Source organism: Lentzea roselyniae (assembly GCF_039537795.1).
GTDB classification, from domain to species: Bacteria; Actinomycetota; Actinomycetes; order Mycobacteriales; family Pseudonocardiaceae; genus Lentzea; species Lentzea atacamensis.
On the sequence record NZ_BAABBE010000029.1, the window covers coordinates 1 to 56,670 of the forward strand.

General features: G+C 66.2%; 54 protein-coding genes, 1 tRNA gene, 3 pseudogenes and 2 riboswitches (1 of these 60 only partly in view). Of the genes and pseudogenes, 28 read left to right on the forward strand and 30 right to left on the reverse strand.

The window, feature by feature from the left end:
- Positions 1 to 596 precede the first annotated feature (596 nt).
- The 4 genes from ABFX45_RS36190 to ABFX45_RS36205 all read left to right on the forward strand — a co-directional run bounded on the left by ABFX45_RS36190 (position 597) and on the right by ABFX45_RS36205 (position 11,680).
- Positions 597 to 4,010 (forward strand): helicase-related protein, encoded by a 3,414-nt coding sequence (locus ABFX45_RS36190; protein ID WP_346135036.1) that lies wholly within the window; start codon positions 597 to 599, stop codon positions 4,008 to 4,010.
- A 568-nt stretch (positions 4,011 to 4,578) separates the two neighbouring features.
- Positions 4,579 to 7,344 carry a DUF1156 domain-containing protein gene (locus tag ABFX45_RS36195; RefSeq protein WP_346135037.1) on the forward strand — a complete coding sequence of 922 codons (2,766 nt, stop codon included), beginning with the start codon at positions 4,579 to 4,581 and terminating at the stop codon, positions 7,342 to 7,344.
- A 34-nt stretch (positions 7,345 to 7,378) separates the two neighbouring features.
- A complete protein-coding gene (locus ABFX45_RS36200) occupies positions 7,379 to 10,681 on the forward strand; it encodes a DUF499 family protein (RefSeq protein ID WP_346135039.1) in 3,303 nt (1,100 codons plus the stop codon).
- A gap of 555 nt (positions 10,682 to 11,236) precedes the next feature.
- Entirely contained in the window at positions 11,237 to 11,680 is a 444-nt protein-coding gene (locus ABFX45_RS36205; protein ID WP_346135041.1) for a CpaE-like family protein, read from the forward strand.
- A gap of 255 nt (positions 11,681 to 11,935) precedes the next feature.
- Here ABFX45_RS36205 and ABFX45_RS36210 read toward each other — a convergent pair whose 3' ends face one another.
- Together ABFX45_RS36210 and ABFX45_RS36215 are read right to left on the reverse strand one after the other, a co-directional pair.
- Positions 11,936 to 12,133: a DUF397 domain-containing protein gene (locus ABFX45_RS36210; protein ID WP_346135043.1), complete on the reverse strand. Its 198-nt coding sequence runs from the start codon at positions 12,131 to 12,133 to the stop codon at positions 11,936 to 11,938.
- Positions 12,130 to 13,026, reverse strand: a complete 897-nt coding sequence (locus ABFX45_RS36215; protein ID WP_346135045.1) for a helix-turn-helix domain-containing protein — start codon at positions 13,024 to 13,026, stop codon at positions 12,130 to 12,132. The genes ABFX45_RS36210 and ABFX45_RS36215 overlap by 4 nt, the downstream gene beginning before the upstream one ends.
- A 190-nt stretch (positions 13,027 to 13,216) precedes the next feature.
- On the opposite strand from ABFX45_RS36215, the gene ABFX45_RS36220 reads away from it, so the two are divergent.
- From ABFX45_RS36220 to ABFX45_RS36265, 10 genes and pseudogenes are all read left to right on the forward strand, one after another.
- Positions 13,217 to 13,531, forward strand: coding sequence for a hypothetical protein (locus tag ABFX45_RS36220; protein ID WP_346135047.1), 315 nt, complete (start codon positions 13,217 to 13,219; stop codon positions 13,529 to 13,531).
- A 29-nt stretch (positions 13,532 to 13,560) separates the two neighbouring features.
- Positions 13,561 to 13,878, forward strand: coding sequence for a hypothetical protein (locus ABFX45_RS36225; protein ID WP_346135049.1), 318 nt, complete (start codon positions 13,561 to 13,563; stop codon positions 13,876 to 13,878).
- A gap of 2 nt (positions 13,879 to 13,880) precedes the next feature.
- Positions 13,881 to 14,336 (forward strand): hypothetical protein, encoded by a 456-nt coding sequence (locus tag ABFX45_RS36230; protein WP_346135051.1) that lies wholly within the window; start codon positions 13,881 to 13,883, stop codon positions 14,334 to 14,336.
- 4 nt (positions 14,337 to 14,340) lie between these two features.
- Complete coding sequence (locus ABFX45_RS36235) at positions 14,341 to 14,787, forward strand: HC3 family zinc finger protein (RefSeq protein WP_346135053.1); 447 nt, start codon at positions 14,341 to 14,343, stop codon at positions 14,785 to 14,787.
- A complete protein-coding gene (locus ABFX45_RS36240; RefSeq protein WP_346135054.1) occupies positions 14,678 to 15,112 on the forward strand; it encodes a helix-turn-helix domain-containing protein in 435 nt (144 codons plus the stop codon). Before ABFX45_RS36235 ends, ABFX45_RS36240 begins: the two co-directional genes overlap by 110 nt.
- A 123-nt stretch (positions 15,113 to 15,235) precedes the next feature.
- A pseudogene (locus ABFX45_RS36245) lies at positions 15,236 to 15,310 on the forward strand (hypothetical protein); the annotation flags it as partial.
- A gap of 413 nt (positions 15,311 to 15,723) precedes the next feature.
- Complete coding sequence (locus tag ABFX45_RS36250) at positions 15,724 to 16,587, forward strand: Mu transposase domain-containing protein (RefSeq protein ID WP_346135156.1); 864 nt, start codon at positions 15,724 to 15,726, stop codon at positions 16,585 to 16,587.
- On the forward strand, positions 16,584 to 17,411 hold the full coding sequence (istB, locus tag ABFX45_RS36255; RefSeq protein ID WP_346135056.1) for an IS21-like element helper ATPase IstB: 828 nt from the start codon (positions 16,584 to 16,586) through the stop codon (positions 17,409 to 17,411). Before ABFX45_RS36250 ends, istB begins: the two co-directional genes overlap by 4 nt.
- Positions 17,412 to 17,881: 470 nt before the next feature.
- A complete protein-coding gene (locus ABFX45_RS36260; RefSeq protein WP_346135152.1) occupies positions 17,882 to 18,376 on the forward strand; it encodes a Scr1 family TA system antitoxin-like transcriptional regulator in 495 nt (164 codons plus the stop codon).
- Between the two features lie 2 nt (positions 18,377 to 18,378).
- Positions 18,379 to 19,440, forward strand: coding sequence for a DUF5753 domain-containing protein (locus ABFX45_RS36265; protein WP_346135058.1), 1,062 nt, complete (start codon positions 18,379 to 18,381; stop codon positions 19,438 to 19,440).
- A 348-nt stretch (positions 19,441 to 19,788) separates the two neighbouring features.
- Here ABFX45_RS36265 and ABFX45_RS36270 read toward each other — a convergent pair whose 3' ends face one another.
- From ABFX45_RS36270 to ABFX45_RS36315, 10 genes are all read right to left on the reverse strand, one after another.
- A complete protein-coding gene (locus ABFX45_RS36270) occupies positions 19,789 to 20,277 on the reverse strand; it encodes a hypothetical protein (protein WP_346135060.1) in 489 nt (162 codons plus the stop codon).
- 122 nt (positions 20,278 to 20,399) lie between these two features.
- Positions 20,400 to 20,537, reverse strand: coding sequence for a hypothetical protein (locus ABFX45_RS36275; RefSeq protein ID WP_346135062.1), 138 nt, complete (start codon positions 20,535 to 20,537; stop codon positions 20,400 to 20,402).
- Positions 20,534 to 21,145: a hypothetical protein gene (locus tag ABFX45_RS36280; RefSeq protein WP_346135063.1), complete on the reverse strand. Its 612-nt coding sequence runs from the start codon at positions 21,143 to 21,145 to the stop codon at positions 20,534 to 20,536. Before ABFX45_RS36280 ends, ABFX45_RS36275 begins: the two co-directional genes overlap by 4 nt.
- A 17-nt stretch (positions 21,146 to 21,162) precedes the next feature.
- Complete coding sequence (locus ABFX45_RS36285; RefSeq protein WP_346135065.1) at positions 21,163 to 21,726, reverse strand: hypothetical protein; 564 nt, start codon at positions 21,724 to 21,726, stop codon at positions 21,163 to 21,165.
- Between the two features lie 148 nt (positions 21,727 to 21,874).
- Complete coding sequence (locus tag ABFX45_RS36290) at positions 21,875 to 22,636, reverse strand: hypothetical protein (RefSeq protein ID WP_346135067.1); 762 nt, start codon at positions 22,634 to 22,636, stop codon at positions 21,875 to 21,877.
- Positions 22,637 to 22,655: 19 nt separating this feature from the next.
- Positions 22,656 to 23,003, reverse strand: a complete 348-nt coding sequence (locus tag ABFX45_RS36295) for a hypothetical protein (protein WP_346135069.1) — start codon at positions 23,001 to 23,003, stop codon at positions 22,656 to 22,658.
- A gap of 52 nt (positions 23,004 to 23,055) precedes the next feature.
- Positions 23,056 to 24,516, reverse strand: a complete 1,461-nt coding sequence (locus tag ABFX45_RS36300; RefSeq protein ID WP_346135071.1) for a hypothetical protein — start codon at positions 24,514 to 24,516, stop codon at positions 23,056 to 23,058.
- 30 nt (positions 24,517 to 24,546) lie between these two features.
- Positions 24,547 to 25,104 (reverse strand): DUF3558 domain-containing protein, encoded by a 558-nt coding sequence (locus ABFX45_RS36305; RefSeq protein ID WP_346135073.1) that lies wholly within the window; start codon positions 25,102 to 25,104, stop codon positions 24,547 to 24,549.
- Between the two features lie 20 nt (positions 25,105 to 25,124).
- Positions 25,125 to 25,529, reverse strand: a complete 405-nt coding sequence (locus ABFX45_RS36310; protein ID WP_346135075.1) for a hypothetical protein — start codon at positions 25,527 to 25,529, stop codon at positions 25,125 to 25,127.
- 99 nt (positions 25,530 to 25,628) lie between these two features.
- A complete protein-coding gene (locus ABFX45_RS36315) occupies positions 25,629 to 26,408 on the reverse strand; it encodes an ESX secretion-associated protein EspG (RefSeq protein WP_346135076.1) in 780 nt (259 codons plus the stop codon).
- Between the two features lie 821 nt (positions 26,409 to 27,229).
- Here ABFX45_RS36315 and ABFX45_RS36320 point away from each other — a divergent pair.
- The 3 genes from ABFX45_RS36320 to ABFX45_RS36330 all read left to right on the forward strand — a co-directional run bounded on the left by ABFX45_RS36320 (position 27,230) and on the right by ABFX45_RS36330 (position 29,457).
- Entirely contained in the window at positions 27,230 to 28,315 is a 1,086-nt protein-coding gene (locus ABFX45_RS36320; protein ID WP_346135077.1) for a replication-relaxation family protein, read from the forward strand.
- A gap of 280 nt (positions 28,316 to 28,595) precedes the next feature.
- A complete protein-coding gene (locus ABFX45_RS36325; protein ID WP_346135079.1) occupies positions 28,596 to 28,799 on the forward strand; it encodes a hypothetical protein in 204 nt (67 codons plus the stop codon).
- Positions 28,800 to 29,169: 370 nt separating this feature from the next.
- Entirely contained in the window at positions 29,170 to 29,457 is a 288-nt protein-coding gene (locus tag ABFX45_RS36330; protein ID WP_346135080.1) for a hypothetical protein, read from the forward strand.
- Positions 29,458 to 29,711: 254 nt separating this feature from the next.
- Here ABFX45_RS36330 and ABFX45_RS36335 read toward each other — a convergent pair whose 3' ends face one another.
- Complete coding sequence (locus ABFX45_RS36335; RefSeq protein WP_346135082.1) at positions 29,712 to 30,104, reverse strand: hypothetical protein; 393 nt, start codon at positions 30,102 to 30,104, stop codon at positions 29,712 to 29,714.
- Between ABFX45_RS36335 and ABFX45_RS46625 the strand changes: the two are divergent.
- Positions 30,045 to 30,743: pseudogene (locus ABFX45_RS46625) on the forward strand (recombinase family protein); the annotation flags it as partial. The gene ABFX45_RS36335 and the pseudogene ABFX45_RS46625 sit on opposite strands and share 60 nt — an antisense overlap.
- 632 nt (positions 30,744 to 31,375) lie before the next feature.
- On the opposite strand, the gene ABFX45_RS36345 reads toward ABFX45_RS46625, so the two are convergent.
- Both ABFX45_RS36345 and ABFX45_RS36350 read right to left on the reverse strand, forming a co-directional pair.
- Positions 31,376 to 31,449: transfer RNA gene (locus ABFX45_RS36345), tRNA-Leu, on the reverse strand.
- Between the two features lie 51 nt (positions 31,450 to 31,500).
- Entirely contained in the window at positions 31,501 to 31,782 is a 282-nt protein-coding gene (locus ABFX45_RS36350) for a metal-sensitive transcriptional regulator (protein ID WP_109633365.1), read from the reverse strand.
- A 322-nt stretch (positions 31,783 to 32,104) separates the two neighbouring features.
- On the opposite strand from ABFX45_RS36350, the gene ABFX45_RS36355 reads away from it, so the two are divergent.
- Positions 32,105 to 32,446 (forward strand): histone-like nucleoid-structuring protein Lsr2, encoded by a 342-nt coding sequence (locus tag ABFX45_RS36355; RefSeq protein WP_030466676.1) that lies wholly within the window; start codon positions 32,105 to 32,107, stop codon positions 32,444 to 32,446.
- A 111-nt stretch (positions 32,447 to 32,557) separates the two neighbouring features.
- On the opposite strand, the gene pabB is transcribed toward ABFX45_RS36355, so the two are convergent.
- From pabB to ABFX45_RS36370, 3 genes are all read right to left on the reverse strand, one after another.
- The gene (gene pabB, locus ABFX45_RS36360) at positions 32,558 to 34,543 is read right to left on the reverse strand and encodes an aminodeoxychorismate synthase component I (RefSeq protein ID WP_346135087.1); all 1,986 of its coding nucleotides are present in this window, start codon (positions 34,541 to 34,543) and stop codon (positions 32,558 to 32,560) included.
- A 92-nt stretch (positions 34,544 to 34,635) separates the two neighbouring features.
- Positions 34,636 to 35,475, reverse strand: a complete 840-nt coding sequence (locus ABFX45_RS36365; RefSeq protein WP_346135089.1) for a hypothetical protein — start codon at positions 35,473 to 35,475, stop codon at positions 34,636 to 34,638.
- Positions 35,472 to 35,969 carry a SigE family RNA polymerase sigma factor gene (locus ABFX45_RS36370; protein WP_346135091.1) on the reverse strand — a complete coding sequence of 166 codons (498 nt, stop codon included), beginning with the start codon at positions 35,967 to 35,969 and terminating at the stop codon, positions 35,472 to 35,474. Before ABFX45_RS36370 ends, ABFX45_RS36365 begins: the two co-directional genes overlap by 4 nt.
- 200 nt (positions 35,970 to 36,169) lie before the next feature.
- Between ABFX45_RS36370 and ABFX45_RS36375 the strand changes: the two genes are divergently transcribed.
- The 4 genes from ABFX45_RS36375 (at position 36,170) to ABFX45_RS36390 (ending at position 39,889) form a co-directional block, all read left to right on the forward strand.
- Entirely contained in the window at positions 36,170 to 37,339 is a 1,170-nt protein-coding gene (locus ABFX45_RS36375) for a metallophosphoesterase (RefSeq protein ID WP_325049747.1), read from the forward strand.
- A 108-nt stretch (positions 37,340 to 37,447) separates the two neighbouring features.
- The gene (locus ABFX45_RS36380) at positions 37,448 to 38,614 is read left to right on the forward strand and encodes a type III PLP-dependent enzyme (protein ID WP_109633373.1); all 1,167 of its coding nucleotides are present in this window, start codon (positions 37,448 to 37,450) and stop codon (positions 38,612 to 38,614) included.
- 34 nt (positions 38,615 to 38,648) lie between these two features.
- Positions 38,649 to 39,044, forward strand: a complete 396-nt coding sequence (speD, locus tag ABFX45_RS36385; RefSeq protein WP_030466682.1) for an adenosylmethionine decarboxylase — start codon at positions 38,649 to 38,651, stop codon at positions 39,042 to 39,044.
- Positions 39,045 to 39,073: 29 nt separating this feature from the next.
- Complete coding sequence (locus ABFX45_RS36390; protein WP_109635061.1) at positions 39,074 to 39,889, forward strand: spermidine synthase; 816 nt, start codon at positions 39,074 to 39,076, stop codon at positions 39,887 to 39,889.
- Positions 39,890 to 39,946: 57 nt separating this feature from the next.
- Here the strand turns inward: ABFX45_RS36390 and ABFX45_RS36395 are convergent, their stop codons facing one another.
- Together ABFX45_RS36395 and ABFX45_RS36400 are read right to left on the reverse strand one after the other, a co-directional pair.
- The gene (locus ABFX45_RS36395; RefSeq protein ID WP_346135094.1) at positions 39,947 to 41,995 is read right to left on the reverse strand and encodes a S9 family peptidase; all 2,049 of its coding nucleotides are present in this window, start codon (positions 41,993 to 41,995) and stop codon (positions 39,947 to 39,949) included.
- 238 nt (positions 41,996 to 42,233) lie between these two features.
- A pseudogene (locus tag ABFX45_RS36400) lies at positions 42,234 to 42,365 on the reverse strand (DUF1295 domain-containing protein); the annotation flags it as partial.
- Between the two features lie 376 nt (positions 42,366 to 42,741).
- Here ABFX45_RS36400 and ABFX45_RS36405 point away from each other — a divergent pair.
- Positions 42,742 to 43,416: a hypothetical protein gene (locus ABFX45_RS36405; RefSeq protein WP_109635063.1), complete on the forward strand. Its 675-nt coding sequence runs from the start codon at positions 42,742 to 42,744 to the stop codon at positions 43,414 to 43,416.
- A gap of 160 nt (positions 43,417 to 43,576) precedes the next feature.
- Here ABFX45_RS36405 and glyA read toward each other — a convergent pair whose 3' ends face one another.
- The 8 genes from glyA to ABFX45_RS36445 all read right to left on the reverse strand — a co-directional run bounded on the left by glyA (position 43,577) and on the right by ABFX45_RS36445 (position 50,726).
- Positions 43,577 to 44,842: a serine hydroxymethyltransferase gene (gene glyA / locus ABFX45_RS36410; RefSeq protein ID WP_109633380.1), complete on the reverse strand. Its 1,266-nt coding sequence runs from the start codon at positions 44,840 to 44,842 to the stop codon at positions 43,577 to 43,579.
- A gap of 13 nt (positions 44,843 to 44,855) precedes the next feature.
- Complete coding sequence (gene gcvT / locus ABFX45_RS36415) at positions 44,856 to 45,950, reverse strand: glycine cleavage system aminomethyltransferase GcvT (protein WP_109633382.1); 1,095 nt, start codon at positions 45,948 to 45,950, stop codon at positions 44,856 to 44,858.
- 99 nt (positions 45,951 to 46,049) lie between these two features.
- A riboswitch (glycine riboswitch) is annotated at positions 46,050 to 46,134 on the reverse strand.
- 1 nt (position 46,135) lies between these two features.
- Positions 46,136 to 46,238, reverse strand: a riboswitch (glycine riboswitch).
- 45 nt (positions 46,239 to 46,283) lie between these two features.
- The gene (locus ABFX45_RS36420; RefSeq protein WP_109633384.1) at positions 46,284 to 46,586 is read right to left on the reverse strand and encodes a DUF3817 domain-containing protein; all 303 of its coding nucleotides are present in this window, start codon (positions 46,584 to 46,586) and stop codon (positions 46,284 to 46,286) included.
- Between the two features lie 14 nt (positions 46,587 to 46,600).
- Positions 46,601 to 46,957, reverse strand: coding sequence for a hypothetical protein (locus ABFX45_RS36425; RefSeq protein ID WP_233439283.1), 357 nt, complete (start codon positions 46,955 to 46,957; stop codon positions 46,601 to 46,603).
- A gap of 335 nt (positions 46,958 to 47,292) precedes the next feature.
- A complete protein-coding gene (locus tag ABFX45_RS36430; protein ID WP_109633389.1) occupies positions 47,293 to 47,787 on the reverse strand; it encodes a transcriptional regulator in 495 nt (164 codons plus the stop codon).
- A gap of 164 nt (positions 47,788 to 47,951) precedes the next feature.
- Positions 47,952 to 48,149 carry a hypothetical protein gene (locus ABFX45_RS36435; protein ID WP_109633391.1) on the reverse strand — a complete coding sequence of 66 codons (198 nt, stop codon included), beginning with the start codon at positions 48,147 to 48,149 and terminating at the stop codon, positions 47,952 to 47,954.
- Positions 48,150 to 48,468: 319 nt separating this feature from the next.
- Positions 48,469 to 49,593 (reverse strand): CaiB/BaiF CoA transferase family protein, encoded by a 1,125-nt coding sequence (locus tag ABFX45_RS36440; protein ID WP_346135098.1) that lies wholly within the window; start codon positions 49,591 to 49,593, stop codon positions 48,469 to 48,471.
- Positions 49,590 to 50,726, reverse strand: coding sequence for an acyl-CoA dehydrogenase family protein (locus ABFX45_RS36445; protein ID WP_109635065.1), 1,137 nt, complete (start codon positions 50,724 to 50,726; stop codon positions 49,590 to 49,592). The genes ABFX45_RS36440 and ABFX45_RS36445 overlap by 4 nt, the downstream gene beginning before the upstream one ends.
- Before the next feature lie 107 nt (positions 50,727 to 50,833).
- Here ABFX45_RS36445 and ABFX45_RS36450 point away from each other — a divergent pair, with 107 nt between their 5' ends.
- From ABFX45_RS36450 to ABFX45_RS36460, 3 genes are read left to right on the forward strand one after another with little or no spacing between them, the layout of a single operon-like run.
- On the forward strand, positions 50,834 to 51,268 hold the full coding sequence (locus ABFX45_RS36450; protein WP_109633395.1) for a GNAT family N-acetyltransferase: 435 nt from the start codon (positions 50,834 to 50,836) through the stop codon (positions 51,266 to 51,268).
- Between the two features lie 56 nt (positions 51,269 to 51,324).
- Positions 51,325 to 52,527, forward strand: coding sequence for an acetyl-CoA C-acetyltransferase (locus ABFX45_RS36455; RefSeq protein ID WP_109633397.1), 1,203 nt, complete (start codon positions 51,325 to 51,327; stop codon positions 52,525 to 52,527).
- A 3-nt stretch (positions 52,528 to 52,530) separates the two neighbouring features.
- On the forward strand, positions 52,531 to 54,561 hold the full coding sequence (locus ABFX45_RS36460) for a 3-hydroxyacyl-CoA dehydrogenase NAD-binding domain-containing protein (protein WP_109633398.1): 2,031 nt from the start codon (positions 52,531 to 52,533) through the stop codon (positions 54,559 to 54,561).
- 57 nt (positions 54,562 to 54,618) lie between these two features.
- On the opposite strand, the gene ABFX45_RS36465 is transcribed toward ABFX45_RS36460, so the two are convergent.
- A complete protein-coding gene (locus ABFX45_RS36465; protein ID WP_109633401.1) occupies positions 54,619 to 55,569 on the reverse strand; it encodes an AraC family transcriptional regulator in 951 nt (316 codons plus the stop codon).
- Between the two features lie 216 nt (positions 55,570 to 55,785).
- Positions 55,786 to 56,292: a DM13 domain-containing protein gene (locus ABFX45_RS36470; protein WP_346135103.1), complete on the reverse strand. Its 507-nt coding sequence runs from the start codon at positions 56,290 to 56,292 to the stop codon at positions 55,786 to 55,788.
- A gap of 96 nt (positions 56,293 to 56,388) precedes the next feature.
- Here ABFX45_RS36470 and ABFX45_RS36475 point away from each other — a divergent pair, with 96 nt between their 5' ends.
- On the forward strand, positions 56,389 to 56,670 hold the 5' portion of the coding sequence (locus ABFX45_RS36475) for a hypothetical protein (RefSeq protein WP_109633404.1). Its footprint extends 69 nt past the window's final position; the window shows 282 of its 351 coding nt (coding positions 1-282); the start codon lies at positions 56,389 to 56,391; its stop codon lies beyond the right edge, outside the window.

Consider the following 56,670-nt stretch of genomic DNA (forward strand, 5'->3'; position numbering starts at 1 on the left):
CTACGCCTAGCCGGTCACACACGCATCGCCACCGGCCTGCGTCACACCAGCCGAGACTTCACCCGACCACTCACCCTGCTCGGAATCCACCCCTGACCAGCACCAACACGACTTTGCCGGAACCCTGAGGCCCCCCGGCACGTCAGAGCGCCTGCACGAGCGTTCCCCCGAACATCCTCAGGCCTTCAGTGCTGGAATCTCCGCTGTTGAGATCACCTCACTGCCGACAGGGCTGATTGCATCAGTTCCCATCCGCAAGCGCGACGACACGGAAACTGCCGCAGAAAAAAGTTGCGACGAAGAGAGATCAGCACGGCTCCTCTGCAGATTTTGCAGGTTATCGACGACTAACACTCTGCGGTCGACGGGCCAGGCAGCAGGGCAACTGCAACCGTTAGTAAGTTTCAACACGGACACGATTGAAAAGGCTAACGGAGGTTCCATCAACCGATCCGACGGTGCGTTGGGCCTTCGTACACTACGCTGAAAGACCGTCGCTTGTGCGAGGTCAGTTGCATGCGGCGGCGTGTGGTGTCGTAACAGAGTCGTCGGAACTCTCGACTTAAAGTGGCAGGCTGTCGGCGAGGAGGTCATGCGTGCAGCTTGACGAGGTCAAGCCTGGGTTGCGACTGGAGGGGCTCATCCCTGCCGAGGTCGTCACCGTCCTCGCGGTACAGCACCACGGTGCCGACGCGCTGGAACTGACCTACAAGACCGCTGCTGGTGGGCTCGGGCAGCAGGTGGTGTTCCGGAAAGACGTGGGCGCGCTCTCGATCGCCCAGACCGGGAGCCGTAGCTTCAACGCTCCGGCGAGCGACTTCAAGCTCGTTGCCGAGGCCCAGCGCATCACGCTCGCCGGCTTGTTCGATCCCATGCTTGCGGTGGCGACCAGTGATGTCCGGCCGCTGCCGCACCAGATCCGAGCGGTCTACGGTGAACTACTCCCGCGCACGCCGCTGCGGTTCCTCCTGGCAGATGATCCAGGCGCCGGGAAGACGATTATGGCTGGGCTCTACATCAAGGAGCTCATGCTTCGCGATGACGTGCAGCGATGCCTCATCGTCGCCCCAGGCGGCCTCGTCGAGCAGTGGCAGGACGAGTTGTTCTTCAAGTTCGGGCTTCGCTTCGATCTGCTGACCAACCAGCTCATCGATGCGAACGTCAATCTCAACGTCTTCGAAGCCAACCCGCTGCTGATCGCGCGAATGGACCAGCTCGCCCGCAACGAAGAGCTACAGGGGCGGTTGAGCGAGACCGAGTGGGACCTGATCATCGTCGACGAAGCGCACCGTATGGGAGCGCATTTTTTCGGCGGCAAGCTGCAGAAGACGAAGCGCTTCCAACTCGGTGAGCTACTCGGCGAGTTGACTCGTCATTTGTTGCTGATGACGGCCACTCCCCATTCAGGCAAAGAGGAGGACTTCCAGCTCTTTCTCACCCTGCTGGACCGTGATCGGTTCGAGGGCAAGCACAGGACCACCGCCGATACCAGCGGTGTGATGCGCCGGATGGTCAAAGAGGATCTGCTTACCTTCGAGGGCAAGAAGCTGTTTCCCGAACGGGTCGCTGAGACCGTTCCCTACGAACTCACCGCCTCTGAGCAGCACCTGTATGAGGCGGTCACGGAGTACGTCCGCACCGGGATGAACCGGGCGGAGAAGCTCGATGGCAAGCGCAGGAACACCGTCGGCTTCGCGCTCACGGTCTTGCAGCGCCGTCTTGCCTCCAGCCCTGAGGCGATCTACCGCAGCCTGGTTCGTCGCTCACGACGCTTGGAGCGCAAGAAGCAGGAGATCCTTAGCGGCACGTATCGAGAGACTGAGCCAACTATTGACCTCGACGGCCTCGACGCGGACGACTACAACGCCGAGGAGATCGAGACTCTTGAGGAGGAGTTGCTCGACGCCGCCACCGCCGCGCGTACGGCGAAGGAGCTCGACGTCGAGCTGGCCGAGTTGGCCGAGCTGACAGCGCTGGCAAAGAGGGTGCGCGACCTCGGAACTGACCGCAAGTGGACCGAGCTTTCCGCAATCTTGCAGGACAACGCGCTCACCACCGACAAAGGCGGCTGGCCGCGGAAGTTCATCATCTTCACCGAACACCGTGACACCCTCGACTACCTCCAGGGCCGCATCAGTTCGCTCCTGGGCCGTCCAGATGCCGTTCGAGCCATCCACGGTGGCGTCCGCCGCGGCGAGCGCCGGCAGATCACCGAGGAGTTCACCAAGAACCGCGACTGCCAGATTCTCATTGCCACTGACGCGGCAGGTGAGGGGCTGAACCTCCAGGCTGCTCACTTGATGGTCAACTACGACCTCCCGTGGAACCCGAACCGGATCGAACAGCGGTTTGGCCGGATCCACCGCATCGGCCAAGAAGAGGTCTGTCGCCTCTGGAATCTTGTGGCCTCCAACACCCGCGAGGGCGAGGTCTTCAGCCGCTTGCTGTTGAAGATCGAAGAGATGCGCAAGGCCTACGGCGGGAAGGTCTTCGACGTGCTCGGTGAAGCCTTCATGGAGACACCGCTCCGTGACCTGCTGATGGAGGCGATCCAGTACGGCGAGCGTCCAGATGTCCGGGCGAAGATGCACAAGGTCATCGACGCCAGCGTCGGCGACGGAATCAAGGAACTGCTGGAGGAGAGAGCACTCGCCGCAGACCACTTGGCGGAAGCCGACCTTGCGGCGCTGCGCGCAGCGATGGATGAAGCTCGCGCTCGACGCCTGCAGCCGCACTACATCGAGCTGGCGTTCAAGGCGGCGTTCACTCGGCTTGGCGGGCGGATCGCCAAGCGCGAACGCGGTCGCTATGAGATCGCGAACGTGCCGGCGCTCCTCCGGGCCGGTAAGCACGGACCTGTTGCGACTCGTTATGACCGCGTCACCTTCGACCTGGCCCAGGTCGCTCCTGCGAATGATCTGGTCCGCGCCGATCTCCTTGCTCCAGGCCATCCGTTGCACGACGCGGTCATGGACGAGGCGATCAAGCAGTTCGGCGGCATCCTCAACTCGGGCACGGTGTTGGTGTCCTCGCAGCTTGAGGAACCGCACTTGCTCGTGGGTGTCATCGAAGAGGTCGCGGACGCGACCGGCACCAGCGTTGCGCGTCGCTTCGGCTACGCGTTCGTCGACCGCTTCGGCACCGTGACCGCGGCCGGTCCTGCTCCCTACCTCGACTGTGTCGCCGCACCGGAAACGCCTGCCGTCGCGGCGGCACGTGCCTTGCGCTGGCTAGCTGAGGCGGAGGACAAGGCCACGAGTTGGATCATCGCTAATCGGTTGCCAGAGCACCTCGCCGAGGTTCAGCCCCGGCGCCGGGCCGAGCTGACGAAGATCCGGAACCTGGTCACCAAGCGGCTCTCGTCCGAAAGCGAACGTCTACTCCTGGAAGCCGCGGTCGCCTCTGAGCAGGAGCAGAAGGGCGAGAAGCCTAGGGAGTCTTCAGACAGCCTGAATCGCAAGGCTGTGGAGCTCGACGTACGACTGCGCCGCCGACTCGAGCTACTCGACCAGCAAACCCTGATGTCGACGAAGCCGCCTCTCATCGTCACGGCTGCCCTCGTCTTGCCGATCGCTCTGCTCGAAGATGACCTACCGGTTAGCGCCCCGATCCACGCCAAGGAGACCAAGGAAGTCGAACGCCGTGGCGTTGACCTGGTGATGGCGTGTGAGCGGAAGCTTGGCCGCGAACCGATCGAGCAGGCCTTCAACAACCCCGGTTTCGACATCCTGTCCACGGCGTCGACCGGCGAGACGTACCGGATCGAGGTCAAGGCTCGCATCGACGGCGCCAAGGATTTCTTCGTCACCCACAACGAGGTCATGACCGGAAAGAATGCCGTGCCCCGCTACCGTCTCGCCCTGGTGAGAGTCGATCCACGCGGACCACAGCACGATGAGGTCCGCTACCTCGATAACCCGTTCGCTACCACCAACCTCGGCGATTTCGAGGCCACGGGTATCCGGGGTGATTGGGCCAAGTCGTGGGCCAAGGGAACGGCGCCCTTCTGATGGTGACGACCGCTCAAAGGACCCTTGTCGCGATCCTCACCAACCCTCCGCTCACCGATGGCCAGAGAACCCTGCGTCGGGTGGCGTTGGCGGCTGAACTACTTGGCTTCGACGACGTTGCGGTGGCGAACCTCTTCTCAGTGCCATCGCACGCGACCGGTGCCATCGCCGAACTCGGAATCTCGGAGGACGGCTGGCTGAAGGCAAGACCCCCACTCGAAGCCTCTCTTGGCGTGGCCGACGGCGTTCTGCTCGCATACGGAGCGACCTCACCGACTGGAGAGGCACGTCTTCAGTTCCACAACCAGGTCGCCTGGCTCCATGACCGCATCGCCGCCAGGACCCTGCCGACCTGGCACGTCGGTGATGGACCGAGACATCCCTCCCGGTGGCAACGGTGGACCTGCCGAGCGCACCCCGAAGTACCGTTCCCAGAAGCGTTGCGTAACAGTTTCGTCCCGGTGCACGTCGATTGTGTAGAGGTCCCGCCAGGTTCGGGACAAGCAATTCGCGGTAGTGAAACACCGCTTGGTCGAGCCCGCAGGGGCTCAGAGGGTCGAGGAAGTCCTTGCAGAAGCGCAAGCTGATCGAGGTGGCGCTGCCCCTGGAGGCGATCAACCGCGAGTCAGCGCGGGAGAAGTCGATCCGCCACGGTCATCCGTCGACGCTTCATCTGTGGTGGGCCCGACGGCCGCTCGCGGCGGCTAGGGCGGTGCTGTTCGCCCAGCTCGTCGACGACCCGTCGTCACGGCCTGACGAGTTCCCGACCGAGGAGCTGCAGCGCAAGGAACGCGAACGACTGCATAACCTGATCGAGCGGCTCGTCGTTTGGGAAAACTCTCGCGACGAGAAACTGCTTGCCGAGGCGCACGCCGAGATCCTCAAGTCGACCGACGGCAACCCTCCGGCGATCCTCGACCCCTTTGCCGGTGGTGGCACCATCCCCCTCGAAGCGCAACGCCTCGGCCTGGAGGCACACGCCTCCGACCTCAATCCCGTCGCGGTGCTCATCAACAAGGCGCTTATCGAGATCCCGCCGAAGTTCCGCGATCAGCCGCCGGTCTTCCCTGGACTGGCCGACTCCCAGATCCGGCCGTGGAAGGGTGCCGAGGGCCTAGCCGCCGACATTCGCGCTTATGGGGCGTGGATGCGAGAGGAGGCTGAGAAGCGAATCGGTCACCTCTATCCCAAGGCAACCCTCTCCGACGGCACCAAGGGCACCGTCATCGCTTGGATCTGGGCACGCACGGTCACCTGCCCCAACCCCGCTTGCGGTATCGAATTGCCGCTGGCCCGGTCATGGTGGCTCGGCAAGAAGAAGGGCAAAGAGACTTTCGTGGTTCCCTCGATTGTCTCAGACCCCACCCACCCTTCGGGGCAACGAGTAAAATTCGAGATTGGCCACGGCAAGGCCGATGCGCCGACGGCAAACACAGATGGAACAGTGACAAGGACTGGCGCGAGGTGTCTCGCGTGCAAGACCGCCACGGACCTCAAGTATGTGCGAGCTGAAGGCAGAGCCCGTCGACTTGGCTCGCAGCTGATGGCGGTAGTTGCAGAAGGAAACCGTCAGCGCATTTATCTTGAACCCACTGACGAACATGCAGCCGCTGCCACGATAGATCGCCCTTCAGATGTGCAGGAATCAGCGCTTCCGGAAGAAGCACTCGGCTTCCGCGTGCAGGCCTACGGCATGACAAAATGGGTAGACCTATTCACGAACCGTCAACTGGTCGCTCTGACAACCTTTAGCGATCTGGTCTCCGAGGCTCATAAGCGCGTCCTTGCGGACGGCGGCTCCGACGCCTACGCCAATGCTGTTGCAACCCTACTTGGGTTCGGCGTATCAAAAGCGACGGACTACCACAACGCGCTGTGCGCGTGGCGTTCCGACGTCAAGAACGAAGGCGTTGGACACCTATTCTCTCGACAGACGATCCCGATGATCTGGGACTTCTGCGAAGCAAACCCAATGTCGCAATCGTCGGGCAACATGCGCGACCAGTGGACTTGGGTAAGCAAGGTGCTCGAACGCCTTACTCCAGTCGTATCAGGCCGTGCGATACAGGCAGATGCCGCATCGCGTAGCTATGACGGGTTTTTGATCGCAACAGATCCGCCATACTACGACAATATCGGCTACGCAGATCTCTCCGATTTCTTTTACATGTGGCTACGCAGGTCGTTGCGGTCGATCTATCCAGACCTACTCTCAACAATGATGGTACCCAAGTCAGAGGAACTCGTCGCTAATCCTTATCGTCACGCCGGCAAAGACGGCGCACGATGGTTCTTCGAGGAGGGTTTTCGTCGCGTCTTCGCGCGTGCACGCGAATCTGCGCGCGAGAACCTGCCAATCACGGTGTGGTATGCATTCAAGCAAAGTGAGACCGACGAGTCAGGTGAAGCATCCACTGGCTGGGAAACGTTGCTCGATGGCATGGTTCGCTCTGGCTGGATGATCACGGCTACTTGGCCAAGTCACAGCGAACTAGGTAACCGACTGCGCAGCATCGACTCTAACGCTCTCGCATCATCGATCGTGCTCTCGCTCCGCCCGCGATCTGAGGACGCACCTACAATTGACAAGCGCGGGTTTATCACGGCACTGGAGGACGAGCTGCCTGATGCGTTGCGCAAGCTGCAGCAGGGCCGCGTTGCGCCGGTAGACCTGCCACAGGCGGCGATCGGTCCAGGGATGGCAGTGTTCAGCCGTTACAGCGGCGTCATCGAGAATGACGGTTCAAGGATGACCGTCCGCTCGGCACTCGCGCGGATCAATGAGATCCTTGACCAAGTCTTGGCTGAACAGGAAGGCGACTTCGACGCTACGACGCGATTCGCAATCGCGTGGTATAGGCAGCACGGTTATGGCGTAGGGACCTTCGGTGATGCAGACAATCTTGCTCGGGCGCGGAACACCAGCGTGGTCGCGATGGAACGGGATGCGATCCTGACGAGTCGGGCAAATAGGGTCCAACTCATCAAGCCAGCAGATCTACCAGGCGGTTACGACGTTTTCAACGATAGTCGCACCAGCAACTGGGAGACACTCCACCATCTGATCAAGATTGTGGAGGGCGATGGCATCGTTCGTGCTGGAGAGTTCCTTCAGGCCGCGTTGAGCCGTCCAGACGGCGTCGTTGACGCTGACCTTGTCAAAGAGCTCGCCCATTTGCTGTTCCGCATCGCAGAGGGCAACGGCTGGACCAAGGACGCATTGAGCTTCAACAACCTCGTCACGAGCTCGCCCGAGATTCTCGAAGTAGCGCGGGCAGCGAAGAAGCCCATCCAGGTGCAGGAGGCGTTCGATTTCTCTGAGGGGGATGACTGACATGGCAGTGAGTAACCGGGACCGCATTGGCCAGATGTTCGACTTGCTGGCGCCCAAGCTGGATGCCTTCCTGTCCTTGATCCTCGACCCGCAACTTGAGGCCGGACGCACGTGGGTCGACATCGTCACCACGGTCGACAACAACAATGCCAGAGACGTTCACCGCGGCGACCCGTCGATCCAGCTCAAGGTGGTCACCCAGGACTACACGCACCGATACCGGCGCAACTGGCGTCCGCTGGCCGCCCACCTCAACCGCACCCACCAGGCCTACGCCGCCGAACTACTGCAGGTACGGCACACCTGGGCACACATGAGGTCGTTCACCGACGACGATGCCTACCGAGCCCTCGACACGGCCCAGCGGTTCGCGGTCGCCATCGGCGCCGTCGACACGGGCGAGGAGATCGCACGGATCCGACTCAACTTGCGCCGCGTCACCGCAGACAAGGACGACAAGAAACTCCTCAAGTCGGCGGTCGACAATCCCGAAGCGGCTGGACTCAAGCCGTGGCGTGAGGTGCTTCAGCCGCACGATGACGTGGCAACAGGCAACTTCCACGCCTCAGAGTTCGCCGCTGACCTGTACAAAGTCGCTACGGGTGGCGAGGCGGACTCGGATTATGCCGATCCGGTGGAGTTCTTCAAGCGCACCTATCTAACTGAAGGCCTGCGCGATCTCATCGGTCGTGCAGTGCGCAGGCTGTCCGGTGATGACAATGCCTCGCCGGTGATCAACCTGCAGACCAACTTCGGTGGCGGGAAGACCCACTCGATGCTGTCCCTGTGGCACATCGCAGCTGGACTACCGGTCAGTGATTTCCCGCAGGAAACCCAGGAACTGCTGAACGCCAACGGTTACACCAGCGCACGAGTCAACCGCGTCGCGATCGTGGGCAACCACCTCAGTCCCTCCGGTGCCACAAAGGAAGACGGAACCCAGGTCAACACCATCTGGGGTGAGCTGGCGTGGCAACTCGGTGGCGCGGAGGCTTTTGCGATCGTCGCCACCGCTGACAGCAACCGGACCCATCCGGGCAAGGCGTTGCACGAGCTACTCGCGAAGTACGCCCCGGCGGTGATCCTGATCGATGAATGGGTTGCCTATGCTCGCTCACTCGTGGGTCGTGACGACCTCGCCGGCGGCACCTTCGATGACCAGTTCACCTTTGCCCAGTCACTCACCGAGGCTGCGAAAGGCACCTCCGGTGTTCTCCTCGCGATCTCCATCCCAGCCTCCGAGAGCAGCGACGGCGCAGAGATCGTCGCCGGCAACGCCGAGGAGGTGGGCGGCGCCAATGGCCTTGACGCGCTGAAGCGGCTGCAGAATGTCGTACGCCGGGTGGCTGAACAGTGGCGACCAGCATCCTCGGACGAGGCCTACCACATCGTGAAGCAGCGTCTGTTCAAACAGCCTGACGCTGCCGCGCTCGCCGCGATCGGTGCAACCGCGCGCGCCTACGTGGAGATGTACCGCAAGTACATCGACGACTTCCCCCGCGAGGCTCGGGATTCGGCGTACGAGAACCGGATCAAGCGGACCTACCCGATCCACCCCGAGCTGTTCGACACCCTCTACGAGGAATGGTCTTCGCTCGAGCGCTTCCAGCGCACCCGCGGCGTGCTGCGGTTGATGAGCACGGTGATTCACGCTCTCTGGACCGGCGAGGACGCCGCGCCGTTGATCATGCCAGCATCGATCCCGTTGGCCACGGCGAACGTGAACGCCGAGCTGACCCAGTACCTGCAGGACTCCTGGAAGACGATCATCGACGCGGACGTCGACGGCGCCAACTCGGAGCCGGTCCGGATTGACAAGGAGAAGCCTCTCTACGGCCAGCGAGCGCTGACCAAGCGGCTCGCTCGTGCGGTGTTCTTCGGTGCCGCGCCGACCATCGCACCAGGCTCAACCCACAAGGGCATTAGCACCCAACGGGTCTTTCTCGGCACCGCCGTGCCCGGCGACGTGCCGGGCAACTTCCACTCCGCGCTCACCCAACTCGGCGACCGGGCGACCTACTTCTACTCCGGCTCTGGGAAGCACTGGTACGACCTCCAGCCCAACATCACCCGCACCGCGAAGGATCAGGCCGAGCGCCTGCACAAGGAAGACGTCTGGGCCGAGATCGCCCGCCGGCTCAAAGGCCAGGCTCAAACCCGCGGCGACTTCACGGGCGTGCACGTGTGCCCAGAGAGTCACGCCGATATCCCCGATACTGACGAGGCGCGGCTCGTCATCCTCCACCCCAAGGTCGCGCACAAGCGCGGCACCGAGTCACCTGCGAAGGAGTTCGCTCAGAAGGCCACCGAGCAGCGCGGCAGCGCCAACCGGACCCACCGGAACATGTTGGTCCACCTCGCCGCGGACGAAGCTCGACTGGAAGAACTCAGCACGGCGACTCGCGACTACCTCGGCTGGAGCCATGTGCTCGCCAACGAGGCGGACCTCGATCTAACCCAGAACCAGCGGAACCAAGCCGCGCAGCGCCGCGGGCAGGCCGATCAGACGGTGACCTCTCGCCTGCTCCAAACCTTTGTCTGGGCGTTGGTTCCGGCCCAGCCCGACCCTGGTGCACCGTTTGTTCTTCGTGAGACCAAGGTCGAAGGTCAGTCCGACTCGCTGGCTGATCGAGTCTCGCGACGCCTTGGCAATGACGGAGACTTGTCCACTCGGCAGGCTGCCGCGACGATCCGCTTGGCCATTGGCAAGGTGCCGCCGATTTGGAAGGACGGCCACGTCTCCCTCGGCACGCTTTGGGGGCTCTACAGCCAGTACCCCTACCTGCCGCGCCTGCGCGACCGCCGCGTCCTCGACGAGGGCATCATCGATCTGCCGATGATCTGGCAGACCGACGCCTTCGCCCTCGCCACAGGCTACGACGAGGCAGCTGGCCGCTACATCGGCCTCTGGACTCCGGACGACAAACGAGTTGCTCCCGCGGCGACGGACTCGCTCTTGCTCGTCCGCCCCGACGTCGCCGTCAGGCAGCGTGATGCCGAAGTGCCTGACACAGCGAGTAGCCCCACCGCGTCCACAGAGGGAGACGCCGCTAAGTCCTTCGAGCCTGACCCCGATCACCCCGGTGTCTACCACCGGAAGTTCAAGACCCGCTTCTATGGTGTCAAGACACTGAACACCGATAAGACCGCGATGGACTTCAAGAATATCGCCGAGGAAGTCATCGCTCACTTCCGTACCGAGGCGAGCACCAATCTCACCGTACGGATCGAGATCGAAGCAACCGATCCCTCCGGCTTCGATGAGAGCAAGGTGCGGACGGTCTCGGAGAACGCCCGCACTCTCAAGTTTGATCAGTCCGGTTTTGAGGAAAGCTGAGCGGCCAGGCGAAGATCATAAGTCCAGGAGCTTGTCGTAGCCCGGCAGAGGCAGTGATGACAACAGCTTCCTGTCACTCACCACGCGGCACCGCATGGAGTGTTCCGTGCTTAGGCGAAACCTGCTACTTCAGGCCGCGCTCACCCTTCAGGGAGTGAGTGCGGCCTGGTCGCAGCTCGTCATGCTTCTGACGGCTCCGCGGATAGCCAACCGTCCCGCGACCTACTTCGGTGCACCGGCCAACTCTCGACAGGCTCGCCATCGAAGAGGCTGCCCGATCACAAGTCCCCGCAGGCGCCGATCAGCCTCCTCCAGCCAGCTTCAAGATCGCAAGTTATCCACAGGGTGTCGCTGCTGACCAGAACGCTAGTTGCAGACCAAGTAGCCTTGTCACGGGCAAGCCAGCCTGATCGAGAGGTTCTAATGGTCGATCCCGTAACACCCCGGTGCTCGCTCTTGCAAGCGGCTGCGTATGCCGTTTTTGAATGCGGGAGGGCATTCCGTGGCTGCAGTTGAAGTGTCCTCAAAGCTGAATGATCACTTTGCTGCGAGTTCTTGGAGTTCACGATGTTCGTTTCAACCTCAGCCCTCCTGATCACCACCCGTGCCGAGCTGCGTGAAGCCGTAGCCCTGAACACCGCCGGCTTCAAGGTCACAGTCCGTGCACCCGACCGCCTTGCCCTACAAGTCTGGTCACGTGCGCCAGCGGTTCTGATCGACAACTACGTCGCCCAAGCCGTGACCGAACTCGGGTTGCCACGCCGTTCAAGTCTCCACCTGCTCGTAGACAATGGCGCCCAACGTCACGTTTGGGTGAATGCAGTGAAGCTCAACGTCGAACGCGTGATGGTGTTGCCTGACGCGTTCCCCGCTCTGAAGGAGACGGTACGGGCGGCAGGTCGCGATGCTCCGGCCGTGACGGTCATCGCCGCACCACTGGACGGCCGCGGTCACCGCGAAGCTGAAGGGCTGCGACGACTTCGTGGAGCGGGAGCGTGAGCCCTGCACAACGTACGGCTGCGCTGGACACCAGAGGAACGCGGCTTACCTGGTCTTTCCGCTAACGTCGGCTCGCCTTGAATTCCTGAGCCAGCCATGCGCATTCGGATCTCTTCCACCGACTCACTGCTGCCCTGCTAGTGACGTCACCGTATTGGCGGGCGCATCTTCCGCCTGCTGCCATGTGGCCTGACGGCGAGCATTGGGACGAAGTACTGGATGGACGGCCCGAGGCCCACCATCCAGTACCTGCCGCTACTGCGGATAGCTTGTTCCGCCCTTGAGGTCGTCAAGGAAGCTGCAGAATGCCGTGCGCTGGAACCGCAGCGGTTCCGCGTCCGGGTTCTTGGAGTCGCGGATACCGACGTCGATGGTGCTGACGGCGAGTTCCACGCACTCGTTTCCGCCTCCTCCCGAGTAGCTGCTCTTGCGCCACATGGAGTTGCTGCTCATTGTCTGCCGAGCGCCCCTATCTGTCGGCCGATGCGCGCTGCCGTCTCGGTGGGCGACAACGCAACGAGGCTCACGTCGTCGAACATGGTGGTGAAGCGGACTACGTCAGCTTCATTGTCCACCCATGCGCCTCCGGCCGGGTATTCCAGGTAGACGCCCGGCGGATCGGTCGGACTCGGGAAGCTGATGATCGTGCACGGCCCGGACATGCTGCCGTAAGCGCCAGCGGTCTTGGGGATGATCTGCAAGGTGACGTTTGCTCGTGCGCCCACGGTCAGCAAGTGGTGAAGCTGCTCCTCCATCACGTCTGGACCGCCCACCTCGCGCTCGATGACGGCTTCGTCGATCAGCGCGTGAAGCTGCAGTTCGCCGTTCTCCAGCCGTTTCTGCCGGTTAAGGCGCGTGTTGACGTGGCTGTCGAGCCGTACATCCTGCTTGTAGAACCGGTGAGCGGCCGCCTCAATGGCGCGAGCGTAGGACTTCACCTGGATCAGGCCGGGCACGACCAACGACTGAACGGTGCGCACCTTGTCGGCTTCGAGTTCGGCGCGGATGAACGTGCGGAAAGCCTTCGTCGAGCCCGCAGGCAGGCGTACGCGCGGCGGTTCATCGCTTGCGTTCTCCCACAGTTGGGCCGCGGTGTCGCGGTCCTGCTCGCTGGCGACGTAGAACGCACACAAGGCGGTAACGCTCGCCCAGTTCGGCAGCACATGGCCCGACTCGTACCTGCTGATGGTGCTGTCGGAGGTCTTGAGCTCCTTCGCTGCGTGCAGCAGTGACTTGCCGGCCGCATCGCGAAGGTTCGCGAGGTGCTGGCCGAGGCGCTTCTTGGCTCGAGTTGGTGCGGCTGCCATGCAATGAGCGTAGCGCGCGACCAAGTCGTGCAGTTGCACGAGTTAGACCCTATTGGGCTATGTCTATCGTGCGCCTGCACGTTATACCTTGCATGTGTCGGCGGGACTGCTAGCCCCTTGCACGAGGCTTGGGCCGTCGCGTGGTGGTGAAGCGCCCGCGCAGTCCCGTCGGCCCAAGCAGAAGTGCCCAGTAAGGGCACCCAGGGCTGGGCGGAAGGGGTGTGGGGTGATGGACGTGGTGTTCGACGAACTGCACCGCAGGGTGACGAGTTATCTGGCGACCGTGAAGAACGTGGCCGCGGACGGCGGCGACGATGCCGCGCTGGTCATCGCTCGCAGTGAACTGCCGCTGATCGTTGACGCCTTCGACGCGCTGTTCGGCGGGCACACCCCGGACGAGAACGGACTTTGCCGCCAATGTCGCCGCGCAGGCAGGTGGTGGCGACGACGCCGGGTGCCGTGCCGGGTGTTCCTCCAAGCCCAGATCGCCCTGTTTCATCCCGCCGGCCACGGCCGCCACGCCCTGACGAGGGCCGAGCTGTGAACGCCTGTGCTCTTGATGTGGTCACACAGATGCGGCGCCTGCGGCATCTGCACCAGGTGAGGGGCTGGTCCTTCGATCCGGTCCGGTCGCCCGATCCGCCGTATGAGCTGGTGGAGCTGATCTATTCGTTCTGCCACGGCCAGTGGCTCGACGTGCTGCGCGTCAGATCGGACACCGACGCCCAGGCCGGGCGGTTCCTTACCGAGTCGATGGTCGGCGGCGGCCGTCCGCGGGCGTGCTGGCTGGCGACGGGCACGCTCACCGACGTGCTGGACGGCCTGGACGAGCTGCCGCCGCCGATATCGCGGCTGGCTCCCCGTCTTCTCCTACCGGCGATCGTGAGGTGACCATGTCCTTCGCCCGCAACGCCATTCGACTCGGCATCGGCACCCAAGAGGGACCGCAAACAGAGTACGAGACCGCCGCACAGTCCTATCAGGACGACCACGGCTGGACGGTCGGTGTGTACCGCACCGGTGTGTGGCTGGTGTCCGGCCGCGGGATCGACGCGCTGGACATGCCCAGCAAGCTCGGCGAGCGCGTCCGCACCGCACTGGGGGACTCGGTACCGCTGTTCGAGTCGCCTGACGACCACGGCGTGCGCTGGGTGTTCCTCGTCGTGTCGCACGCCGGTCCTACTCTGCTGGAGCTGACCGAACTGGGCGTCGATCACGTACGGGCCGGGCGGTGCGTCGATCTGCCGACCAGCCGGTTCGGACCGCACCGGTTGCGGTGGATCACCGAGCCAGGTGCGCCGGTTCCTGACTTCGCGGCCGTGGTGCACGCGGTCCTCCAGGCGAGGTGATCACATGTGCTCTCTACCGGAAACGACACCGCCGGAACGCAAAGTCGTTGCGGTGAGCGGTCTTACGTCGCCCCGCCCCTTCCGCTGGCTGCCGTACCTCGGAGCGCGACACGCGATTCCGCGGACGCTGGCGGTTCCTGGTGCATGCGGAGAGGTGTTGTGCGGCGCTGAGGTGGTGGTTCCAGAGAAGCCGTCGCCGAAGTACCCGGACGGGTTGTGGCGCGAGTGCCTGCACTGCGATTGGCAGTGGCGTCAGCAGACAGGTCTGACGCAACGCCCCCGGCGGCCCAACACCACCAGACGTGAACCGGAAGTACGAATCAAGAACGGGTTGATGGCACATGGCGCTGGATCTGGTCGCCGGGAGAGCAAGCCTGGAAGTCCGGGCGTTGAGCCGGACCGTGCTGGGCTGGCGAACGAAACGTGGTTGGTCGCTGGCGGAACTGGGTGAGCTGGTCGGCTTCTCAGCGGCCAAGCTGTCGCAACTCTGCAGAGCCGTTCTGCGCATGTCGCCTCTCGAAGTCGTGGCGATCGGTGCCGCGTGCGGCGCGTCCGACGAGGAAGTCGAACTCTGCGTTCGCGTGGCACAACGCGCTGTCGACCCAGCCATGTGGGACCGGATCAACGGTAACGCGTGGGCACGGCTGACCTGGACGCCCTGGGACGTCATGGCCGAAGCGAGCGAACTGGTGATCGTGGCGAACGACGTGCTGCCTGAACTGGTACGCATCGACTCCTACCACGAGGCCCTCCTGGTGATGGCGCTCTCTGAATAGGGCCAGTCCTGCTCTCTGAATGTCCCCAGTTGGGGTGTCCTTCCGGCGCGTCGTTTGCGCTGGTCAGATGCCTCCGGGTGACGGTTTCGGTGTTGGTCACCGTGGACCGTTCCTGGAGGGTGGATGCTCTCGCTGGAGGAAGACGTGGAGGCTCAGGCTCTGCGTGCTCAGGGCTGGTCGGTGTCGGCGATCGCGCGTCATCTCGGGCGTGACCGCAAGACCATCCGCCGGTATCTGAGCGGCCAGGTGGTGCCGGGGCGAAGAAAGTCCTCGGTGAGGGACCCGTTCGAGCCGTTCGTCGAGTACTGCCGGGCCAGGCTAGCCGACGACCCGCACCTGTGGGCGTCGACGCTGCTCGACGAGATCGGCGAACTGGGCTACCTGGGCGGCTACTCGACGTTCACCCGCGCGCTGCGCCGTCACCATTTGCGCCCGCACTGCGAGCCGTGTCAGGCGACCAAGGGCCGTGACGTCGCGATCATTACCCACCCGGCGGGCGAGGAGACCCAGTGGGACTGGGTCGAGCTGCCGGATCCGCCGGCGTCGTGGGGCCTGGGCGGGCACGCGCATCTGCTGGCGGGGCTCTGTCGCATTCGGGCCGGTGGCGGGCGGTGCTGGCGGAGTCGGAGGACTTCGCGCACCTGGTCGATGCGATCGATGAGGTGGTGCGCAAGCCCGGCGGGGTCACGCAGGTCTGGCGGCTCGACCGGATGGCCACGGTCTGTTTCCCGTCCTCGGGCCGGATCACTCCGGCGTTCGCGCAGGTCGCGAAGCACTACGGCGTCCGGTCGGTGACCTGCCCGCCGCGGCGCGGCAACCGCAAAGGCGTGGTGGAGAAGGCCAACCACTCCGCCGCGCAGCGCTGGTGGCGCACGCTGGGCGACGACACCACCGTCGGCGAGGCGCAGGCGGGTGTCGACCGGCTCGCCACCCGGCTCGATGGCCGCCGCCGGGTCCGGGACGGCGAACGCACCACCGTCGGTGAGCTGGCCGCGGCCGAGCGGCTGCATCCGGTTCCGCTGGTCGCGTTCCCGGCCGAGTTCGACGTCATCCGCGTCGTCACCGCTCAAGCGCTGATCTCGTTTCGTGGCAACCATTATTCGGTGCCGCCGGGCCTGTCCGGCGCGCAGGTCCACGTTCGTCACCGGCTCGGCGCTGAGGACCTGCGGATCGTCACCGAGCGCGGCGCGACGGTCGCGGTTCACCACCGCGCCCCGGACGGCGCCGGCCGGGTGATCCGCGACGACGGGCACGTGGTCGCGCTCGAACACGCCGTGCTGGGCGCGTTCTCCACGCAACGGCCGTGCTCGCACAAGACACGCCGTCCGCCGTCGGCGGCGGCGCTGGCCGAGGCGGCGAAGCTGCGCGGCCTGCCCGCAACTGGGCCCGCGGCCCACGTTGTGATCGACCTGTCCACCTACGCCGCCACCGCGGCCAGGCTGGACAAGGCACCCACCCATGAAGAGAAGGAGTGAAGTCGTTGTCTGCCAACAATAAGAGCGGTCCGCAGGTCAGTGAGGCACGCCGCTATCAACAACTACGCGGTCACCTGTCCTACCTCAAACTCGACACCGCCGCTGACGCGTTGCCGCGGATCCTGGACCAGGCGCGCAGCGAGAACCTCAGCATGACGGCCGCGCTGGAGCGGCTGCTGGAGATCGAGGTCAACGCGACCGAGGAGCGTCGCCTTGCTGGGCGGCTGCGGTTCGCCTGCCTGCCCGATCCCTGGACGCTCGCGGACTTCGATTTCGCCGCCCAGCCCGGCGTCGACGAGAAACTCATCCGCGACCTCGCGACGCTGCGGTTCCTCGACGACGCGTCCAACGTGTTGCTCGTCGGCCCGCCCGGAGTCGGCAAGACCATGCTGGCCACCGCGCTCGCCCGCGGCGCCGCGGAGGCCGGGAACCGGGTCTACTTCACTACCGCCGCCGATCTCGCCGCGCGGTGTCACAAGGCCGCGGTCGAGGGCCGTTGGGCGACCTGCATGCGATTCTTCGCCGGCCCCAAGCTTTTGGTGATCGACGAGCTGGGCTATCTGCCGCTGCCCGGCGACGGAGCTTCCGCCCTGTTCCAGGTGATCAATCAGCGCTATCTGAAAAGCCCCACGATCTTGACGACGAACGTCGGAATCGCTGACTGGGCAACAGCTTTCGGTGACGCCACCGTCGCCGCCGCGATGCTCGACAGGCTGCTGCATCGCGCCACGGTCGTCGGCATCGACGGTCCCTCCTACCGCCTGCGCTCACACCAGTCCACATCAGACAAGCTGCGCAAGGCGGTGAACTCCCATGCAGGCTGACCCGATCACCAAGACCTGCCCCATCTGCTGGGAGACCTTCAGCCCAGCCGGACGCCAAGCCCGCCATCGCATCTACTGCTCGAAACGCTGCAAAAGCACCGCAGCCAGCCGACGCGAACGCGGCGAGTTCGTCCCGCACACCCGCACCACCAGCAGCCCGGCGGCGCCCGGCACACCGACCATGCCGGCCCCGATCGAGCAACTCCCACAACCCGCAGCACACCGCGAATGCCCGCACTGCGGCGGACCAGTCACCATCGTCGCGCTACTCACCACACCCGAAGCGGCACGGCCACAACTCCCCGCCGCCGCACCCGACGGAGTGATCCCCTTCCGCCGCTAACAGCGGTTACGCTGCACTCCCCAGCTGGGGCAGTTCACGGAGCCAGGCTGGCCCTTTTCGCAGAGCGCCATCACTGGAGTCCGGGGTCGCCACGAATGAGCTTGACCTCGCGCAGCAGCACGAGGTCCTGAAACGCCTGGAGATGGACGACAAAGAAGCGGTACGACCAGGCAGCCCGCGGCGATTGCACCTACGGCTGATCGTGCCCGAGTCGCTGCTTGAGGGCACTGTCGGTGGCGCGCGGGTGATGGCGGACCAGCTGGAGCGACTGGAGGAGCTGAACGAACTGCCTGGGTTCGAGTTCCGAGTTGTGGACGGTGACGCGGGGCCGTACTTCGGCCAAGGCGTGTCGTTCACGATGATGCGGTTCGTCGAGAAACGCTTCGACGATGTCGTCCTCCTGCGCACTCTGCACGGCGGGGACACCTGGCTTGAGTCCGCGGCCGAACGCGAGCCCTACGAGCGCGCACTGGTCACACTCGACGGCGCTGTCCGATCCGAGCAGCAGTCCGCGCGCCGACTCAGCCACGCGTCACTACGCCTTCGGGATCCCTTGCCAGGCCACGGCTCCGGAGAGCAGCAGCGACACCTGCAGCTTGTTGCCGAACGGGTGGGGAGGTAGCCATGCCGAAGCGGATCTCCACCGCGCGTGGTCGCGAATTCGGCGCCGGGCTACGAGCGGCCATCACGGGCGCGGACCTGACCTCCCGCGTTGCTGCCGACATCGTGGACTGGGACGAGGCCAAGCTCTCCAACGTGGTGAACGGCAAAGGCGGCGCCACCCAGCTTGAGGTCGCCGTGCTGCTGGGGGTCTGCCACGTGAACGCCGAGGAAGTCGCACACCTGTTGTCGCTCTACGGCGAGACACACATCCAGGGCTGGTGGCAGCAGCACGGCAGGTGCTCGCCCATCCGGCTGCGCACGGTCGTCGAACACCTGAAGGTGGCTACGACGCCGATCAGCTGGCACACGCACATGGTGCCGCTGTTCCTGCAGACCACCGACTACCTGCGTGAGGTGCTACGGGCATCCTCCACAGCGCCGGCCGACGAGCTGGCGGAGCGCGTGCAGGCGCAGCTGGCGATGCAGTCCTCGGTCCGGCGCAACGTGAAGTGCACGTTCTTCCTCCACGAGTTCGCGCTGCACCTGCGAGTCGGCGGCGCCGAAGTACACGCCGGACAGCTACTGCACCTGTTGTTCATGGCGAACCGGCCGAACGTCAGAATCCGGATCGTGCCCGCGGCACACGGCGCACATGCAGGCCTGGCCGGGCCGTTCACCCAGCTGACCTTCGCCAAGTACGAGCCCCTGGTGTGGGTCGAGACCGAGAACTCCAGTCTCCTTGCCGAGGCGAAGGACGCGATCGACGGCTATGAGACGGTCGTTCGCGCACTCGAGGAGCAGAGCCTGGACGAAGCCGAGTCAACCGCGTTGATCACCCGCTTGTACGAGACCTTGCAACCTGCTCGCCACCACGCGGATACGGCGGAAACGCGTTTGACCGAGCCGTTTCCGCCCCCGGCCAGCCGATCGGCGGTCAGTGAATCGCGTCGGCGATCGGGGCCGCCGCGGCGGCGGTCTTCTGACAATCGGAGTCCAGCTTCGTTGGGGTCTCGATCTCGACGATTCCGCCCGTGGTGTTGTCGAATGCCGCGGTGCAGTGCGCGGAGCTGCGCACGACCTTGATGCCCACATTCTTGGGGCTGCGGGTGGTCAGGTCGGTGCGTCCCAGAGAGCGGGTCCACTGGTCCAGCGGCATCGACACGCGACGTGCTACGAGCAGGCGGTCCGTGGCATCCACACGCCAGCTGCATCCCTTGCCGTCCTGATACCGGCCGACCACGTCGCCGACGAGCGCACGAACCTCCGCCGGTGCGGGATCGCGCTCGCACACCAATCGGAGCCGTTCGTCCAGCGACCGCTGCCGTTCCTGCTCACCGCCGTCGACCAGTAGCCGGAGCACGGCCCCGGCCAGCACAACGATGGCGAGCACCACGACGACGTGGACGGGCCACTTCTGCTTGCGGGGAAGCATCACCGGGCAGCTGTCCCGCCGGGCGTCAGCGGGTCTCGAAACAGCTTGCGTCCCTTGAAGAACGCGATCCCGGTGATGGTGACCGGTGCTACCGCCAACACGGGAGCGAGGACGGCCAGCGGGAGCGGAAGTTGAGTGGCGACAACGGTGAAGACGAACAACCAGAGCAGGGTCAGGAAGCTCGAGAATCCCCACATACCGCCCAACACGCGCCGGGCCATCTGAGCACCGACCGCATTGAGGTACTCGCCCTCGACGTAGTCCAGAGAGCTTCCCCACACACTGAGCGACGAGATCAGCGGGCACCCCACGTAGACAAGTCCTGCGACGAAGGCCACGCCCCAGCCCATCCACCGATCCCAGCCGAACAGCTGCAGCGTCAGTACGGCAACCATCGCGAAGGCGAGCAGGGTGGAGATCAGGAGACCGATACCGAGCCGTCGGCCACCTGAGCGGATCTCGACGGTTCGTCGCGCGGAGACCCACACCCAGCGGGGTTCCGGCTCGGAAGGCGGAATGAAGATCGGGGAGGTCACGAGCCCGGTCGCCAATCGGAACCGTCGCCGTCGCGCAGACTCGCATCCGACAGATCGCCGAAATCGGGCATGGTTCAGTTCAATCCCAGGTCTCGAATCCTCTGGCGGATGGCGCTCTGCTCGGTGTCGATTGCGAATGGGGCGATCAGGTACTCCAGCTGCTCGGGCACCCAGCTCTGAACGCCCTTCAGCCGGGTCTTCTTGGTGCTCACGGCGTCTGGACCGCGTCGTAGAACGACTTCGCAAGTTCACGCAGCGGCCCCCGGCACTCCTCGGACCGGGGGGCGGGCTTGTCCGCGGGTTTGTTGTCGAGAATCAGCACGGCGTTGACGTCGAGGATGATCAGGGTGCAGCTGTCCCTGTCCTTCGGCGTCAACCACTTCGCCTTCTCTCCCACCGTCACATCTTCAGCCGCGCCGTCGTCGGCCGGATCGGCGCCAGGTTTGGACGTCACGTCGTAGACTTCACGGGCCTTGAGCGCTCCTCTACCTGGACCGGCAGGCCCCGAGGCGTCGCTCTTCTCGTCCCGCCACGCCGACACCTGCAAGTTCACCCGCGGCCAGTCCGGGATGCGCTGGAACTCACATCCGGTGAGCATGTCGGACACCGAGGGGTCCTCGTTGCCGGACCGGAACGGCGGAAGCCCCGGCACCCTCTGCGTCACCTGCCGGCAGGTCGGCAGCGCCGTGTACTTGGCGCGGCCGAGCGCGGGCGACCTGGCGGAGGTCGGTGGCGTGATGGAGATGCCGTCCGGCCTCCCGCTTACCGCGTCGCCACCGGCGCACGCCGCCATACTCAACGCGAGTACTGCCACGCCCACGATCCCAGCGGATCGGTTCACCGCGACCCCAACCCTTTCCACAGGTCCTCTTCCGGATCGACTTCCTCGGCACGAGGGCGACGCCTGGACGGGCTCGCCGCTGTCCCACCACGATCCGAGGTAAGTCCACCATCGCCGAACACCGCCCACAAATCTTGTTGCAGCTGCCCGACGTTCGACTGAGAGATCGCCGCGGCGTTCGCCGTCAGGCCGACCAGCGCCCTGTTGCGGATCTGCAAAGTCACAAGGCCATACGGACTGCGCAGAGTCGTCACCTCGAGCGACACTTTGTCCGCGTGCTCCCTGGCTTCCCGCAGCTGCCGGCCAATGTCAGCCTGTTCTGCCTTGACCTGAGCCAGCCATGTCTCCAGGTCGGGCATGCCGGACCAGCTCTGAAAGCTGACCGGTTGAGGTTCGTCACGGTGCTCGCGCCGTGCCTGCCGTTCGACGGTGGCGGCGATCCGCACAGCGTCGAGGTAGGTCGTCATCAGCGCCTGGCCGAACTCGGCGGCTAGCAGCCGCGTCTGCCAGCTGCTGCTCACGTCGAACTGCAGCACCTTTCCATCCGGGTCGACGATCACCCACAACGACCGCGAAGGATCGCTCGCCTTGTACTGGTCCGCGGGTGTGGGTGGGACCTCCGGGGGTGGTGACGTCCTGGTTGCGCCGATGGGCGGCAGGTGCAGCTCGGCCAGTTTCAGGTTGCGCAGGTGTTCTTCCAGCATGTTCTCAGGTCACCGCCTGCGGCCAGGCTCCCTTGGGGAAGGCTGGATTGTTGGTGCGCGTGCTGACCATGTCGCGCATGAAGGCGACCGTGTTGGTGTAGTACTCCACGCTGTCGCCGAACACCGTCACAGCCGAAGCGACCAGATCCCCGCAGACCTCGGCGGCGTCACCGATCGCTTCCAACGCGCCGATGATCGTGCCCGCGGAGATCAACGCCGACACCGCTTTGGCGACAACGTTGCCGATCCTGTCCGCGTAAGTGTTCAGCAGTTTAATGTTCGTCTGCGCCACCTGGATCAGCCACTTGCTGATGGCCTCCGCTTTTGGGGCGAACTGGTCGAGAGCCTTCTGCTGCCGGGCAAGCACCTGAGAGTTGTAGTAGGTGGCGGCCGGACCGGTCCACTGGCCAAAGCTCTTGTTCTCGCTCTGGTCTCCCGCGCGGGCGGCAATGTCCGAGACAGGCTTCTGCAGCACGGTGAGCCAGTCGAAACTGGCCTGGATCAGCGCGATGACCGGAGCGTGGTGCTTCAGAAAGCCCAGCATCACCCTGGCGAACTTGTCGACATAGTCACGCAACTCGTTGAGCGCGCGTTCCAGTCCGCTGAAGAAGTCTGGTGCCAGGTAGATGAGCGGGTTGGTGTTGATGTTGTGGACGCCCTTGTTGAAGTTGTCGATGAGAAGGTTCACCGCCTCAGCTGCCAGGCGGAAAGCTTCGTTCAGCGCCTGGATCAACGCCGGATAGTGAGAAGCTTCAGGATTGCTCATATTCCCAGACTCCCTGAATCTAGTAGACCTGATCCAGGTCAAGCTCGACGACCTCTTCGTTGCGTTCGTACGTCTCGGCTATCTTGATCAAGTTCCTACTGATCTCTCTGAACTCGGTTTCCGCCTCGGCTGCGAGCTTTTCCATGAAGAATCGCATGTCCTCGTACAAACGCTGCAACTCTTCAGGAGGTGTCGGCAGATTCAGCGGAAAAACCGCGAACGTGACCGCGTCCGCAGCGAAGAACGCCAACGGAGACAGCGTGAGTCCGGCCAGACCGCTACGCACAGATCCCATTTCGGAGGCGAACTCGTCCCACTTGGCGGCTTCCTTACGCACCGCCGTGGTTACCACCTGATAGCCGGTCATCAGCTCTCCTTGTCCCGCTTGAACCGCTCGGCACACCCTCAGGACCTCGTCGTTATTCGCCGAGTACTGGAGGAGCCACGAGCGTGTCGTTACCGAAGATCTCGTCCGGATCAGGCTCAAGCAGATAGGACGGGGACGTCCGCTCGATGTCCTCGTCACCCTGGCCCTTGGCGGCACCCGCTCCCATGCCACCCATCGCGCCGCCACCGGTGCCACCACGCCCGGCAGCACCAGCAGCAGCCGCACCACCACGCCCTGCCGCACTCTCGCCGCCCGGCATGACGCCCGCTGACCCGCCAGGACCGAAACCCTTGGCAGCATTGGGATTACCAAGGCCAGCACTGCCACCAGGAAGCCGTCCGCCACCCGTGCCACCCGTGCCGCTGATGCCACCGCGCCCAGCCGGCCCGCCGCCGGCTCGGCCGCCAGGACCGCCCTGGGTGCTCCTGGAACCGGAGTTCGGGCCGGGCAGCGGTCCGCCGAGGTTGAGATTGGTGTTGCCGCCCAGTTGGTTGTTGCCGCCCTGATTGCCCAGGGGAAGACCGTTGCCGCCGAGATTGCTGTTGAGACCGCTGGTGTTCGTGCTGTTGTTGCCCGTCGTCTGAGGCGCCGTCCATGACGTGTTGGTGGTGTCGTTGCCGACTCGCGGGGGCGGCGTGTTGCCCTGACCGGTGAAACCGGGGTTCGGTGCGATCGGCGGCCTGCCGGGATCTCCCGGTTCCTTCGGCGGTGCAGGTGGCTCGGGTGCGAACGCGGGCTGAGCCGCGGCGGTCTGTGCCACGGTGCGGTCGTAGGTCTCCACCACCCGCGCGGCCTGCTCGTGATCAGCCTGTTGTTGCTGGAACGCCGCCTGGTCGGCTGCCGCCTGCTGCACGAACTGGATCGGGTCGGTGATCGACATCAGCCGTTCTCGCGACGCCGCCGCGTTGAAGGGCTGAGCAGGCGGTGGCGGCACACTGTTCTTCGCATCGCTCAGCGCACGGGCCTGCTGCGTGAACAAGGTCCCCGCCAGCTGCGCGGCTGTGCCGGTCTCGCCGGCGCTGTTGCCCATGTTGGCCAGCGCCTGCCGAGCACCGTCACCGGCCTTGCCGGTCCAGTTGACCTCGCTGCTGCCGATCGCCGTGGCGACCTCGTCGTTGAACGTGGCCAGCTCGTTGCCGATCTGGGTCCAGACGTCGGCGATCTCACCGATCACACCTGGATCGACCCCGTTGTTGACGGCTTCGTGCAACTGCTGGTGCGGGATGCCGATGTAGTGCGCGTCCGGCTGCGCGGGAGCCGAACGAGTCAACACCTGCTGCTTGAGCTGTGCTGCCTGCGCGTCCAGCACGTCGTTCACCCGGTTCGGCGCCTCGACGATCTGCATCACCATGCCCAGGAAGGGGCCGTACCGCTCCTGGACCTCGGCGGTGACCCGTTCCTGAACCTGCTCACCGGTCTGCACCTCGGCGTGGCGCTGCACGCCGTAACGTGAGTACACATCGGACGGTCTGCCCGGCGCTCCCTCGTTCATCCCCGCAACCCCTCTCCCGACAACCGGCCGCTACGGCAACTTCGGCTCGACCAGCTCAGCGATCTTCAACGCAGGCGGACACGGATCGGTCGACGCACCAGCATTCAGCGTGATGTCCACCCTCGACGACGACGTGACCCCAATTGCGACGATGCAACTGCCGCCAGCACCTAGCAACTGCTTCGCTTGGTGGCTGCCGACCTTGATGTCTTTGATCTCGCCACCGGTCGCCTGAACACCCGCGAGCCCCACGTCCGTTCGGATACCCACCGAGAGATAGACACGATTGGGCGCAAACTCGCAGCCACGCGAAGACCCGATCTTCTGTGGCTTGGGTTCCTCCTTCAGAGAACCCAATACCTGTTCGGCCTCGCCCCTGGTGAGCAGGCTGCACGGGTCGGCGTTTGTCAGGGAGCCGCTTGCGTTGGTCGAGGTCGGCGAACTCGTCGAACTGCGGGTGTCCTCGCTGGAGGTGGGGTTGCCGGTGTCTGCCGTGGGCTTGGGATCACCGGGGGTCAAGCCGGTGCACGCGGTCATGGCGACCAGTGCGGCGGCGGCCAGGCTGGTCAGGACGATCCTGGAGTTCACGAGTTCGTATCCCTGGTTGGTCAGGCGGAAAGAGTGGGGCCACCGGCCTTGGTGATGCCCTGCCTGGCGTCCTCGTCGGTTGCCTGGTACGCAGCCATCGCCTTCTCCACGTCGGAGCGCATCTGCTCCAGCTTCTTCTGGAGTTCCTTCGCCGCGGTGATGAATCCCTGCGCCGAGTCGGTGGCGATGGTCGCCAGGTAAGGCTTGTAAACCTGCGCGGCGGGAGTCGTCCCCAACGGCGGTTGCTGACTGATGATGTCCGACCTGCCGAGAGCACGTGTGATGCCGTCGTACATTTTGTCGATCGCCTTGATCAGTGCTTGGCCGCCGTGTTCGTTGACGCCGACACCGTCAGCAACGGAGGCCGAGAAGGCGGCCACCGAGTCGCTGATGCCCTTCATGCCGGCGAAGAACGCCTCCGGCATCGCCGATCCCCTCTCTACGCTGCGTCGTCCAACGGTAACAACTAGTTGCAGCCGTGTCCCCGGATCCGACGAACCTCGAGGGCTGCCGGTTCCTTCCGGCTACCGGTGGGAGGTGATGATCCTGTTCAGGTTGTAGTCGAGGGTGGACTGGTCAGCAGGGGTGTAGGTGGCCGCAAGCTGGCCGTCCGGCATCGAGGTGGGGATCACCGCGTACCGACCGGCGTCGGTGTCGAGATAGTTGATCGCCCCGAGGTCCGTTTCACGACCGTTACGCCCTCGCGCCGACACCACGAAGTATCCGGCGCCGAGTCTGGGACGGCGCAGGATCTCCTCGGCCGCTGCCCGCTGCCCTGCCGGCGACGGACCGGCGGCCTTGACCGGCGTGCGGAAAGTCGCTTCGGAGAAGTCCTCTTCGACCCGCCGCCGTCCTGCACTCGCCGAGGTGTCGGCCACCGTGACCGACACGCCTGGACCTGAACGCATCGGGGGCAGTAGACGCACCAGGCCAGGCACGATCGCGTCGGGCTGGCACAGCCGGAAGACAACCGACTCTCCCCGCTGCTCAGCGACCACGCCTGTGCGGTCATCGGCCACGGCCAGTGCTGCAGGCTGGGCTTCACCCGCGGTGCCGACCAACGCGATCACCACGTGCCCACGGGCGAACACGTGCAACGCCTCCACTAGCTCTGGCACGAACTCGCCGTCCCGGACCAACCCGCGGGCGACAAGGTCCTGATGCACGGCCTCGACCAGGCGGAGCCGATCTTCCCGTGTTGCGCTGTGGTGCGGAATGGCGAACGGGAACCTCCGCACATTGATCCGCAACGCCTCGCCGAGCACATCCAGCGCCGCGAACGAACAGACGATCTCCCCCGACACCCTGTGACCACCCCTTGCCTGTGCACCGGCCCTCCACGGTGCGTGACCGGGCGACATACTGCCAGTCGAACACCTATCAGCAGAGCGTTACCAACCACATTCCCGCGAAGATCGCACCGACGGACGACACGGCAGCCAACAGGACGCGTGACCGATCGGCCCCAGCGGCCTCAACTCGACGAGCTCGGCCTCTTTGGCGCAACGCGCCGAACTGGACGCCCTCCAGCTCGCGCCGATAGCGCCGTAGGCATGGCAGACAGACCAGGTGACAGAGCAGCCTCAGTTGGCCGCCTCGTGTCCGAAGTCGACTCGAAAATCGACAGTTGAGTGGTGCACGAGCTTGCCTCACGATGGAAGGGACGACAGGTCGTGATCACCGCTGACCCGAGCCAGGCAGGCCACAGCGCGATAACAGTTGAATCACATCCTGATCACCGCAGTCAAAAACAGCCCCGAAATCCGGAGTTGAGGGGTGCCAGGGAGAACCTGGCCGCTCCGGGTGGAAGGCGGTGGTGATCATGGTGGACGGTGCTGACCACGCTGTCGGTCGTGGCGTGGTCGGTGCGGATGGGTTGGCGCCTGGTTCCGCGTCTGGGTCAGCGCGGCCTCGACGTTCTGAATCCGCCACCCCACCCGCCGAGGCGACTGCTAATAAACTTGCTGGTCAGCGGTGGTACCGACGGGAGCGGGTGGAAGGCCGACTGAGGAGTGACCCTCACTCATCCACACATCAGGGGCGCGCGGGGCGCGGCGGCCGGCGAGCCGGGGAACCGGATGCGGGCCTGTGGTTCCGGCTGGTCGATCGGGACCGGCGCCTGCTGGTGTTGCTGGCCGAGCACAAGGTGCTGACCACGAACCAGATCGCCGCGATCGAGTTCCTGTCGGTGCGGCGGGCGCAGGACCGACTGCGGCACCTGCGTGAGTTGGGCGTGGTGTTCGCGTTCCGCGAGTCCTATGTGCACGGCGGGACGAGCCAGACCCGATTCGCGCTGGGCTACCTCGGCGCGCGGGTGATCGCGGCGCAGCGCGCGGAGAAACCACCCTCGCCGAAGGCGTACACCGAGAGCCTGGAACGGCTCGCGCTGTGGCCGAAGCTGGATCACCAGCTCGGAGTGAACGACTTCTTCTGCGCGCTGGCCGCGCACCGCAATCCGGCCCGGCTGCGCGAGGCGGGCCGGAGCGGTGAGGTGAGCGGGCTGACGCAGTGGTGGTCCGAACGCCGCTGTTCCGAGTTCTTCTGGAGACACTTGGGCGGTGGCCGGGACGCCCGGTTGCGCCCGGACGGCTACGGCTGCTGGGAAGAGCACGGGCGGACAGTGCGGTTCTTCCTTGAACACGACACCGGCACCGAGTCCCTGGCGAAGGTCACGAGCAAACTCGACGACTACGCCGCGTTCCCAACCGACGCCTTCGGCGTTCTGCTGTTCTCCGTGCACTCCGCCCGGCGGGAGCACGCCCTGCGGGCAGCGCTACGTCGCGCCCTCCCCGGTGGCGATCCTGGGTTCGTGATCGCCACCGCGGCGCGCGACGACAACAGCTTCGGGCACGGTGGCGGCCCTGCGGGGCCGGTCTGGGGCCTGTGTACGTCGGCGGGCGGCGACAGCGTGCCACGCCGGCACAGGTTGGCCGAGCTGCCGCAACGTGGCCCTTCCGTCGCGCACAGCGCTTCGAACGCTGGCCAGCCGCTCAACGAGGCGGCGTTCGACTCGAACGACCGGGAGATGTCGCGCCTCATCAACACACCCCAGCCTGAACCAGCTCACCCCGCCGGCTACGGGGACGAAGACGACGACCTCGACGACCTCGCACTCTACGACGACGCGGACGTTGACGATGTGTACCGCGTGCCGACAGACCTGGCACCGCCGAGCGTGAAGCGACCATTTCGGACACGTTGGGCCGCCTGAAACCCTCTCGCCCCAAGAGTTGGTGCGGATCGATTGCTGGGAGGAGGCGAACGACAATGACGTGACGGTGAGAACGACGGCCGCGCCGGTCAGCACCGAGACACGGAGATAGCCCGAGACGAGATAGCGAGACCGGCGACAACCCAGTCTCGCAACGGTCGAGAGGTCTCGCCTGATGTCTCGTTGGACAGTGAGAAGTTTCAGTCGGCCAGCGACCACTGGTCCGACGGCTGCTATGCCAGTCGGCCGTCAAGCGAGCTCGCGGACACCGAGGTGCACCATGCCCCAGCACACGCACGACCAGCACGACGGCGATGGCGCCACCGAGTACCCGCGCCGTCCCGCACGGTCAGCCATACAGGACACCTGGTACGTGGAGCGGATCGCCACTGAGCCGATGACCGCCCAGCAATACGACCTCGCCGTCACCGCCTTGGCCACACTCATCGCGCAGTGGCTCACCAACCAGGAAAATGCGATCTAGGCCTCGTACCTTCGTTCCCCTGAAGTTCTTTTCCCACAACATGTTCCGGACTCGCGTCGAACGTCCGCCTGTCTCGCCTCGGTGAGACCAGCAACGAGACAGCGAGACAACGCCGAGACGACAGCGAGACACCTGGTCTCGCTCGTCTCGACCGGTCTCGCCGATTGTCTCGCTGCACCAAGGGCAACAACGTCTGGAGCGCAACACACAGCCGGTGATCGCCGGCCCCGACGGGTGCCGCAGTGCAGTCGGGGAGTCGAGGCCCACCAGCTAGCTTTCCTGTTCGACGCCACAACCTGGCCTGCCGAACAACCGCCCGCGACATCACGCGTACCAGGAGCGTGCTCACGGGCATCTGGAGGTGCCAACGATGGACCCCCAACCGCACGACGAGGCGATTGTTGTTCCACCGCCTCGAAAAGCACCCGATGGTGACATCGAAATCTCGCCCTATGACATCCCTGACCAGGTCGTATGGCGGTATGATGGGACAGGAAAGCACACGAAGAACTGGACCTTCTCCGGTCATGTGCGCTACGTGAGTGGCGCCGAAGGCGATCGTTTGCGCGGCGAGCTGAACGCCGTGATCCACGACCTTCTCGACTGGGCCATAGCCCAAGAATGCGCCGGACAGCCCGACGAACGGGAGGCTGCATGAACACGCCGAACAACCCGGCAATAGACCCGCCCTCACCGGCACTGGCCGCACGGTTCCCCGCGACACTCTCTGTCGTGCCGTCTGGGCCGTCAGGGTTGTCGGACTACGCGGTCTCGCCACTCGGCATGCCGACAGCCTTGCTGCGCAACGAAGTCCGCGTCGCCTTCCTTGCCCGGACGTCCACAGACGACCAGCAAGATCCGCGTCAGTCCATGTTGCGGCAGCTCGGAAACTGCAAGGCCGCCATCCCCGAGTCATGGGTGATCGTCGCGCACTTCTACGACGTCGAGTCCGGCCGCATGGAACTCGACCAACGCGGGCGAGGCGAGAACTACGAGCGCTACGACATCCCGATCGCTCGTGACGGTGGAGTCGCCGACCTGCTCGACGAAGCGCCGCATCCAGGTCGCCGGTTCGATGTCGTGATCTGCGAAAGCGTGGCTCGTGTAGCTCGCCGTACTTTCGAGGGTCTCTCGATCGAGCGGGAGTTGGAACGAGTCGAGGTTCCGCTGTTCGCCTCCAACGAGCCGATCACGTTGACCGGCAGTCGAGCGCAGCGGATTCTGCAGCGGCGGATCAACCAGTCGGTGGCCGAGTACGAAGTCCTCAACACCCTCGAACAGTCCTGGGGTGGGCTGTGCACGCACGTCCGCGAAGGCTGGAACATCGGCAAACCTCCGTACAGCTACAAGGCCAAGATCTACCGCCACCCCAACCCCACCAAGGCAGCCAAGGGTCAGACCAAGACACGGCTCGAACCCGACGGCCTGCAAGGCGAGACCGTCACGCAGATCGCCAGCTGGCGCTATCACGAAGGTCTCGGCTACGACACCATCGCCGACCGCCTGAATGCCGACCCCGCCAAGTACCCGCCGCCAGAGCCGCCCGGCAAGGTGCGGGCGCGCGGCGCCTGGGGTAAGACCAGCGTCTACGAGATCCTGCGCAACCCCAAGTACACCGGCTACCAGGTGTTCAACCGCCGCGCCTCCCGCTCACGGCGAGGCAAGATCAACGACGCGGTCAAGTGGGTGTGGTCCACCGAGCCCGCACACGAACCGCTTATCCCGAAGTGGATGTTCGACGAGTTCAACGCACGGAGGCAGGCCAAACGCGGCTCTCGCGACGGCAACGAGAAGAACACCCACCCGGAGACCGCTCGCACCTACCTGCTGCGCGGCATGGTGTTCGACGCCTGCGGACGCCGCATGTTCGGCAACCACCGCGGCGACCGCGCCTACTACCTGTGCTGGCCACGCAACAACAACCGTGGCCGCGCCGACAAGTTCACCGACCACCCGAAGACCGTCTACATCCGGGAGAGCACACTGCTCGACGCCATCGCCGCCTTCTACGCCGACCGGGTCTTCGGTCCACACCGCCGCGCAATCCACACTGCGGAACTCGACAACGTTGACGATCGCGAAACTCAGGCCCGGCAGGCTGAACGAGAGCGTCTTCAGCGGAGCATCGCCGACATGGCCCGCCGCCAGAACACCCTCCTGCGCCAGGCTCAGGACGGTGACCCCGACGACCCGTTCAGCCGCGGACTGCGCCAGAGCTACAACGACCTCGAAGCCGAGAAACAGGCCACCCTGGCCGCCGTCGCCGAACTCGACGCCATCGACGAGGCCGAACCCAGCAAGCCCGGGGAAGAGGACGTCGACCTGATCGACGCGCTGCCGCAGCTTCGGATCAACCTGGCCAAGGCACCCGAGAAGCTGCTGCGGAGGCTGTTCGACACCACCCAGCTGACCATCCGGCTGCACCCAGGCAGCAACTACGTGACTCTGACCATCAAACTGCCGGCCGACCGGCTCACCGCCATCGCCGGAGCCGCGGAAAGGATCGACGAAATGTCCCAAGACGCACATGAGCCCGTGACCAGCACGGTCACGGGCTCATGTGTAGATGTTGTACGTGCCCCCGGTGCGACTCGAACGCACACTGGACGGATTTTGAGTCCGCTGCCTCTGCCGATTGGGCTACGGGGGCGTAGCTATGTGAACTCTAGCGGATCACGCCAGTGAGTTACGCGCGGGGCCGCTATGACTTCACGAGCCGCCCGATGGCTGCTGAGGCCTCTGCGAGCTTCTCCTCGGCCACGGGGCCGCCTTCTGCGGCCGCCTGGGCGACACAATGCTTCAAGTGCTCGTCGAGCAACCCGAGCGACACCGCCTGGAGGGCCTTCGTGGCGGCGGCGATCTGGGTCAGGACGTCGATGCAGTATTCGTCGTTCTCGACCATGCGCTGCAGGCCGCGGATCTGTCCCTCGATGCGGCGCAGTCGCTTGAGGTATGCGTCCTTGTCCGCGGTGTACCCGTGCATCGCTCCCGACCTTCCCTACCCCTGGCGGGTATGTCGAGGATACCTGGACCGGATGGGGTGCGTTATGTGCAACGCTGCTCCGTCAGCGGGAATGGTGAAGCGTCCGGCAAGCCCAGCAACTGGCCGAAGTGAGACGACTAGCTGCACATTTTGGACCCATAACACCCGTGTGGTTTACCGGGTAAATGCCCCGACCGGGCGGTTGGGGTCACATTTTAGCGGCGAAAGGTTCGCCGTTTTTCCTCGTGTGGACTATGGTGTTGTCGGAGCACGTGGTTACGTCGAGGATCCGCGTGCTATGTGAGTACCCAACGGAGGAACAGTGGCACAGCAGACCGTCGTCCAACTCATCGACGACCTCGACGGCGGAGAAGCCGACGAGACCGTGACCTTCGCACTTGACGGTGTCGAGTACGCCATCGACCTGTCGAAGGGAAATGCGGAGCGGCTTCGCGAGTCGCTGGCGGACTTCGTCGCCAAGGCTCGTCGTGCGGGTGGCCGCAAGCAGCGCAAGGGCACCGGCAAGTCCACGGTGAAGGCCAGTGACAAGGCTGAGGCGCAGCGTATTCGTGACTGGGCTCGCGCGCAGGGGCACCAGATCTCGGACCGCGGTCGCATTCCGCAGAACCTGGTTGTGCAGTTCCAGGAAGCGCACGCTTCCTGACCTGCGCGAACACGCGAGGTTTCCACACGTCGGCCGGGCTACCGGCCGACGTGTTAACCATCAGGGGTGAGTACAACCCGGTTCGTTCACACTATCCCCCGGAACGTGGGATCAACGACCGGGAAAGTGCGCTCCGAACAGGCGTGACACCGCAGTGGCCTTGACCGCTGTCTCCTCGAATTCCTCGTCGGGGTCCGACAGCGAGATGACTGCTCCGCCGACGCCGAAACTGAGCCGGTCGCCGTTCGCGACGAGCGTTCGGATGACGATGCTGAAGTCGGCGGCGCCGTTGAGCGAGAAGTAACCGAGCGCTCCCGAGTACACCCCGCGTGGACCGGCTTCCAACCCATCAAGGATCTGCATGGTCCGGATCTTCGGGGCGCCGGTCATCGATCCACCGGGAAACGCCGCCTGAACACATCGGACGGCAGAACTGTCCGGCCGAAGGCGTGCCCGCACGGTGCTCACCAATTGGTGCACGGTCGCGTAGGTCTCGACGTCGAACAACCGCGTCACCTCGACCGAACCGACTTCCGCGCACGTGCCGAGATCGTTGCGGACGAGGTCCACGATCATCAGGTTCTCCGCCCGGTCCTTGACCGAACGGGCCAGTGTTGTGCGCAACATCTCGTCGTCCCGCGCATCAACACCTCGGGGGCGTGTGCCCTTGATCGGCGAAGACTCGGCCACACCATGTCTGTCAACCCGGATAAATCGTTCGGGTGACGTGCTGAGCACGGAGAGTTCACCGAAACGCAGCAACGCTCCGAACGGAACGGGATTAGCGGCGCGAAGCAACCGATAAGTGTCCCACGGGTTGATCGAGCCGCGCCACGACATCATGTTCGTCAGGCACGCCTCGTAGGTCTCCCCCGCCGTGATCGCTTCCTGGCACGCGCTGATCAGCTTCAGGTAGTGCGCGCGCGGATGGCGCAACGTCACCGCTGACACGACGGGCTGCGCAGGTTCCCCCAACGGCCGCAGATCGGCCAGAGCGGCCGAAACCTCACCAAACCACGTGTCATCGGTCAGCGACAGCAAATAGACGCGTTCATCAACGTGATCGATGACCACCGCACGGTCAGCGAACATGAACGACGCGTCTGGCTGTTCCGCGCGATGGGCGTAGTCGCCGCCGCACTCCGCCTTCAGCTCGTAGCCGAGATATCCGACCCACCCGAGTGCGAAGTCGAACGGCACGTCCGGCTGTTCGACGCCCCACGCCGCGATGTCGTCGTCCATCCACGAGAAGAAGGACGGGCAGGGCAGGCGCACGCCATCGACCGTGAGCACTTGATCCGGCACGGAGTACTGCGCAACGCGCGCGAGAGGGCCCGAAGCGTCCCCCATGAACGAGAACCGCCCGCGAGGGCCGCTGTCCAGCCAGAACGCGGTCTCAGAGGCTCCGTAGAGCGCCGCGAACGCTTCCTCCGCGTTTACGGCCACGTCGAGCCGCCGGACGTGCACAGGGCGCTTCTGAGGCTCTGGACGAACCAGCACCGGTTCCGGTACGGCGGCGGTCCGCGCCGGCGTCAGCGCGCCGAAGTTCGCGAGCATCTCGCGGCCGAAATCGGTGCAAATCGACTCGGGGTGGAACTGCACGCCCCACGCGGGCCGGTCGAGAGCGCGCACACCCATCAGCACGGAGTCGTCGCTCCACGCGATGGCCTTCAAAGTGGAAGGCAGATCCGTGACCGCCAGCGAGTGGTACCGGACGACGTCCAGCGGCGAGGGCAGCCCGGCGAACACGTCGACGCCCGTGTGGGTGATCGGGGAAACAATCCCATGACGCGGCACGGGCGCAGGGCCGACAACAGCGCCGTAGGACAGGCACAGCCCCTGATGGCCCAAACACACGCCCAGCAACGGGATCTCGGCGTGGTCGATCACCGCGCGGCAGATGCCGAAGTCCGCGGGGTTGCCCGGCCGGCCGGGTCCCGGCGAGATCACCACGTTGTCGAACGAACGCAGCGAGGCAAGCCGAAAGCGCGGGTCGTCGTTGTGGACGACCACGGGCTCGACACCGTTCACCTCAGCGAGGTGATGGAAGAGGTTGAACGTGAACGAGTCGTAGTTGTCGATGAGGAGAGTGCGCATTGCAGGAAGGCACTCTACCTGCCAAAACACCCGAAAAGAGCAACGAGAGAGGGCGGCCACAGACGTGACCGCCCTCCTGGATCGAAGCGGACTCAGTCACCCATGCGGAACCGGGGGTCCGTCGCCAGCTCGGCCAGCTGCTCCTCCGTGAACAACGGCCCGTCGAGCTCCGGGTAGTCACCGCCCAGGTACTTGTCGTCCTGCGCGATCGTCACGACCTGACCGTCCTGGGCCCGGTAGGTGGCCCACTTGTCGAACTGGTCACGGCCGCTCGGGTTGCTCTGCACGACACCGACCTTGAGGCCCTTGACGTCGACCACCCGGCACGGCCCGCCCATGCCCCAGAACGCCCTGGCGAGGGCGCACGGGTCGGTCGGCAGCTCGGGGTCGGGAGTGGACGACTCGGCGAGCAGCCGACCCACCTTGCCGTCCTTGCGCACGGGTGTCTGAGCCATGTACTCCCAGACCTCGGGCACCTCGCCGCGGTCGGACGCCACCTGTCCCTGGGTGCGCTGCATGTCACCCCCGGCGTACGAGGGGTCCTGGTACTTGAGCTGCGGGGCGTCGTACCCGGCCGGCACCACGCCCTTGAGCTCCTCGAGCAGCTTGATCGCGCGGTCGGCCTGCGGTCCTTTCGTGGCCGTGCGGTCGCTCTGCCCCTCCGGCCACCTGCCGGGCCAGGCGGCGCTGCTGCTACTGCTCGGCGCCGCGCCCGTCATGTACTCGGTGGTGGCCTTCGGGTTGAGCGCGAACGCCGTCCCGAGGCCGGCCCCGACCACGAGCACCGCGACCAGCGCACCGGTGATCGACGACCGCCGCTTCGACCTGGCCTTGCGCGCCGCCTCCAGCGCCCGGCCGGGATCCATCGACGGCGGCGGGCTGCTCGCCACCACAACGTCCTCGAAAGCCCGTTTGAGGTCCTGTTCGTTCATCGAACCCTCTCCTGCTGTGAGAGCAGGCCACGCAGCGTCTGCAGCCCCCGCGCGGCCTGACTCTTTACCGTTCCTTCCGAACACTTGAGGACAACTGCCGTCCGTTCGATCGACATGTCCTCCCAGTACCGCAGGACGAGGCACGCACGCTGTTTCGGAGGCACCTTCGCCAGAGCCTCCAGCAACACCATGCGTTCCTCGGGGTACGTGCCCGGCGGAGCCGCCGAGTCGGTGAGCTCGTCGCTCGCCGACTCGAACCGGAACCACCCGCGCCGTCGCTCGGACAGGAACGTCCGCACCAGAATCTGCCTGGTGTAGGCGTCCAGTGCCTCGTGCCGCTCGATCCTGCGCCACGCCAGGTAGAGCTTCGTGAACGCCTGCTGCACGAGGTCCTCCGCGCGATGCCAGTCGCCGCACAGCAGGTAGGCCGTGCCGCGCATGGCGTCGGAACGGGCCGCGAAGTACTCCTGGAACGCGGCGTCCCGATCACTCATCAGGTTCCCCCTAATCTGCGGTACCGGGTTACTCACGCCACCTGCGGCCCGGAGGGTTGCACGGACCTCACACGTTTTTTCCGTCACCGGTACGGCCCAGCGTGCCACCGCCTGTGACGGTGCGCGTGCCGAAAGTGAGATCGCGGCCGCCGGGCGGCTCCGGCGATCACGCCCGCGAGGGCGAAACGCATACTTGTGCGGTGATTTTCCTGTTGCTCCTCGGAGTTCCGACCGCGTTGGGCCATCTGTACCTGTGGCGCCGGCTGGTCGTGGACACCACACGTCCGCGCACGCTCGGGCGCCGCATCGGCACGCTCGCCGTCATCGGGGCGTTCGTGCTGCTGATGAGCGCGCTGGTCGTGACGCGACGGGTGCCGCCGGAGTACGGGAAGTTCTTCGCCTGGCCGGGCTTCGTGTGGCTCGCGCTGCTGTTCTACCTGGCCATCGCGCTGGGCATCGCCGAGATTCCGCGCCGGATCCTGCTGAAGCGGGCCACGCTCGTGCCCGCCGCGGTGGGCGCCGAGCCGGTCGAGGTCGTGCCGGACCCGTCGCGGCGGCTGTTCATCTCGCGGTCGGTCGCGATCGGCTCCGGTATCGCGGCGGGCAGCGTGGTCGGTTACGGCATGACGCAGGCGCTGGGCGCGCCGCAGCTGCTGAACGTGCCGGTCACGCTGGACAAGCTCCAGAAGTCCCTGTCGGGCTTCCGGATCGCGGTTGTGAGCGACATTCACCTCGGCCCGCTGCTCGGGCGTTCGCACACCGAGCGGATCGTGCGGATGATCAACGAGCAGGAGGCCGACCTCGTCGCGATCGTCGGCGACCTCGTGGACGGCACCGTCGCGGAGCTGGGTGAGGCCGCGGCGCCGTTGCGAGACCTGGTGTCGAGGCACGGCAGCTTCTTCGTGACGGGCAACCACGAGTACTTCTCCGGGCACGAGCAGTGGATCTCGGAGATGGAACGGCTCGGTGTGAACCCGTTGCGCAACGAGGGTTTGACAGTTGCCGGTGGGATCGAGCTCGTGGGTGTGAACGACATCATCGGCAAGTCCTACGGCGACGGGCCGGACTTCGAACGCGCTCTCGCCGGCCGTGACCGGAACAACCCGCTTGTCCTGTTGGCACACCAGCCGGTGCAGGTCAGCGACGCGTCCTCACACGGCATCGACCTCCAGTTGTCCGGCCATACACACGGCGGACAGATGGTGCCGTTCAACTTCGTCGTGCCGGTGCAGCAACCCAGCGTCGCGGGGCTGTCGAAGGTGGACGACACGTGGCTCTACGTCAGTCGTGGCGCGGGATTCTGGGGTCCCCCGGTGCGCGTGGGCGCACCACCGGACATCACGATGATCGAACTGCGCACTGCTGGCTAAGTCACACTCGGCCGGACTGGATTGCGCACATGCGGTGTCGAGGCCGTAGAGTGGACGGCCGTGCCCGCGTACGGACCGCGAGGCGGATGAAGGGGGAACCCTGGGGAAATGACCGAGAGCTTCGCCGTTGACCGGCGTTACGAGGCAGAGGCTCGTATTCGGCGTTTCCTGGACCAGGAGAACCCGTCGACACCGTGTCTGGTGATCGACCTCGAGACGATCCGCGCGCGCTACCAGGCGATTCACGCGGCCCTGCCGTCAGTCGACATCTTCTACGCGGTCAAGTCGAACCCCGAGGCCGACGTGGTGGGCACGCTGGTGTCGGAGGGTTCGCAGTTCGACGTCGCGTCGCCCGCGGAGATCGACCTGTGCCTGGCACGCGGCGCATCACCCGCGTCGATCTCCTACAGCAACCCCATCAAGAAGGCCGCGGACATCGCGTACGCCTACTCGCGCGGGGTGCGACTGTTCGTGTCGGACAGCGAACAGGACGTGCGGTTCGTGGCCGAGCACGCGCCGGGCTCGTCCGTGCTCGTGCGGATCCTCGTCCACAGCAAGGGTTCCACGTACCCGTTCGGCAACAAGTTCGGCTGCGATCCCGAGATGGCGACGGATCTCTTGCGGCTGGCGCACCAATCAGGACTCGTTCCTTTGGGTGTGGCCTTCCACGCGGGTTCGCAGCAGATGTCCGTTTCGGGCTGGGACTCCGGTATCGCCGACGCCGCTCTGATCGCGTCAAAACTGCGTGCGGAAGGCATCGAGACCACCACCGTGAACTTGGGCGGCGGCCTCCCGGCGGTGTATCAAGAAGACACGCCGGCGCTGGAGGCGTTCGCCTCCGCGATCGAGGCGTCGCTGGCGCGGCACTTCGGCGCCGAGCGCCCGCGGGTGATGATCGAACCGGGCCGCGCGATCTCCGCGGAGGCCGGGATGATCCGCTCCTCGGTGGTGCTGGTGTCGCGGAAGTCCTATTCGGACGAACGCCGCTGGGTGTACCTCGACATCGGCCGCTACCAGGGCCTCGCCGAGACCGAGGGCGAGGCGATCGCGTACCGGCTGCGCACCTCGCGCGACGGTGGCGAGCTCGGCCCGGTGGTGCTGGCCGGCCCGACGTGCGACGCGGACGACGTGATCTACCAGCACACGCGCTACGACCTGCCGCTCGACCTGAGGGCCGGCGACCACGTGGACATCCTCCACTCGGGCGCCTACACCTCCTCCTATTCGTCCGTGTGCTTCAACGGCTTCCCGCCGTTGGCCACGTACTGCATCTAAGTCCGTTTGTACTTCACATAGTTTGGAGTGATTGATGTCCGAAGCGCCCTGTCAGACCGAGGAAACCGTCGGTTTGTTCGCGGGACAGCACGTACTTGCAGAGCTTTCGGGTGTGAGCGCCGATCTGCTCGACGACGAGCAGTTCCTCCGACACGCCCTTGGTGAGGTTCTCACGCAGGCCGACGCAACGGTGCTGGAGGTGATCTCCAAGAAGTTCGATCCGCAGGGGGTCACCGTGCTGGCTTTGCTGTCGGAGTCCCATGCCTCGATCCACACCTATCCCGAAGTGGGTTCGGTGTTCGTCGACGTTTTCACCTGCGGTACTCGTGCGAAACCCGCGCTGGCCGTCCAGCTCCTCGCTGACGCTCTGGGCGCCGCTCACGTGAGCACGGATCTCGTCACTCGTGGCATCAAGGAGCACGCCGCGTGAACGCCATCAACGAGCCGCTCGCCGACGGCATGACCCGCCACTGGCGCGTGGACGAGGTGCTGGTCGACACCAAGACCGACTTCCAGCACCTGGTGATCGCCCGCACGGCCCAGGGCGTGTCGCTGTTCTGCGACAACGACCGCCAGTCCACGGAGTTCAGCCAGCTGACCTACCACGAGGCCCTGATGGTGCCGGCGCTTCTGCTGGCCGACCAGGTCGAGCGCGTGCTGGTCATCGGCTCCTCCGAGGGCGTCGTGTGCCAGATGGCCGTTCAGCACGGCGCGTCGGTCGTCGACCACATCGACATCGACGAGCAGGCTGTGAAGCTGTGCGCCGAGCACCTGCCGTACGGGTACACGCTCGACGAGCTCGCCGAGGCGGAGAAGGGCACCGGCCCGATCCGCGTGCAGTACATCGACGGGTTCGAGTACATCCGCACGACGTCGGAGAAGTACGACATCGTGCTGGTGGACCTGCCCGACGAGCGTGAGGAGGAGGCGCAGCACAACCGCTTGTACGGCGCCGACTTCCTGCGCATGTGCAAGGCCCTGCTGCGTCCGGGCGGCGTCGTCGTCAACCAGTCCGGCTGCCAGACGATGTGGCGCAACACCACGCTGATCCGCTCCTGGCAGCGGTTCAACGAGGTGTTCGACACCGTCGCCTACTACGGCTCGGACGAGCACGAGTGGGCGTACCTGTTCGGGCGTGCCGACGTGGTCGAGGACCCGACGGCGCTCATGGTCGAGCGCCTGAAGACGGCCGGGTACCAGCCGGAGTCGATCGACGACCTCGCGCTGGTCGGCAACAGCATCCCGCCCTACCGGGTGCGGCAGTCGCTGGCCTGACGGTTCGGCTTGGAGAGGGGCGCTTCCCGTTGCGGGAGGCGCCCCTTTCGCTGTTTCTCAGGCCAGGGACTGCTTGAGGAAGTCGACCTGCAGCAGGAGCAGGTTCTCGGCGACCTGTTCCTGCGGGGTCATGTGCGTGACGCCCGAGAGGGGCAGCACGGTGTGCGGGCGGCCCGCGGCCAGCAGGGCGTTGGACAGGCGCAGGGTGTGCGCTGCCACCACGTTGTCGTCGGCCAGGCCGTGGATGATCATCAGCGGGCGGGTGAGCTTGTCCGCGTCGGCGATCAGGGAGTTCGAGTCGTAGACCTCCGGCTTCTCGTCCGGGTGGCCGAGGTAGCGCTCGGTGTAGTGGGTGTCGTAGAGGCGCCAGTCTGTCACCGGGGCGCCGGCGATGGCCGCGTGGAAGACGTCCGGGCGGCGCAGCACCGCCAGGGCGCTCAGGTAGCCGCCGTAGGACCAGCCCCTGATGGCCACGCGGGTCAGGTCCAGGTCGGGCTCGACGGCCGCGGCCGCGTGCAGGGCGTCCACCTGATCTTCCAGGGTGGCGCCGGCGAAGTCGTAGGCGATGGCGCGTTCCCAGGCGAGGCCTCGGCCCGGGGTGCCGCGGCCGTCAGCCACGAGGACCGCGAAGCCCTGGTCGGCCAGCCACTGCGAGGCCAGGAACGAGTTCTGGGAGGACAGGACGCGCTGGGCGTGCGGGCCGCCGTACGGGTCCATGAGGACGGGCAGCTTGGTGCCCGGCGTGTGGCCGGACGGGAGCAGGAGGGCGGCGCGGATGTTGCGCTCGCCCAGGGTCAGCAGGCGCGGAGACGCCTTGAGCACCGGGGTTTCCGCCCACGACTCGATCACGTGAGCTCCGGCGGTGGCCTTCGTGCCGAAGCTGTCCAAAGTGGCCGATACGAACACAGTTGTGTCACCGCCGCGAATCGCGGTGTGCACACCGTCCTCTGTGGACAGCTTCTCGACGGTTTCGCCCACCGAGTAGACGTGGACCTGGGTCGGGTCGTCGGCCGAGGCGGCGACCAGGATGGAGTCGTCGGCGATGTCCAGGACGCGGCGCACCTGGAGGCCGGTGGTCACGATGTCGTCGTCAAGCTGGAGGGCGTACTCGTCGCCGTTGCCGACGATGCGCACGAGACGGCCGTCCGGGGTCCAGGCCGGGGCACCGACGGTCACCTCGATCCACGTCGGGTCGGTCTCGGTGACGAGCTCGGTGACGGCGCCGGTCTCGGGGGCCAGCGAGTAGATCTTGCGGGTGCGCTGGTCGCGGGTCTGGGTGGTGATCAGCGGGGCGCCGCCGGAGGACCAGTGCACGTCGTTGAGGTAGTCGAACTCGAGCAGCACCGGGACGAAGGTGCCGTCCAGCGACACCACGTGAAGTGACACGGTGGCGTTGGGGGTGCCGGCGGCCGGGTAGGCGATCTCGGTGGCGGCCGTGGCCGGGTTGGCGGGGTCGGCGATGTACCAGCGCTGCACCGGGGCGTTGTTCACGCGCGCGGCGATGAGGCGGGTGCCGTTCGGCTCCCACCAGTAGCCGCGGTAGCGCGACATCTCCTCGGCCGCGATGAACTCGGCCAGGCCGAACGTCACGTCCTCGCCGTCGGGCACGGCGACGGCGTAGTCGTCGCCCGAGTCGAGCTCGGCCACCCGCAACGTGCCGCGGGTGACGTATGCCACACGCGAGCCCGTCGGGTCCACGCGCGGGTCGATGACGCCGCCGTCCGTCGGCAGCTCGCGGACGGCCCCCTTCACGAGGTCGGCCACGAACAGGCGGCCGGACAGGGCGAACGAGGCGACCGCGGCGTCCTTCGAGAGGGCGTAGGCGATGATGCCCGCGCCGGACTCGCGCGTGCGCTCGCGGCGGGCCTTCTCCTCGGCCGGCAGGTCCTCCGGGTCGGTCAGCAGCGTCGCCGGGTCGACGAGCAGCTTTTCGACGCCGGTGGCCGTGTCGAGCTCCCAGAGGCCGTTCGCACGGCTCGTGGCCGTGGCCGGGCGCAGGAAGAAGACACGTGCCCCGTCTGACGACACCGCGAAGGTCCTGGGGGCGCCTACGGTGAACCGCTGAGTGCGCGCCTGTTGGCGCGGGAAGGAGATGTCATTGCCCACCCGCCCACACTAACCCGCGGCCCTTCGCCGGACCGGTGGCGCGAGGCTTCTGCCTGGCGCGATACAGACCCGACGGGGGTTGCGCACGACGGCGGCACGGCACCGCTGAACGCGGCCTCCACGCGGGAGCCACGCCAGGAGGAACCGAGCCGATGGCTGTGAACGGGCCGACGGGAGGTACGCGGACTGCCCGTTCACCACACCGCTCGACACAGGCCGGACCGCTGCCGCAAGACCCCTACCCCACACGACTGCACGGAGGCAGCGGCACGAACCCGCTCGTGCGCCGGACGTACTCGGCGTAGCCGGGACGCCGAGACACGATGTCCTTCTCCAGCAACGGTTTGCCGGTGCCCTTCGCGAGCAGCCACTGCCGAGTTGGATCGCCCTCCGCGAACACGAACGTGATCACCGCGATCGCGGCGAAGCGGGAAGCTCACCGTGCGCCCGCGAGGCAGAGCCGCCACGCCCTTGCCCGGCCCTCGCCGACCAGTGCGACGACCTCGCCCCACCGGCGGGACGGGCGTGGTGCCGTCCCACGCCAGAATTTCGATCGGCAGCGCGCTGCCCAGCACTCGTTCGGCCATTCGTGCCAGCTGACCAGCGACGACCACCCTGCGCCTCCTGCGCAACCTGGCTCCGCCAGACGTTCGAGTCGGCAAGAGGTTCGGTTCGTTTCTGAACCGAGACGCAACCGGGCCCGTATGGCCTCGATAGAGCGAACGACGGACAAGGAGGACATGAGTGTGATCCGACGTAACCGCATTGCCATCGGGCTCGCCGCGGGACTGGCAGTTGTGCTGGGTCTGGGTGTCTGGAGCGCCACGGGAAGTGGCACGAACTCGAAACCGGTGGCACAGACCGAAACCGACCTGGGCGTCCTCGGTGACTACGGCGACGTGGGTCAGGCCCCGGTACTCCAGGAGCCCGCTCAGGCGCCCGAGACCCCTGTCCAGCAGCAGGCACCGGAAACCCCGACCCCGGCCGCGCAGCCTCCCGCCGCGCAGCCTCCGGCGGCCGCTCCGGTCAGCTCCGTGAAGCTGGTCGGCAAGGCTGTCGACAAGATGGGCATGGTCGTCCAGGACGGCGACGGCCGCACGATGTACCGCTTCGACAAGGACACCAAGGCGCCTGACGCCAAGTCCAACTGCAACAACCAGTGCGCAGTCACGTGGCCGCCGCTGCTGTCGGACACGGTCCCGCAGGTCGAGGGCATCGACCCGAAGCTCGTCTCGCTGATCACCCGCGCGGACGGCAAGAAGCAGGTCGCCATCGACAACTCGCCGATCTACGCGTACTCGCTGGACCCGGGACCGGGCAAGTGGGCCGGCCAGGGCGTTGGCAAGACCTGGTTCGTGATCCAGCCCGACGGCAAGCGCAACGTGGAGTGCCTGCCCGCCGGTGTGACGGCGACGCCGTAACCCCAAAGCATCCGATTAGGACGGTCCATCTGAGACACACAACACCCTGACACGGTGACACCCCGGCCCTGGGGAAGGGGCCGGGGTTCCCGTCGTTTCGCTCTCGGAACACAAAAGGGGCGCCCGCCGGAATTCCGGCGGGCGCCCCTTCACGTGTGGATCAGAGCGTCGGGTACAGCGGGTGCTTGGCGGCCAGCACCTCGACGCGGGCACGCAGCTCGTCGAGCGCGGCACCCGGCTTCAGGGCCTCCGCGATCACGTCGGCGACCTCGGTGAAGTCCACCTCGCCGAAACCGCGGGTCGCGAGCGCCGGCGTACCGATCCGCAGGCCGGAGGTGACCATCGGCGGGCGCGGGTCGTTCGGGACGGCGTTGCGGTTGACCGTGATGCCGATCTGGTGCAGCACGTCCTCGGCCTGCTTGCCGTCGAGCTCGGAGTTCACCAGGTCGACCAGCACCAGGTGGACGTCCGTGCCGCCGGTCAGCACCTTCACGCCCGCGGCCGCGACGTCCGGCTGCGACAGGCGCTCGGCGAGGATCTTCGAGCCCTCCAGCGTGCGGCGCTGGCGGTCGGCGAACTCCGGCGAGGCGGCGTGCTTGAACGCCACGGCCTTGGCCGCGATCACGTGCTCCAGCGGACCACCCTGCTGGCCGGGGAAGACCGCCGAGTTGATCTTCTTGGCGATGTCCGCCTCGTTCGACAGGATCACGCCACCACGAGGACCGCCGAGGGTCTTGTGCGTGGTCGTCGTCGTCACGTGCGCGTGCGGGACGGGCGACGGGTGCAGGCCCGCGGCCACCAGGCCGGCGAAGTGCGCCATGTCGACCATCAGGTAGGCCTCGACCGAGTCGGCGATGCGGCGGAACTCGGCGAAGTCCAGCTGGCGCGGGTAGGCGGACCAGCCGGCGACGATCAGCTTCGGGCGGTGCTCCTGGGCGAGGCGCTCGACCTCGGCCATGTCGACGCGGCCGTCGGAGTCGGAAACGTGGTACGGCACGACGTTGTAGAGCTTGCCGGAGAAGTTGATGCGCATGCCGTGCGTCAGGTGGCCGCCGTGCGCGAGGTCCAGGCCCAGGATCGTGTCGCCGGGCTGCAGCAGCGCGAACATCGCGGCCGCGTTGGCCTGCGCGCCCGAGTGCGGCTGGACGTTGGCGAAACCGGCGCCGAACAACGACTTGATGCGCTCGATGGCGAGGCGCTCCACGACGTCGACGTGCTCGCAGCCACCGTAGTAGCGGCGGCCGGGGTAGCCTTCCGCGTACTTGTTGGTCAGCACCGAGCCCTGCGCCTGCAGCACCGACACGGGCGTGAAGTTCTCCGAGGCGATCATCTCGAGAGTGCCCTGCTGGCGCGCCAGCTCGGCCGCAACGGCCTGCGCGACCTCGGGGTCGTACTCCGCGAGGGAGGCGTTGAACTGGTCGGACATCTGGAAGATCTCCCTACTTGGCACGCTTGTAGAACGGAAGTGCGACGACCTCGACCGGCTGCTTCTTGCCGCGGACGTCCACCAGCAGTTGGGTGCCGGGCTCGGCACTCGCCTTCGTCACGTAGGCCATGGCGACGGAGTAGCCGAGGGTCGGGGACAGCGCGCCCGACGTCACCTCGCCCACGACCTCGTCGCCGTTCAGCACCGCGTAACCGTGCCGCGGGGCGCGGCGCTCCGGCGTCTTCAGTCCGACCAGGACCGAGTCCACCCCGGACTCGGCGACCTTCGTCAGCGCGTCGCGGCCGACGAAGTCGCCCGGCTTGTCGAGCTTCACGACGCGGCCGAGGTTCGCGTGGTACGGAGTGAGAGAAGTCGTGAGTTCGTTGCCGTACAACGGCATCCCGGCCTCGAGACGCAACGTGTCGCGGCAGCCGAGGCCACACGGCTTGAGCTCGTGCGCGGCACCGGCCTCCAGCAGCGCGTTCCAGACGGCGGGAGCGTCCGCGGGTGCCAGGAAGAGCTCGAAGCCCTCCTCGCCCGTGTAGCCGGTGCGGGCCAGCAGCGCGTCGACGCCGGCGACCTTCGACGGGTAGGACGCGTAGTACTTGACCGTCGAGAGGTCGGTGCCGGTCAGCCCGGCGAGGATCTCGACCGACTTCGGGCCCTGGATCGCGATCAACGCGTAGTCGGTGGACTTGTCCGTGACCACGGTGTCGAAACCGGCGGCGCGCTCGACGAGCGCCTCGGCCACCACCGAGGCGTTGGAGGCGTTCGCGACGACCATGAACTCCTCGTCGCCGAGGCGGTACACGATCAGGTCGTCGATCACGCCGCCGTCGGCCTGGGTGATCATCGTGTAGCGCGCCTTGCCGACCGCCAGCGCCGAGATGTGGCCGACGAGCGCGTGGTCGAGCGCCTCGCCCGCCTGGGCTCCGGTCAGCACGATCTCACCCATGTGCGTGAGGTCGAACAGGCCCGCGGTGGTGCGCACGGCGTGGTGCTCGGCGAGCTCGCTCGAGTAGCGCAGCGGCATCCGCCAGCCCGCGAAGTCGGTGAACATCGCGCCGAGCTGCTCGTGCTCGGCGTTCAGAGGCGTGAGGCGGGACATCAGAACGCTCCTCCAGGGTGCGCCGAAGAGCCGGACGAGGCCGGCTGAGGCAACAGAAGAATGACACGGTCCATCGGAGACTCCTCTTCCAGAGCAGCCTCCCCCTCTGTCATGAGCCTGAGAGCTTCACCACCGGAGTGGCTTGCACCGTGGGCGAGGCGCTGGCGCCTGCTTTCCAGAGTTGCCTTCGTCGCGCGGTACCTGTGCCTGAGAGATTCCGGGGAGGAGTTGCTCCTTCGGCGCCTTCCGGAGATCGAACTCTGGAGAGGTCTCTTCCGCGCGACATCGACGGCCGTGTTCAGTTGGTAGCCCCAGACGCTAGCAGGCCAAACGTCACAGCGGCACGCCCTGCGCCGTCTTCTCGACCACCTTGCGCTCGGCCCAGAACGACAGGAACGGGATCGTGCCGGCGACCAGCACGAGAGCGGTGCCCTTGATCGACCAGCGCAGCTTCAACGCCAGGTCGACGGAAATCACCAGGTAGATGGCGTAGAGGAAGCCGTGGACGGGGCCGACGACCTTCATCATCCCGCCCATGTCCGCGGCGTACTTGAGCACCATGGCCACGACCAGCAGCAACAGGAAGACACCGACCACGTAAGCCATGACCCTGAACCGGGTCAACGCACCCTTCATCTGCCCGCCTTCGCTCAACGACCGTCCCGCGCGTTGAGGTCCGCGAGCATGCGGTTGTAGGCCGCGAGCTCCGCGTCTTCTTCGTCGTCGAAGTGCTCGACAGGCGCGGGTTTGACGGCGTCAACCGTAGTCACCGGCCGTGGAGCGGGCGCAACCGGCTCCGGTGCGGAGAGAGGCTCGTCACGGCGCTGGCGCGCCAGGCGGCGGAAGCGCCACACCATGAAGAGCGGGAAGACGCCGAAGAGCGGCCACTGGAGCACGTAACCGAGGTTCTGGAACGTGCCGCTGGCGGACTCGAAACGCTGCCACTGCCAGTACGCGAGTCCGCAACAGGCGATCAGTGCGATCAGGCAACCAAGGCCGATCAACACTCGCTGAGGTGTAAGGAGGCCGCGCACGGCCTCCAGACTACTTGGGTAGGGCTCCCGCCTCCGAGAGCCTGCCCTCGAATCACTTGGGTGAGGCCTCCACCGGGAGGCCGACCCGTTCAGGGATCCGCTCGAGGTAGGGGCCTCCGCATCAGGATCAGGAGGCCGACCCGTACAAGGATCCACTCGAGGTAGAGGCCTCCTCGTCAGGAGGCCGAACCGGTTGGGGGTCCGGGGGCTTGCCCCCGGCTGGGGTGTGGGGGCTCGGCCCCCACAAGGCACCGTAGAACGAACTCCCGCGAGCGCGTTCCGCGAGCACACCTCTCCCGATCTTCGTTCTACGCCACGCCGTCCCGGCGCTGCCTCTGCAGACGTGCGACACACCAGGCCGCGGCAGAGCCACGGCGGAGGTGCTGGAGAACCGTCATCGGTCCCAGGCGCCTCCCGAGGTCGGCAGGGGTCAGGCCCGCCGCGCGGTAGTCGAGCGCGCGCTGGTCCAACGGGCTGATGCCCGCGTCCCACCACTGCTCGGCCTCGCTGACGTCACCTACCAGCTGCCAGTAGCTCGCTGCGGCGGCGAGCAACGCCTCGGGTGCCTCCGGCGCCCGCTTGCGCATCGCGGCCACGTAGGCCGGATCCGCCGAGTCGACCTTGACCAAGCCACGCGACCCGCCCTTGCTGCCTCCCCGCTGCACGGGGATGCCGGGCGCCGAGGGGGGAGCCTCCGCGAGCCACGCGTTCTTGATCCGGTTCACCTCCTGCATCTCTGCGTCATCAGACCGTTCAGCCGCCCACTGCTTCAACAGCTCGTGGACCCCGGAGTCCTCGACCATCCATGCCTCCTCGTCGGTCGGGGATCGGCCATTGCAGCGGAAGGTATTCGGTAGGTCTGACAATCGCCAGACCCTGAATCGCCAGAACACCCGTTACCAGTGCGTGATTGGCCTCATTCCACCCATCCGGTCCAACGTGAACGGTCGAGGATCACCCTGAGTCACTAGCTGATCGGGGTCGCCGTCCCGAAGAGGCTCCTGATGAAGGTGATGATCGACTCCGCGCCCTGACGCAGCCAGCCGAGGACCTGCTGGACCGCGCCTGCGGACTCCTCGGGCCGGGTGATCAGGAGGAACAGCACCAGCGCGACGGCCGCCAGCACTAGCACCTTCTTGAGGTTCACAGGTACCTCTCCGTCCATGTCGCTCACAGATGAGGCGGCGGACCGCCCGTGTCACCCGACATGGTCCCTCATTCACCCGTGCGATGAACAACGACCACGCCCAACTGGTCCCAGGATCCACCGGCGGCGCACGCCTGCACGACGGGGAATGTCACCCGAATGGAGGCTAAAGAGATCCCTGTGCAGCGCCGATGTCCTGGGCACGAGGTGAACACGGACACCCTCGCATCCCACAGCTTGGACCAGACACTGTTGCACCGGGCCTCACCCGGATGCCGCTCCGTCGGCATCACGCTCTGTCACCCCGTCGTGTCCTTATAAATACGCACCCGAGCATTCACCCAATTACTCCTGACCGCCGCAGTTCCATAATTTGAGCGTTCGCCACACCCATGTCGGCAAGCACTTCCCCGGTGTTCGCCCCGGCCGAAACCGGAGCCGCGGGAACCGCCGCCGGAGTCCGGTCGAAGCGGGGAGCCGGCGCCGGGTGCCGCGCGCCGGAGACGTCCACGAACGTGCCACGTGCCTCGTTGTACGGGTGCCGCGCCGCCTCGGTGGGCGAGAGCACCGGCGCCAGGCAGGCGTCCGTGTCCCGAGCGAGGTCGGCCCACTCGTCACGCGTCCTGGTCTTCACCGCCGCCGCGATGCGTTCGCGCAGCTCAGGCCAGTTCGCCGGGTCGTTGCGCGAAGGCGCGTCCTCCAGGCCCAGCACGCGCACCAGGTCGGCGTAGAACTTCTCCTCCAGCGCGCCCACGGCGACGAAGCGCCCGTCCGCGGCCTCGTAGACGTCGTAGAACGGCAGTCCGCTGTCCAGCATGTTCTCGCCGCGCCCGCCCTGCCACATGCCCGCCTGCTTCATCCCGTGCAGGAACGTCGTGAGCAACGCCGCCCCGTCGACCATCGCCGCGTCGACGACCTGGCCGCGGCCGGAGCGCTCGCGTTCGTACAGCGCGGCCAGCACGCCGAGGGCCAGCAGCAGCCCTCCCCCGCCGAAGTCGCCGACGAGGTTGAGCGGCACGACCGGTGGCCCACCGGCGCGTCCGATGGGGTCCAGCGCGCCGGCGATCGCGATGTAGTTGATGTCGTGCCCTGCCCGGTCGGCGAGCGGGCCGTCCTGGCCCCAGCCGGTCATGCGTCCATATACAAGGCGCGGGTTGCGGGCCAGGCACTGCGCCGGGCCGATGCCCAGCCGCTCCGTCACGCCCGGACGGAAGCCCTCCACCAGCACGTCCGAGCGTTCGACCAGCCGCAACACCAGCTCGGCGCCCTCCGGCCTGCGGGTGTCGATCACGACCGAGCGGCGGTTGCGGCCCAGGAAGTCGCCGGGAACCGTCGAGCGGCTTCCCGGCTTGTGCACCTGGATCACGTCGGCGCCGAGGTCCGCGAGCACCATGCAGCCGAACGGCGCGGGCGCGAGACCGGCGAGCTCGACGACCTTGAGTCCTGCCAGCGGCCCGCTCACAGGGACCTCGCGATGATTTCCTTCATGATCTCGTTCGTGCCGCCGAAGATCCTCTGCACGCGGGCGTCGGACCAGGCACGTGCGATCGGGTACTCGTTCATGTAGCCGTAGCCGCCGAAGAGCTGCACGCACTCGTCGACGACCTTGCCGAGCCGGTCGCTGGCCCACCACTTCGCCATCGCCGCGGTCGGCACGTCGAGCTCACCGCGCAGATGCTTCTCGATGCACTCGTCGATGAAAGCCCTGGTCACAGCCGCCTCGGTGGCGCACTCGGCAAGCTTGAACCTGGTGTTCTGGAACTTCACCAGCTCCTTGCCGAACGCCGTGCGCTCCTTCACGTACTTCAGCGTCACGTCGACGGCCGCCTCGATGCCCGCGATGCAGCAGACGCCGATGATCAGACGTTCCTGCGGCAGCTGCTGCATGAGCTGGATGAACCCGAGGCCTTCCTGATCGCCCAGGAGGTTCGCGACGGGCACCCGGACGTCGTCGAAGAACAGCTCGGCGGTGTCCTGCCCCTTCATGCCGACCTTGTCGAGCACGCGGCCGCGCCGGATGTCGTTCTCCACCACGATCAGCGAGATGCCCTGGGCGCCCTGGGACGGGTCGGTCTTGGCGACCACGATCACGAGGTCGGCGTGCACGCCGTTGGTGATGAACGTCTTCGAGCCGTTGATGACGTACTCGTCGCCGTCCCTGACGGCCCTGGTGCGGATGCCCTGGAGGTCGGAGCCCGCGCCGGGCTCGGTCATCGCGATGGCGCCGACGCACTCGCCGGACGCGAGCTTGGGCAGCCAGCGCCGCTTTTGATCCTCGGATCCGTAGGAGTTGAGGTAGTGCGCGACGATCCCGCTGTGGACGCTGTTGCCCCAGGCGCTGTCACCGGCGCGTGCCTGTTCTTCGAGCAGCACGGCCTCGTGTGCGAACGTGCCGCCGCCGCCTCCGTACTCCTCGGGGATGCTCAGGCACAGCAGCCCGAGGTCACCGGCCTTGCGCCACAGGTCGCGGTCGACCTGCTTCTGCTCGGCGAAGCGTTCCTGGTGCGGCGTGACCTCCTTCTCCATGAACGTGCGGGCGAGCTGGCGCAACTGGTCCAGGTCGCTGTCCATCCACCGCGATCGACGCTCTGCCATGAGTTCCACGAAACCACCGGGCGGTGATCCACGCCATGACCGGCGCGCCAGGCCGTCACCCGAAAAAGTGAGCGAAATTCCCACCCCGATCGGACAGACTGGTCGGCATGCAGATCCACCAGGTCACGCCGGACGAGTGGAGGCTGTGGCGTGACGTCCGCCTGGAGGCGCTGGCCGCGGATCCAGCGGAGTTCGGGTCGACGCTGGCACGTGAGCAGGAGTACGGCGAGGACGACTGGCGCGCGCGCATCGTGGGAGGCCTGAACCTCGTCGCGCTCGACCCCGGCCCCGTCGGCCTGGTCGGAGTCACCTCGAAACCCGGCGACCTCTACCTCTACTCGATGTGGGTCAAGAGCTCCCACCGCGGCCGGGGCATCGGAGAAGCACTGGTCAGGGCCGTGCTGGCGTGGGCGGCCGAGGAGGGCTGGAAGCGCGTGCGGCTGCGGGTGTGGGAGCACAACCTGCCTGCGCGCAAGCTATACGAGCGGCTGGGTTTCGTGGATGCCGGCGAACCCGAGCACATGGAGTTCGTCGTGAGCTAATCGGTCACCCTTCACGGTCATGGCCAGCTTGAGAGGCCGGGCCTAGCGTGGGTGCCATGAGCGAAGCCTTGATCTTCGACGCGGTGCGCACGCCGCGCGGCAAGGGGAAGCGCGGGTCGCTGCACAGCGTCAAGCCCGTCGCGCTGGCCGCCGGTGTGCTGCGCGCGCTGTCCGAACGCAACTCCCTCGACACCTCCGCGGTGGACGACGTCGTGTTCGGCGTGGTGTCACCGCTCGGCGAGCAGGGCGGTGACATCGCCCGCACCGCGGTCCTGGCCGCCGGGTGGGACCAGCGGCCGGCGGGTGTGCAGCTCAACCGTTTCTGCGCGTCCGGCCTCGAGTCGGTGAACCTCGCCGCGGCGAAGGTCGCCTCCGGGTTCGAGGACCTGGTGGTCGCGGGTGGCGTCGAGTCGATGTCGCGGGTGCCGATGGGGTCCGACGGTGGTGCGTGGGCGATCGACCCGCAGACGAACTTCGACCTGTCGTTCGTGCCGCAGGGCGTGTCCGCGGACCTGATCGCGACGCTGGAGGGCTTCTCGCGCACGGACGTCGACACGTGGGCCGCCCGCTCGCACGCGCTCGCCTTCGAGGCGCAGAAGAACGGGTTCTTCGAGCGCTCGGTCGTGCCGGTCGTCGACCAGAACGGCACCGTGGTGCTGAAGGAGGACGAGACGATCCGGCCCGAGTCCACTGTGGAGTCGCTGGGCCGGTTGAAGCCGAGCTTCCAGTTCCACGGCGACCTCGGCTACGACACGGTCGCGATCGACCGCTACCCCACCGTCGAGCGCATCAACCACGTGCACACGCCGGGCAACTCGTCGCAGATCGTCGACGGCGCCGCGGCGATGCTGATCGGTTCCGAGGCCGCCGGGCGTGCGCTGGGACTCACGCCACGTGCCCGGATCGTCTCCGTCGCGGTCGTGGGCACCGAGCCGACGATCATGCTGACCGGCCCCGCGCCCTCCGCGCGCAAGGCGTTGGACAAGGCCGGGCTCTCGGTCGAGGACATCGACCTGTTCGAGGTCAACGAGGCGTTCTCGTCCGTCGTGCTGAAGTTCCTGCGGGACATGGACATTCCCGAGGACAAGGTCAACGTCAACGGCGGTGCGATCGCGCTGGGCCACCCGCTGGGCGCCACCGGCTGCATGATCCTCGGGACGCTGCTGGACGAGCTGGAGCGCCGGGACCTGCGCCGCGGTCTCGCCACGCTGTGCGTGGGTGGCGGCATGGGTATCGCGACGATCATCGAGAGGGTCTGACAGATGCCGTTCCACTACGAGAAGGACGCCGACGGCATCGTCACCCTGACGATGGACATGTCCGGTTCCGCCAACGTCATGAACACCGAGTACCAGGAGCTCATGGGCGAAGCGGTCTCGCGGCTCGAAGGCGACGAGATCACGGGCGTGATCATCACGTCCGCCAAGAAGACGTTCTTCGCCGGCGGCGACCTGAACGTGCTGATCGCGATCACGCCGGAGAACGCTTCCGAGGCGCTGGAAGGTGTCGAGGAGCTCAAGTCGCAGCTGCGGCGGCTGGAGAAGCTCGGCAAGCCGGTCGTGGCGGCGATCAACGGATCCGCGCTGGGTGGCGGGTTCGAGATCGCTTTGGCGTCGCACCGCCGGATCGTGCTGAACGACGACAGCATCCGGATCGGTCTGCCGGAAGCCACCTTGGGCCTGCTGCCCGGTGGCGGTGGCGTGACGCGCATGGTCCGGCTGCTCGGTGTGCAGAAGGCGTTGCCGTTGCTGATGGAGGGCAAGCAGCTCCGGCCGGAGCGCGCGCTGCAGGCCGGGATCGTGCACCAGCTCGTCGGGACGCGCGAGGAACTGCTCTCCGAGGCGCGGGCCTGGATCGTCGCGAACCCGGCGCCGGTGCAGCCTTGGGACGTGCCGGGTGTCGGTGTGCCGGACCTGAAGTTCGGCGACCCCAACAGCTACGGGCTGCTCGGCGCGGCACCTGCCGTGCTACGCAAGAAGTCGCACGGCGCGTACCCGGCGCCGGAGAAGATCATGGCGGCGGCGGTCGAGGGTGCCTACGTCGACTTCGACACGGCGCTGAAGATCGAGGGCCGCTACTTCGTGGAACTGGCCGCCGGTCAGGTCTCCAAGAACATGATCACCGCGTTCTGGTTCAACCTCAACGAGGTCAACGGCCGCGCGTCCTCGTCGGGCAGGCGCGTGACGAAGCTCGGCGTGCTGGGCGCGGGCATGATGGGCGCTGGAATCGCCGAGGTGTCCGCGAAAGCCGGGATCGAGGTGATCCTGAAGGACGTGACCCTCGAGGCGGCCCAGAAGGGCGCTGGCGGCCTGGACGGCATCAGGCCGACCGACTCCGACGACGACCTCGCGGGCTGCGACCTGATCATCGAGGCGGTGTTCGAGAACCGCGAGCTGAAGAACAAGGTGCTGGCGGCCGCGGAAGCGCAGGCGTTGCCGGACGCGGTGATCGCGTCGAACACGTCGACGCTGCCGATCACAGGTCTCGCCACGGCTGTTCCGGACGCCGAGCGGTTCATCGGCCTGCACTTCTTCTCGCCCGTGCCGAAGATGCGGCTCGTCGAGATCATCCGCGGGGAGAAGACGTCCGAGGAGACGCTGCAGCGGGCGCTCGACTACGTGCGGCAGATCGGGAAGACGCCGATCGTGGTGAACGACTCGCGCGGCTTCTACACCTCGCGGACGTTCGGCACGTACGTGATCGAGGCGATCACGATGCTGTCCGAGGGCGTGGCGCCGGCGTTGATCGAGAACGTGGCCAAGAAGGCCGGTATGGCCGTCGGGCCGCTGGCCGTGTCGGACGAGGTGACGCTGTCGCTGCAGCTGAAGATCCACGACCAGACACTGGCCGACGACCCCTCGCTGGTGTCGGACAGCGCCGCCTACGACCTGATCCGCGAGATGGTGTCGTTGGGGCGCACCGGAAAGGCCGGCGGTGCCGGCTTCTACGAGTACCCCGCCGACGGCTCGAAGAAGTTCCTGTGGCCGGAGCTGACGACGCGGTACGCCAAGGCCGACGCCGGGGTTTCCGAGCAGGACGTGCGGGACCGGCTGCTGTTCGTGCAGGCGCTGGAAACCGTGCGGTGCCTGGACGAGGGCGTGCTGACGTCGGTGGCGGACGCGAACATCGGCTCGATCTTCGGGTTCGGGTTCGCGCCGTGGAGCGGCGGCACGTTGCAGTTCATCAACTCCTACGGCGTGCAGGCGTTCGTGGAGCGGGCGGACTACCTCGCGGACACGTACGGGGAGCGGTTCCGGCCGCCTGCCTCGCTGCGGGAGCGCGACAAGTTCTAGTGCCGTGACCGCCAGCCTTCGCCCGTCTTTCGACGGGCGGACGGGTGCATCGCGGCACTAGGCGCGGTAGGAGCCGGGTGACGACCCGGTCCACCGCTTGAAAGCCCGGTGGAAGGCGCTCGCCTCGGAGAACCCGAGGCGCAGCGCCAGCTCCTCCACCGACTCCCCGCCCCGCACCAGCGAGGCCACCGCCTGGTCGCGCAGCAGTTGCTCGCGCACCTCGCGGAACGACGTCCCTTCGGCGGCGAGGCGTCGTCTCAGCGTGGGCGCGCTGACCCCGAGGCGTGCCGCCACCGCCTCCAGCCCGCTCACGCCGCTGCCGAGGAGCCTGCGGACGTGGCCCGCCGTGTCGGCGCCGTAGTCCCGGCGCGACAACAACTCCGCGGGCGAGTGCCGCAGGAACCTGCGCAGTCCCGCCTCGTCCTGCACGACCGGCATGCGCAGGAACTTCGGGTCGAACGAGATGGCGGTGGCCCCGGCGCCGAAGGTCAGCGGGCAGCCGAAGATCAGGTGGTACTCGGCGGCGTGGGCCGGTTCCGGATAGGCGAACTCGGCTTCCCGCAGGGGAATGCGGCGGCCGATGAGCCACGACGAGAAGCGGTGCCACAGCACCAGCAGCGACTCGGTCAGGAAGTGGTCGGGGTCGCCGGGGACGTGCAGGGAGAAACGGCCGTCGTCCAGCGAGAGCTCGAGCGGTTCGTCGAAGAGGGCGTAAAAGGCGAGGCCGCGTCTCAACGCCGATTCGAGATCCGGGCAGTGCACGGTGAGCAGGCACATCATCGCGAACGTGCCGCGTTTCGACGGGCGCGGGCCGAAACCCATGAACTCGTCGTCGAGGACTTCCCAGAGGGTCTGGATCAGCTTCGTGTACTGGGCGGGCGTGACGCGGGCGCGGTCGTCGGCGAGAAGGCTCGGCGGAATGCCGGCGCCGGCGAGGACCTCGGACGGCGACGGGCACGCGCGCAGTGCCGCGCGCACGTAGTGGATGGCCACTGTCCGGGTGTGCACGAACCACAGTAAAACGCCACCGGCGGTGACGCGGCTCCGGGGAGAGTTGGAGCCGCGTCACCGCCGGCGAGGGCCCACCCAGTGAGCCGTGCTCCTCGCCAACAGGGCTTCCGCACGCCCATCGGCAAGGGACGATGTTGTGTCCTGACGTTAACGCTATGTGGTCTAGACCAGAAAAGTCAATAGTGCGAAGAGAGCACGTCCGAATCAGATGTTTCAGGCTTGTTCCAGCGGTGCTACGGCAAACCCCGCGGAGAACCGCTTGCACCAGATCACCACGCTCCGAATGGCGGACACGTCCACACCGGCGGGAATTTCGTACACCTGGTCGCCACGATTTCCCTTCAACTTGCCGAGACTGGTGAATCCTTCACCGAACGTTTTCTCGGACGAGCTCGACGGGTGGGGCGAGAGGTAGACGTACAGGTCAGGGCCGTCACTGGTGTTCAAGGACGCGAACTGCACAGAATGCGCGCCGCCGGGCAGTTTGATGAGGCTCGCCTTACCGGTGGTGGCGTGTTCAAGTGAGCGCCACTCACCCGTCGCGACCTCTTTCGCCACTTCCGCGACGGGCGCCGGAGCCTGCGACGCCGACGTCTGAGAAGTCGGTGCCTGAGAAGACGTCGATGCAGGCACGAGCAGCGCGTCGTGCGTTTCGCGAACCGTGAGCAGCCGCCACGGCTGGAACAGGTACAACCCGACGCCGAGCGCGACGACCAGCACGACTGCGACGGGGATGAGAAATCGGCGTTGGGGCATACCGAAAATACTGGCTCAAACCGGACCGGAAAGAGCTTACGGAGTTGTTAGGGTCCTGCCGTGGCGACGCAGGCGAGGATCGGCCAGGCCGTGCTCGGAGTCCTCATGGTCGGCTGCGCGCTGACCGGGCTGTTCCCCAGACCCGTGCCGCTGCTCTTCGCCATCGCCGCCGTCGGCACGGCCAACGCGGCGTTCCCGTTGATGCGCACGTTCGGCTCGGCGTTGCTGGGTGGCGTGGCGGCGTCGTCGATCGCGCTGTCGTCGGTCCCGTTCGTCACCTGCTCCTCGGCACGCTTCACCGATGTGTTCACCTGCACGGGTGACGCTCCGACGTGGCACATG

Coding starts and splice junctions, on each gene's coding strand:
- ABFX45_RS36200 (WP_346135039.1), top strand. CDS start 7,379: ATGTTCGACTTGCTGGCGCCCAAGCTGGATGCCTTCCTGTCCTTGATC.
- ABFX45_RS36210 (WP_346135043.1), bottom strand. CDS start 12,133: ATGAGCAGCAACTCCATGTGGCGCAAGAGCAGCTACTCGGGAGGAGGC.
- ABFX45_RS36220 (WP_346135047.1), top strand. CDS start 13,217: ATGGACGTGGTGTTCGACGAACTGCACCGCAGGGTGACGAGTTATCTG.
- ABFX45_RS36225 (WP_346135049.1), top strand. CDS start 13,561: ATGCGGCGCCTGCGGCATCTGCACCAGGTGAGGGGCTGGTCCTTCGAT.
- ABFX45_RS36230 (WP_346135051.1), top strand. CDS start 13,881: ATGTCCTTCGCCCGCAACGCCATTCGACTCGGCATCGGCACCCAAGAG.
- ABFX45_RS36235 (WP_346135053.1), top strand. CDS start 14,341: ATGTGCTCTCTACCGGAAACGACACCGCCGGAACGCAAAGTCGTTGCG.
- ABFX45_RS36240 (WP_346135054.1), top strand. CDS start 14,678: ATGGCGCTGGATCTGGTCGCCGGGAGAGCAAGCCTGGAAGTCCGGGCG.
- ABFX45_RS36265 (WP_346135058.1), top strand. CDS start 18,379: ATGCCGAAGCGGATCTCCACCGCGCGTGGTCGCGAATTCGGCGCCGGG.
- ABFX45_RS36290 (WP_346135067.1), bottom strand. CDS start 22,636: ATGAGCAATCCTGAAGCTTCTCACTATCCGGCGTTGATCCAGGCGCTG.
- ABFX45_RS36295 (WP_346135069.1), bottom strand. CDS start 23,003: ATGACCGGCTATCAGGTGGTAACCACGGCGGTGCGTAAGGAAGCCGCC.
- ABFX45_RS36300 (WP_346135071.1), bottom strand. CDS start 24,516: ATGAACGAGGGAGCGCCGGGCAGACCGTCCGATGTGTACTCACGTTAC.
- ABFX45_RS36310 (WP_346135075.1), bottom strand. CDS start 25,529: ATGCCGGAGGCGTTCTTCGCCGGCATGAAGGGCATCAGCGACTCGGTG.
- ABFX45_RS36325 (WP_346135079.1), top strand. CDS start 28,596: ATGCCCCAGCACACGCACGACCAGCACGACGGCGATGGCGCCACCGAG.
- ABFX45_RS36330 (WP_346135080.1), top strand. CDS start 29,170: ATGGACCCCCAACCGCACGACGAGGCGATTGTTGTTCCACCGCCTCGA.
- ABFX45_RS36350 (WP_109633365.1), bottom strand. CDS start 31,782: ATGCACGGGTACACCGCGGACAAGGACGCATACCTCAAGCGACTGCGC.
- pabB (WP_346135087.1), bottom strand. CDS start 34,543: ATGCGCACTCTCCTCATCGACAACTACGACTCGTTCACGTTCAACCTC.
- ABFX45_RS36365 (WP_346135089.1), bottom strand. CDS start 35,475: ATGAACGAACAGGACCTCAAACGGGCTTTCGAGGACGTTGTGGTGGCG.
- ABFX45_RS36370 (WP_346135091.1), bottom strand. CDS start 35,969: ATGAGTGATCGGGACGCCGCGTTCCAGGAGTACTTCGCGGCCCGTTCC.
- ABFX45_RS36380 (WP_109633373.1), top strand. CDS start 37,448: ATGACCGAGAGCTTCGCCGTTGACCGGCGTTACGAGGCAGAGGCTCGT.
- speD (WP_030466682.1), top strand. CDS start 38,649: ATGTCCGAAGCGCCCTGTCAGACCGAGGAAACCGTCGGTTTGTTCGCG.
- ABFX45_RS36390 (WP_109635061.1), top strand. CDS start 39,074: ATGACCCGCCACTGGCGCGTGGACGAGGTGCTGGTCGACACCAAGACC.
- glyA (WP_109633380.1), bottom strand. CDS start 44,842: ATGTCCGACCAGTTCAACGCCTCCCTCGCGGAGTACGACCCCGAGGTC.
- gcvT (WP_109633382.1), bottom strand. CDS start 45,950: ATGTCCCGCCTCACGCCTCTGAACGCCGAGCACGAGCAGCTCGGCGCG.
- ABFX45_RS36420 (WP_109633384.1), bottom strand. CDS start 46,586: ATGAAGGGTGCGTTGACCCGGTTCAGGGTCATGGCTTACGTGGTCGGT.
- ABFX45_RS36430 (WP_109633389.1), bottom strand. CDS start 47,787: ATGGTCGAGGACTCCGGGGTCCACGAGCTGTTGAAGCAGTGGGCGGCT.
- ABFX45_RS36435 (WP_109633391.1), bottom strand. CDS start 48,149: ATGGACGGAGAGGTACCTGTGAACCTCAAGAAGGTGCTAGTGCTGGCG.
- ABFX45_RS36445 (WP_109635065.1), bottom strand. CDS start 50,726: ATGGCAGAGCGTCGATCGCGGTGGATGGACAGCGACCTGGACCAGTTG.
- ABFX45_RS36450 (WP_109633395.1), top strand. CDS start 50,834: ATGCAGATCCACCAGGTCACGCCGGACGAGTGGAGGCTGTGGCGTGAC.
- ABFX45_RS36455 (WP_109633397.1), top strand. CDS start 51,325: ATGAGCGAAGCCTTGATCTTCGACGCGGTGCGCACGCCGCGCGGCAAG.
- ABFX45_RS36460 (WP_109633398.1), top strand. CDS start 52,531: ATGCCGTTCCACTACGAGAAGGACGCCGACGGCATCGTCACCCTGACG.